The sequence below is a fragment of the Dyella flava genome (assembly GCF_016904955.1).
GTDB classification, from domain to species: Bacteria; Pseudomonadota; Gammaproteobacteria; order Xanthomonadales; family Rhodanobacteraceae; genus Dyella_B; species Dyella_B flava.
In genome coordinates this window covers 56768-114438 of sequence record NZ_JADIKE010000024.1, presented here as the reverse complement: position 1 = coordinate 114438, position 57671 = coordinate 56768, and the positions used below count along the sequence as shown (strand labels likewise).

The following is a 57671-nucleotide window of genomic DNA, read 5'->3' as shown; positions in this document are numbered from 1 at the left end:
AGCTGATCAACACTTACCCTGATGAGGATGCGCTCAAAGCTGAGCAGCAGCAGGTGCTGGAAAATCTCGACGAGCAGATGAACACCACGAGTGTGAACCTGCACAGCCAGGATGCCGCACTGACCGATCTGCTTAACCGCGCCGCCGACGACGAACGTGCAAAGCAGCCCGTGCCGAAATTTCTTACCGATCAGATCAGTGCTCAGCGCAACGTGGTTGCCAACGAGCGGGCCCTGCTGCAACGGCAGAAGGCCAATCGGGAGGCCGTTGTGCAGCAGCAAGCGCAGGAGCTGCAGCACTTTCGCGAATTGAAAGCCGCCGAAAAGGCTGATCGCGGCTACTGAAGCCAGAAGGTGGACGGGCATGAAAAGTGAGAGACAGGCCGCGCCTTGAGGCCGCTCGCCTCTCTCTCACTTCTCACTCCTCTCCACTCACTCCTGCTTCAAAACGGCAACTTCAACGTGGGATCCACCGCCAGCATCTGCTCGCGGAAGGTCTTCTTGATGCGCTTGAGCGCCGCCTCGTTATCGGCATCGAAACGCAGCACCAGAATCGGCGTCGTGTTCGACGGACGCACCAGGCCCCAGCCATCCGGCCAGTCAGCGCGCACGCCGTCGATGGTGATGAGCGTTGCGTCGCCGAAATCCACCGTTTCGCGGAATTTTTCGATAAAGCGGTAATGCTCGCCCTCGGTCATCTCGACCTTGAGTTCCGGCGTCGAAACGCCTTTCGGACAGGTGGCGAAGATTTCTTCCGGTGTGCGGCCTTCCAGATCTCCCGCCAGGATTTCCAGCAGGCGCGCGCCGGCATAGATACCGTCGTCGAAGCCGTACCAGCGTTCCTTGAAGAAGAAATGGCCGCTCATTTCACCGGCCAGTTCCGCGCCGGTTTCACGCATCTTGGCCTTGATCAGCGAATGCCCGGTACGCCACATCATCGGACTGCCGCCGGCATCGAGAATCTGACCCTTGAGGTGGCCCGTGCATTTCACGTCATAGATGATCGTGGCACCGGGTTGGCGTGACAGCACGTCGCGCGCAAACAGCATCAAGGTGCGGTCCGGGAAGATGATCTCGCCGTCGCGTGTGACCACACCCAGGCGATCACCATCACCATCGAAGGCCAGGCCCAGATCCGCACCGGTCTGCTTCACCGAGAGGATGAGGTCCTCAAGATTGTGCGGATCGGACGGGTCGGGGTGGTGATTGGGGAAGTTGCCGTCCACCTCGCAATAAAGCGGAATGACCTGGCAACCGATCCCTTCCAGCACCTGTGGCGCAACGGCGCCCGGAATGCCGTTGCCGCAATCGACTACCAGCTTGAGCATGCGCTCGGTCTGCACGTCCGAGGTGATGCGCTCGATATAGTCCGGCACCACATCGACATGGCGCAGGCTGCCACCGCCGCCGTTGTCGAGCGCGTTGGTGGCCATGCGCTTGTACAGATCCTGGATCGCACCTTCCGAAAGGGTTTCGCCTCCGACCACGATCTTGAAGCCGTTGTAGTCGGGCGGATTGTGGCTTCCCGTGACCGCTACACCGCAGCCCGTGTTGAAACGATAGGCAGCGTAGTAGACCACTGGCGTCGGCACCGCACCGATGTCGATCACATCGATGCCAGCGGCACGCAGACCATCTGACAGCGCGCCCGCCAGCTCGGGGCCGGACAGACGCCCATCACGTCCGACAACCATCTCTTGCAGGCCTTTTTCGCGCATCAGCGTGCCGATCGACTGGCCAAGCAGCTTGGCCACATCGGCGGTCAGGCTTTTGCCCACCACGCCGCGGATGTCATACGCACGGAAGATGGCAGGATCCAAGGTTACTGGCGCGGGCGCCGGCGCCGGCGGCTTGGGAGCAGGCTGAGCCACCGGCTTGACGGGTTCGGGGTGGGGCTGGGTTTCTGTAAAGTCCGACAAACGTTCTTCCTCAATATCATTCACACGGCGCACAGGACCGCGCACAAACAACCAAGACAGATAGAAGCTGCCGCCGAGGCCGAGCAGCGTCAGTGAAGCGGCCAGCAAGACGGATTGCGGCAACAGGATATAAGCGCCCGGCAGCACCGCCACGACATTGAAGTTGCTGCCCGGAATCGACTTGCCCTGCGGCTCCGCATCGACCGATGCCAGACTGCCGTGCGCCATCAGCTCCAGGTTGTCGCCGCGATCGGTGCTCTGATGCAACTGAAGCCGACCGCTGCCAACCGACACCGCGTTAAAGCGTTGTGCTATCGGCGCAAAGGGGAGCTCGATCCACGCCCATGCCTGTGGTTTCTCCGGCGAACCCAGCGGCTCCACCATCGTCATGCGGCGATCACCCAATCCCTTGGATAGCGACTCGACCGGCGGATCGCCTTGGGCATCCGGCGCCGCCATCAATTGCGCGGCCTTGGCATAGCCGAAGTCGCGATAATTGGCATGCAACACCTCATCGAGACCGGCGCTGTACAGCTCCACGTTCAGGGCTTGTGGCAGCCGCTGCTTCAAGTTGGCCAGCACCTGCGCCGAATTCGCCGGTAGCCCACTGACATCGACGCCGGCGAGCGCCGCGGTGACCTCGCTGCGCTCCTGCGCAATGTCCGAGGCCAGCGCCTGCACGACCTTATCCTGTGCGGCATGCAACTGCCGGATGGCATCACCCTGATCAGCAATCAGCCAGGTCTGCCAGGCGCTGAAAACGCCCAGCGCCAGCGCCAAGGTGGCACCGGCCAATAGCAACAGTCGTCCCCAATCGACGTGCACACCCGGCAAACGCGCTCGTGCGCCGCTCATTGCCATGCCCATTCCCCACGTTTTCAGTGTTTTCCGGTAGAACCGAATCCGCCCTCGCCCCGTTCCGATGGCACGAACTCGTCGACAATCTTCAGCCTCGCCTGTCCAACCGGCACCAGCAGCAACTGCGCAATGCGCTCGCCCACCCCGATGGTGTACGGCTGCGTGCCGCGGTTCCAGCAAGAAATCATCAAAGGCCCTTGGTAGTCCGCGTCGATTACACCTACCAGATTACCCATCACCAAGCCGTGTTTATGCCCCAGCCCCGAGCGCGGCACGATCAGCGCGCACCAGCCCGGATCGCCGATATGAATGGCCATGCCGCTGGGCACGAGTGAGCTTTCGCCCGGCGCCAGTGTAAGCGGCGCTTCCACCGCGGCACGCAGGTCCATGCCCGCACTGCCTACGGTGGCGGCTTGCGGCAAGGGAATGGTATCGCCCAGGCGCGGGTCGAGGATTTTCAGCTCGACATCGATCATCCGCGCACCGCCTTGTAGCGCTTGGCGATGTGCTCGACCAACTGGCGCGCCAGCACCGCCTTGTCGGCACGTGCCAGTTCGGCGGAGCCATCGGCCCAGTACAGCGTGATCGCGTTGTCGGCGGTTTCGAAACCCATCCCATCGCCCACCTGGTTGGCGGCAATCATGTCCAGCCCTTTGCGTTGCAGCTTGTCGCGCGCATAGCTCTCCACGTTCTGCGTTTCGGCGGCAAACCCGACCAGGAACGGATGTCCTTGCCGGGATGAAAGACTCGCCAGAATGTCCGGGTTCTCGGCCAGCTGCAATGTCAGATCGGTGCCATGTTGCTTTTTGAGCTTGTGCTCGGCGACGGTGTTCGGCCGATAGTCGCCGACCGCGGCGGCACCGATGTAAATGTCCGCCTGCGTTGCGGCATCTGCCACGGCGGCATGCATCTGCGCGGCGCTGCGCACATCGATACGCTTGCCGATGCCGTGCGGGGTGGCCAGGGTGACCGGCCCGGCCACCAGCGTCACCTGGGCGCCGGCCCGCGCAGCGGCTTCCGCCACGGCAAAACCCATCTTGCCGGAGCTGCGATTGCCGATGAAGCGCACCGGGTCGATATCTTCGTAAGTTGGCCCGGCGCTGACCACCACGCTCAAGCCCGCCAGCACCCGATCGCCAAACGAAGCGACCATCGCTTCACGCAATTCGTGCGGCTCGAGCATGCGGCCGGAACCAACTTCGCCACACGCCTGATCACCCGCGGCCGGTCCAAGAATGTGTATGCCGTGCGCGCGCAAGGTGGCCAGATTGGCCTGGGTCGCGACGTTTGCCCACATCTGCTGGTTCATGGCCGGGGCCAGATAGACCGGCGCCGCCGTGGCCAGGCACAAGGTGCTCAGCAAGTCATTGGCGTGTCCATGCGCCAGGCGCGCCATCAGATCGGCGCTGGCGGGAGCGATCAGCACGCGCTCGGCCCACCGCGCCAGCTCGATATGTCCCATCGCCGCTTCGGCCGATTCATCCCACAGACTGACCCGCACAGCCTCGCCGGACAGCGCCTGGAAGGTGGTCGGCGTCACGAAGTGGGTCGCGTTTTCGGTCATCACAACGCGCACCTGCGCACCGAGGTCCCGCAAGCGGCGGACCAGCTCGCAGGACTTGTAGGCGGCAATGCCGCCCGACACTCCCAGCAATATGCGGCGTTGGGCAAGACTCATGATGTAAGCAGGGTCTGACATGCGGATGGACGGCTAGCTTACCGGATTCATGTACGTCTACTGCTGCCCGCATCGCATCCGTAGTCTCAAGCTACGCGGATGAGTATTCGGAATTGGCCGGAAGGCGAACGCCCTCGCGAGAAGTTGTTGGCACAAGGCAGTGCTGCGCTATCGGATGCAGAACTGCTCGCCGTGCTGCTGGGCAGCGGTGTGCGCGGCAAGGACGCTATCGCCCTGGGACGCGAACTGCTGATGCGCGCCGGTGGCCTGAACGCGCTGCTAGGCAAGCAGGATCAGCACATCCGCGCCAGCGGCCTGGGTCCTGCCAAACGGGCGCGCATCGCCGCCGCCCTGGAGCTGGCTCGCCGAAGCCTGGCGGAACAACTGGTGGAACGGCCCGCGCTCAGCAATCCGCGCGAAAGCGGCAACTATCTCTCCGCTCGCCTGCGCCATCTGCCCTATGAGGTATTCGCCTGCCTGTATCTGGACAACCGTCACCGTGTACTGGCTTTCGAAGAACTCTTCCGCGGCACGGTCGACGGGGCCAGCGTGCACCCGCGCGAAGTCGTACGCGCCTGCCTGAAACACAACGCCGCCGCCGTGATCTTTGCCCACAACCACCCCAGCGGCGAGGCCGAGCCCAGCGCCGCCGACCAGGCCATCACCCGTGAGCTGGGGCAGGCCTTGCGACTGGTTGGAGTCCGCGTGCTGGACCATTTGGTGATCGGCCATGCCGAGCCCGTGTCGATGGCGGCCCGCGGCATGCTCTAGGGCCTGTTAGCACTAGGTCTTTGCGAAACGCCAAAAAAAACGGCGCGAACGAGGATTCGCGCCGGGAGCCGCATGAGGGGAGGGTAAGGGATGCGGCAGTCCCGTATCGTTCCGACGGGGGAGACGCCGGTGATACCCAGCCATTGTCGCAATGCGTCATGACTGGGATATGACATGCAACGGACATGCCTTCCTGTTTCGGGTGGCAAGACTTATGCACACAACGCCCCAGGAGTCACTTATAGGCATATCACTGAACAGCACATCAAATTAATGCCACAACCCATTGTTTTTGAACAGTTAAATACATGACAAGCTGGTTTCTACGGATTTCCCGCGCCAAAACGCGCACGCTGCCTTCACTTTCCCCACAGACTTATCCACAAGCCGGACCGCCGCAATGCAGCAGGGATCGCCTTTAAGCGCCCGTAGCGGCCTCCCAGCCAAACGGAAAGCGGCGTGCCACGCGGGTCTGATAGGATGCGCGGTCCTATCAAGATCAAACCCCTATACCTGTGAAAGAAGCGCTGCGCGAATTGGTCCTTCGGGCCATCCAGACTCTTCAAGGCGATGGCACCCTGCCGGCCGACCTCGAACTGCCGAACTTCGTCATCGAGCGCGCGCGCAGCCGGGAACACGGCGATTTCGCCACTAATGCCGCCATGCTGCTGGCCAAGCCGGCCCGCGCCAAGCCGCGCGATCTGGCCGAGAAGCTGGTGGCCGCCCTGGCCGGCAACAGCCTGGTGGGCAAGGTGGAGATCGCCGGTCCGGGCTTTATCAATTTCTTCCTGGCGCAAGGCGCCTATCACGCCGAAGTAAAGCGCATCCTGGCGGAGGGCGATGGCTACGGTCGCAGCCAAAGCGGCGCCGGCCACACGGTGGGCGTGGAGTTCGTCTCCGCCAACCCGACCGGCCCGCTGCACGTCGGCCATGGGCGCAACGCCGTGCTCGGCGACTGCATCAGCCGCCTGTTCAGGGCGACCGGCTGGAACGTCAAGCGCGAGTTCTACTACAACGATGCCGGCGTACAGATCCAGAACCTGGCGATTTCGGTGCAAGCGCGTGCGCGCGGCATCGCACCGGGCGATGCGAATTGGCCGGAAGAAGGCTATCGCGGCGATTACATTGCCGACGTCGCCCAGGCTTACCTCGCCGGGGAGTCCGTGACGGCCGATGGCCATACCGTGACCGGCGCGAAGAATCCGGATGATCTCGAAGCGATCCGCCGCTTTGCCGTGGCGGCACTGCGCCACGAGCAGGATCTGGACCTGAAAGCCTTCGGCGTCGAACTGGACGTCTATTTCCTGGAGTCCTCGCTCTACACCGACGGCAAGGTGGAAGAAGCCGTACGCGAAATCGTCACCCACGGCCACACTTATGAAGAAGGTGGCGCCTTGTGGCTGCGCTCGACCGATTTCGGCGACGACAAAGACCGCGTCATGCGCAAGTCCGACGGCACCTATACCTACTTTGTACCGGACGTCGCCTATCACCTGAGCAAGTGGCAGCGCGGCTACGAAAATGCTGTCACCGTGCTGGGCTCCGATCACCATGGCACCCTGGCCCGCGTCAAAGCCGGCCTGCAGGCGCTGGACCTGGGCATCCCCAAGGACTGGCCGCACTACGTGCTATACCAGATGATCACAGTGATGCGTGGCGGCGAAGAGGTGAAGATCTCCAAGCGCGCGGGCAGCTACCTCACCCTGCGCGACCTGATCGACGAAGCCGGCCGCGATGCCACCCGCTATTTCCTGATCGCCCGTCGCTCCGATTCGCAGCTGGTGTTCGATATCGACCTGGCGCGCTCGCAGAGCAACGACAACCCGGTCTATTACATCCAGTACGCGCATGCGCGCGTCTGCCGCGTGCTGGAGGAACTGGCCGAGCGCGGCCTGCCCCCGGTCGATACTGCCATTGGCATCCGTCAGCTGGCGCGGCTGGACACCGAGCACGAGCAGATCCTGCTCACCGAGCTTTCACGCTACCCGGAAGTGGTCGAAGTCGCCGCCGGCAACCTGGAACCGCACCTGATCGCGCAATATCTGCGCGAACTCGCCGGGGCGCTTCACAGTTACTATCACGAACACAAATGGATCGTGGATGACGTCGAGTTGCGCAACGCGCGCGTGACGCTCGCGCTCGCCACACGTGGGGTTATTCGGAACGGGTTGGATTTGCTGGGACTTAGTGCCCCGGAGAAGATGTAAATGGCACCACGCAAGGGCAAAGGCCGGCAGGCCGTGCGCAACAGCAGCGGTGGATTTCCGGCCTGGGCTGGCATCCTCGTCGGCATCCTGATCGGCGCGCTGGTCGTGGTGGTGTTGATGCGACACTCGCTGGTACCGATGGCACCGAAAGGTCCGCAGCCCAATCCTGAAGCCACCGCGCAACCCGGTAGCGATGAAGGCCTGGCGCCGTCGGGTGGCACCACCGCACCGAAGAAACCGCAGTACGACTTCTACTCCGTGCTCTCGGAGAAGGAAGTGCGCATTCCGGATTCGGAAATCAGTGCGCAGGCCAAGGCGGAACAGCAACAACAGCTCGCCACGCAACAGAATCAGGCGGCACCACAACCCGCGACGCCTGCTCCCGCCCTGCCCGCCAACGCACCGGCAGCCGTGACCCAGAACATCACCGCCGCGCCAGCTTCAGCCGTGGCACCGCCGCCACCGGCCGCCGGAACGCCGAGCGGTTACCTGTTGCAAGTGGGCGCCTTTCCAAGTGCCGCCGATGCGGAAACGCTGAAAGCCAAGCTGGCTTTGCAAGGCTTCGTCGCCAACGTGCAATCGGTCAACATCGGCGGGCAGACCTATCACCGCGTCCGCCTGGGGCCGTTCCATTCGGCCACTGACCTGGAAGCGGTCAAGCAGCGCCTGTCCTCCGCCGGTATTTCCGCCATTGCGCTCAAAGCCGGCGGCTGAATCACTCGGAAAACGCTTCCCGTATGACGAAACAAGGGCGCCATCGGCGCCCTTGCTTGTTTACTGCTTTGTCTTCAATCAATGACGACGCTTGAGGCGAATCAGCCCGGAAATATCGTCATCGCCGTGACCCTGCCGCATCAACTCAGCGTAGTCGGCCAGCGAGCGCTCAATCACGACCCGTGACGTGCCTGCTTTTTCCGCAATGCCGCGCACAATGCCCAGATCCTTGTGCAACAAGGCGAGCTTGAAACCGACGCCGAACTCATTCTTGAGCATGGTTGCGCCGCGCTTTTCAAGGAACCAGTTGCCTGCCGCGCCGGCACCCAGGGTCGGGATCAGGCGCTCCGGATCGAGGCCCAAGGCTTCGCCCAACGCCAGGCCTTCGCACACGGCCTGTGCAATGCCCGCCACCAGCACCTGATTGATCGCCTTGGTGGCCTGTCCCGCGCCGACATCGCCCAGATGAGTGATACGCAAGGCATAAGCTTCCAGCACCGGACGCGCACGCTCCAGCACCGCTGCATCGCCACCGACCATGATCGAGAGTTTGCCGTTCTTGGCTCCTTCCACGCCGCCGGAGACCGGCGCATCGAGGAAATGCGCGCCCACTGCCTGCAGACGTGCCGCTGCCTGCTTGGCGGTATCGGGGGCAACCGTCGAGTGATCGATCACGATGCTGCCCGGCTTCACATGCGGCGCGAGCGCATCGACCGTATTGAGCACGTCCGCATCTGCCGTCACGCACAAGGCAATCACATCGCACTGCGACGCGAGTTCGGACAAGCTCGCGGGCGCGGCCACACCCAGTTCGCTGGCCAGTACAACGGCCTTCTCATGCGTGCGGTTGGCAACGGCATGCAACAAACCATGCTGCTTCAGATGTCCGGCCATGGGGGCGCCCATGGCGCCGAGGCCGATAAATGCTGCCTTGAGGGTCATGCGTTTTCCTTCAGAGAATCAATCATTGCCTAGTGCGCGATGCACATCATGTGTCAGGAATGGATGCTCCATGTCCGGTGCATCACCGTCATCCGCGCGCCGGGTACAAACCAAGTAAGTATGGCGCAGGCACACGTCCGCGCGCGACGCACCGCTACCGACGCCCTCAAAGGTGCGCCAGCAGCAAGATCGCCAAGGCGACGATGATCCACATCGCGGGCTTAACTTCGCGCGCACGTCCGGTTGCCAGCTTGAGCAGCACATAGGCGAGAAACCCGTACGCGACGCCATCGGTGATCGAATAGGTCAACGGAATCAGCAGCATCGCCACGAAGGCCGGCACCGCCTCGTCGAACCGCTGCCAGTCGATCCGGGTAATCGATTCGATCATGAACACGCCGACCAGAATCAGCGCCGGCGCAGTGGCAATCGCAGGCACCAGCGAAAGTAGCGGCGACAGAAACAGAAATGGCAGGAAACACAGACCCGCCACTACCGCCACCAGCCCGGTACGTCCGCCCTGCGAAATGCCTGCCGCCGATTCGATGAAGGCATTCGCCGGACTCGTGCCCAGCGGCGCCGACACCAGCGCCGAAAACGCATCCACCCGCATCGACTGACGGATGTTGCGTGGATCACCCTGCTCATCCACCAGGTTCCCCACATCCGACACCGCCATAAAGGTGGACAAGGCATCGAAGAAAGAGGTGAAAAGCATGACGAAAATGAAGGGCCAGTACGCCAGCTTCAACGAGCCAAGCAGATCAAGCTGGCCGATGCCCGAAAAATCCGGCCTGGCGAAAAAGCCCTGCCAGTTCACCAGCGTCGTCGTCGCGCCATAGGCGCTGCCGTCGCCCCACCAGCGCCCAATCGGAATCGCCAGCAGCGTGGTCAACACGATGCCGATCATCAGTGCGCCTTTCACCCGCCGCGCAACCAGGAAGATCGTGAACGACAACCCGGCCAGAAAAGTCAGCAACACCGGATTGAGCTTGGCCGAATGAACCAGCGTTACCGGATCACCGACGATGAACTTGGCGTTGACCAGGCCGATCAGGGTGATGAACAGGCCAATGCCGCACGACACGGCATGCCGCAGATTTTCCGGGATGGCATCGACCACCAGCTTGCGCACGTTGAACAGGGCGAGCACCGCAAAAATCACCCCTGACCAGAACACGCAACCCAGCGCCGTCTGCCACGACATACCGCCGCCGTGGACCATCACAAAAGCGAACAGCGCATTCATGCCCATGCCGGGCGCGACCAGTACCGGGTTGCGGGCATAAAGGCCCATGGCGCAACTGCCGAGAAAACTCACCAGCACCGTCGCGGTCAACGCCGCGGAAAACGGCACGCCGCCCTGTGCAAGCACCGCCGGATTGACCACGATGATATACATCGCCGTCAGAAAGGTAGTGATGCCGGCCAGCACCTCTACCCGGATGCTGGCGCCGGCTGCGCGGATACCGAACAGCCGCTCCATGGCCGAGTCCGCCGCGCCCCCCTTGTGCGCCATGTCGCCTCGGTTGCCTACGTACACGGCAACCAGTCGCGATGCACATCATGCGTCACGAACGGGTTTTCGGTTGTCGGCGGATCAAGCCAGGTCGGCTGCGTGAGCGTGTGCCGCATGTCGGTCAGACCACTTTGCCAGTGCTCGTGCATGGTAGCAGCGCTGAACTCGTAATCCTTGTAGTGCCCCTCGTAGGGCTTGTCGCGATAAATCAGATGGATGAGGTTGGTCAGCGCACCATTGGCACGCTGCTCTGCGCGACGGAAGGCAGGATCCGTGCGCTTGGCTTCAGGCACCAGCGCCATCAATTCGTGCAGCAACTGCTGTTGTTCACGACTTTGATGCATGTACTCGGTGATCAGGCGCGTACGGCTGGAATACTGGATGTCCTTGGCGCGCTCCGCCACGGTACTCATGTCGTGCGGCAGCGCACCGCAGGCACTCCACAGATCCACCTGGAAGATCAGCGAATCGCGGTGCGGACGCTCCGTCAACACCTTATACAGCGGCGTATTGGAAACCATGCCGCCGTCCCAGTAATACTCGCCATCGATTTCCACCGCCGGAAAACCAGGCGGCAACGCACCGGAAGCCATGAAATGTTCCGGCCGCAGCGGGCCGTGGCGATTATCGAAATAGGCGAAGTTGGCGGTCCGTACATTCACGGCACCCACCGACACACGCACGCAGCTCGGATGATTGATGCGATCAAAATCCGCCAGGCGCTCCAGCGTTTCGCGCAGTGGCGTGGTGTCGTACCAGCTTGCCGTAGCCGGGGATCCATGCCACTGCAATAACGGGGGTGGCATGCGCGGCTGGAAGAAACCGGCCTGGCCTTCCGTCAAGGCGCGCCATGCGGATAGCGCGTTGGCCCCATCACGGAAGGCCTGCGGAAACGTAAAGTTTTCCAGCAAGGGGATCGACGGCCGATTGGGCCACAAGGCCGACTTGCAGATCGTCTTCCAGAATTCGGTCAGCTTTTCGACCCGCTGCTCCGGGGGATTGCCTGCGATGATGGCGGCGTTCAATGCACCGATCGAAATGCCGGCGATCCAGTTCGGCTGCAAACCGGCTTCATCAAGTGCCTGATACACGCCCGCCTGATAAGCACCCAATGCACCGCCGCCCTGCAGAACCAGGGCGGTGATCTTGTAGGCATCTTGTGCGGGATGCCGTGTCGCAGCCTTGGCAGATGACGTCTTTTGCTCAGCCATGCGTCGACTCCTAAGCCTTGTTCTTTTCGTCAAGATAATCGTAAACCACTGTGCCCAGGTCGAGAGTGAGATCGGTGATGTAATGCAGCGCCGATTCCACTTTCAGCACGGGCAGGTCCGCCACCGGCGCCAGCGCATGCGGGTGCAGCTCCAGCGATGCCGGGCCGGTCCACGCGCCTTTCAGGGTCACGTTGGTGGTGAAGTAGCGGACCAGTTCGCAGATGCGCGGCGTGCCATCCACGTGCGGGATGATTTTCAGCAAAAAGCTCGGCGCAGCGAGCCCGGCCAGGACCGCCTTGTGATCGGCTTCGCCATGCTTGAAGCCCATCGTGGCCTTGGCCACGCGTACCTTGCCGTAGTCGAGCGTACCGACCAGGGTGTCGATCTCGGTTTCCAGGATCGGCGTGGCCAGCTTCTTGGGGAAACCCCATAGTTCGCGGCCCCCAGCGATCGGAGGATGGTCGTTGAGATACATGGAGTGCACGTAGCCGCCTTTCTCTCCGCGGAAGCTCACCGGAATCACCTGGCCGGACTCGGTGTAGTCACCGAAACCGGTGGAATCCGGCATGCGGATGAATTCGTACTTCACGATCGGCTCGGTGACTTCGAGCGGCTCCGGCACCACGGCGCGCAGGGCGTCCATGTCGGTGCGATAGGTGACAACCAGGAACTCACGGTTGACGAAGCGATACGGTCCCTTCGGGAACGCGGGGCTCGTCAATGGCATGGCGAAGGCGTTGGCTTTGACGTCGGCGATTTTCATGAGGCATTTCCTTGATCTGAGGATGCTACGCGGGCCCCCTCTACTTCGGGGCAGACGTCTTCGCCGCTTCTCGCCGCCATTCCCGCGAAAGCGGGAATGGCGGTAACTCATTGAGGAAATGCGCTGACAGCTGCCCGAACAAACACGGGGGCTGTGAGCGTTACTGCATATACCAGCCGTGGCTGACCACGAGACTCTGGCCAGTCAGTGCCGCGCTCGGGAATGCCGCGAGGAACAGTGCCGTCTGCGCGATGTCATCGACGGTGGTGAACACGCCGTCCACGGTGTCCTTCAGCATCACATTCTTGATCACATCGGCTTCGCTGATGCCCAATTCCTTGGCCTGTTCGGGAATCTGCTTTTCCACCAGCGGCGTGCGTACAAAGCCCGGGCAGATCACATGCGAGCGCACGTTATGCGCCGCGCCTTCCTTGGCCAGCGTGCGCGCCAGTCCCAGCAAGCCGTGCTTGGCGGTGACATAGGCCGATTTCAGCATGGACGCTTCGTGCGAATGCACCGAGCCCATGTAGATCACGGTGCCGCCGCGGTTGTCCTTGTACATATGCTTGAGCGCGGCCTTGGTGGTGAGGAAGCCGCCGTCGAGGTGGATCGCCAGCATCTTTTTCCAATCGGAAAACGAAAACTGATCGATCGGATTGATGATCTGTACGCCCGCGTTGGAGATGAGCACATCCAGGCTGCCGAATGCCGCGACGGTCTTGTCGGTGCCGGCGTTCACCGCCTCTTCGTTGGTGACATCCATGGCAATGCCGATCGCTTTGCCGCCAGCTGCCTTGATCTCTGCCGCCGCCGCATCCGCCGCCTGCTGGTTGATATCGGCAATCGCTACTGCCGCACCATTCTTTGCGTAAAGTTCAGCGATTGCCTTGCCCAGGCCGCTTGCTGCGCCTGTGATCAATGCAACTTTGCCGTCGAGACTTGCCATGTGCCACTCCTTCGAATCGGGGGAAAGGGGGATCAGGGCATCACGTTGGCTAACCGCAGAGTGCCTCGACAGGGTTCGAGGCACTCCAGGCCATGACGCTAACGCACGCCCTCGGACAGGTAGGTATAGCCGGTCAGGCCTTCATTCAATGTTACAAACAGGTACTCAGCCTGCTCGCCGGCCACGCCGGCCGCGGCAATCCGCTCGCGATAACTGCGGCGCAAGGCCTCCAGGTCATAGCCCACATAGTCCAGCATCAGGTCGGTGGTATCGCCGCGGCGCTTGTGGGCAAACACGTAGCTGCTGCCGTCCACGCGCACGTTGACCGCATCCGTGTCACCAAACAGGTTATGGATGTCGCCCAATGTTTCCTGGTATGCACCGACCATGAAAATGCCGAGCCGATAGGGCTCGCCTTCCTTCAATGCATGCAACGGAAGGCTTACGTCCACACCATCGGCATCAACATAGTTGTCAATGCGACCATCCGAATCGCAAGTAAGGTCGACCAGTACGCCGCGGCGGGCGGGCTGCTCGTTCAAACGAGCGATCGGCGCGATCGGGAAGATCTGATCGATCGCCCAGACATCCGGCACCGATTCAAACACCGAGAAATTGACGAAGTACTTGTCGACCAGCTTTTCGTCCAGATCATCCAGCGCCTGGCGATGGGCGCGCTCGGCCGGCAACAGGCGCGCGCGCACCGCATTGACGATGGCGTAATACAGCTCATCAAGACGTGCACGATCCGCCAGCGACAATTGGCCCAGCGCATAAAGCGTCTGGCCTTCCTGCAAATGATGTTGCGCTTCGTGAAACAACTCCAGCGGCGGACGCGTGCTCAATTCATCGTGCACTTCGCGCAGATGGCGCAGCACCTTGGGCTCGTCAGCTTCGGCCGCCGGCAGACTGCCAACCGGCACGGATTCGACTTCGCTGACATTCACCACCATCACCGCATGGTGTGCGGTCATCGCGCGTCCGGCCTCGGTGAGGATATGCGGGGCCTGCAAACCTTCGGTCTCCACCGCCTCGGCAATCGATTGCACGATGGTGGCCGCGTACTGTTCCAGCGAATAGTTGATCGAATTGTGGCTGCGCGAACGCGAGCCTTCGTAATCCACGCCCAGGCCACCGCCGACGTCGACGATCTCCAGCGGCACGCCCAGGCGCCTGAGTTCCACGAAATAACGGGTGGCCTCACGCATACCGTTGGCGATGTCGCGCACGTTGGAAATCTGCGAGCCCATGTGGAAGTGCTGCAGCTTCAACGTGTGCTTCAGACCCGCCTGGTCCAGGCGCTCCACCAGCACCAACACCTGCGCCGGCGACAAACCAAACTTGCCCTTGTCACCACCCGTGTTCTGCCACTTGCCGGCGCCGATGGATGCCAGCCGCACGCGCACGCCCAACAGCGGCTCCACGTCCAGCGCCTTGGCTTCGGCGATCACGTGCTCCAGCTCGGAAAGTTTCTCGATCACGATATGGATGCGCAGCCCCAGCTTGCGGCCGATCAGCGCAAGACGGATGTATTCGCGATCCTTGTAGCCATTGCAGATGACGATCGAGCCTGGCCGCGCCATCGCCAGCACTGCCATCAACTCGGGTTTGGAACCTGCTTCCAATCCGAAACCATGCTCGCCCGCTGCAACCAGCTCCGCCACCACACCGCGCTGCTGATTGACCTTGATCGGGTAGATGGCGGTATAGCCACCGGCGTAATTCCATTCGCCGATCGCCTTGGCGAAAGCACCCTGCAACCGTGCGAGACGGTCGGCCAGGATATCCGGGAAGCGCACCAGCAACGGCAGGCGCAGACCATCGGCGCGCGCGCGCTCGACAATCTCCGGAAGTGAAAAGGCCGGACCACGCTGGCCTTGCGGACGCATCACGATATCGCCGGCGTCGCTGACATCGACGTAGCCATCACTCCAATAAGGTACGGCATAGGTGTGACGGGCCGCATCGGTAGTCCAAGAATTCGCCATGTGACGGTATCTCCTCTTTGATGGGCCGCTTGACCGACCCAGGGGATGACATCGTCGCAGCGGCGAGCCTTGACGAACTTAAGCCCACCGGCCGGAAGCCTCGCACGCCGCGGGACCGGAAAGGCTGATAGGCCGTCCACCTGACAGCCTGAACTTCCATTGTAACGGGCGGCCGCGACAATTTGAGGTCAGCCCGCCGGGACGCCGCCAGCGGTTGCCGCTACAATCACATCTCTTTAACCACGATTTGCAGGATTTTCCCGACATGTCGCAGCCCAGCTGGTTCACTGAAGCACACCAGGCTTCCGGTTCCTCCATCGGTTATCGCGTGGAGAAGCCGCTTCATGCGGAGAAAACCCCATTCCAGACCATCGAGATCTACCAGACCACCGACTGGGGCAACCTGATGGTGATCGACGGCTGCGTGATGCTGACCAGCCGCGACAACTTCCTTTATCACGAGATGATGACCCACCCGGCGCTGTTCACCCATGCGCGCGCCAAGCGCGTGGTGATCATCGGCGGTGGCGACTGCGGCACGCTGCGCGAAGTGCTCAAGCACGAGGAAGTCGAGCACGCCGCGCAGGTGGAAATCGACGAGCGCGTAACGCGCCTGGCCGAGCAATATTTCCCGGAGCTGTGCGAATCCAATAACGATCCGCGCGCCGAGCTGCTGTTTATCGACGGCATCAAGTACATGGCCGAGGCCGAACCGGAATCATTGGACCTGATCATCGTCGACTCGACCGATCCGGTCGGTCCGGCCGAAGGCCTGTTCAATGCCGCGTTCTATGCCAGCTGCTACAAGGCCCTGCGTCACGGCGGCATCCTGGTGCAGCAGAGCGAATCGCCGCTGGCGCATCTTGAACTGATCAAATCGATGCGCTCGGCCATGCGCACCGCCGGCTTCAGCGCAGTGAAGACCCTGCCGTTCCCGCAGCCGTGCTACCCCACCGGCTGGTGGAGCTGCACCATGGCGCGCAAGGGTGGCGACCTGGCCGGCTTCCGCGAGCGTGGTGCGCTCAGCAAGAACTTCACCACGCGCTACTACAACGCCGATGTGCACAAGGGCGCACTGGCACTGCCTGAGTTCATGCGCGAAGCCCTGGGCGAGTGAATCAAAAGGGTGAGTGGCGAGTAGCAAGGGCGCAAGCGCGCCCTCTTGCGCAAGCTAAGTGAACTTGCGCCCTCGCTACCCGTCCCTCACCCCTAATTCATTGCTACTCAAAAAATCCGGTCCCGCACCTTCGGCAGCAGCACCAGCACCAACGTTGCAAACGGGCCGAACAGCAACGACAGCAAGAACCACCACAAGCCACTGCGGTTCTTGCCCTGAGCCAGACCGGCATTGATCAAGGCCAGCGTGCCCCACCCGACAAACCAGGGGGCATGCCCCTCGGCCAGCATTGAAAACGAATCCACAGCATTCTCCTGCGTACGGCAGCACCGGCATCCTAGCAAGAGCCGACGGTCCTGCGGCTTGACGTAAGCCGCTGATCGGCAAGTCCTATCGCTACTGTTCAGAACATCCTCAATCCATCGCGGTTATGCTGGGGGTTTTATGAATCACGGAGCATTCTCCATGCGTGGATGGCGTCCCCTTGCCCTGACCCTTGCCTTCCTGCTCGGCGCGTCGACAACCGCCATGGCATACCAAGCCAAGACCGCCCCCAGCACCGCCAATGCGGATGAAGCCCGCAATCAGGCTCTGCTCTCGTTCCAGAGCGATCTGGTCAGCGTGCTGGCGCCAAGCGCCGATGCCCAGCGCCTGCTCGCGGCAGCCTTGATGGCCCGCCCGCTGCCCAATCAGTCCAAGATCGTGAACTTTCATGCCCTGATCGCCCGCGCCGCCCAGGCGGATGGGGCCGGTCCCGCCGTCAGCTGGGCCCGCCTGGCCGATTGCAACGCCGACACCCGTGGCGACTGCCCCAACAGCAACGCCCTGGCCGAACTGGTCAAACAGGCGCCCGACAACGCTGCCGTCTGGCTGCTCAAGCTGAGCCAGGACGTGAACACGCTGAAGAAGGACGACGCGCGCCAGGATCTGTCGAAAGCCGCTGCCGCCAAGCTCTATGACGACTACAACGGCATCGGCCTGCAGGCCCTGGCCAACACGGTCAGCACCTTGCCGCCGCCGAGCGCCACGATGGACCCGAACTCCGCCGCTGGGGCGGACGGCGTGCAGGCGCTGATCGTGTTCGGCACCGCCGCAACCATGCCGCAGCCGGCGTTGCGCGACACGGCTGTCTATTGCGAACAAAACGCGCCGAAAGATGCCTCGATCAAGGACGACTGCCTGAAGCTGGGCAAGCTGCTCGAATGGGGCTCCAGCCCCTTGGCCCGCTCCTTGGGCCTGCATCTGCGCGAAGTGCTCAATCCCGATCCGGCCCAGCAACAGGACGCCCAGAACGCCCGGCGCAACCTGATCTGGCAGGTGCAGAACTTCGCCGGATTGTCCTTGCGCGCGCAGAACGACAAGGCGCAATCGCAGCATCTGCTGGCCCTGGCCCGCAGCGGCGGCACCCAGATGAGCCTGGTGCTGGCGGCGCTGCACGATGACGGCATTCCCACCGACGCGCCATCGGACTGGCAGCCGCAGCAGCCGCCGCAAAAAGCGAATTGATGCGGCAACAGGGAACCGGGCGCTTAAGACGCACCCGGTTCCCTGTTTCCCGCCCTGTTGCTACCCTTTGCCTCACCTCACACCATTAGGGGCAACTGATGCTTACGGTGTTGGTAGCAAGCAGCAAAGGTGGCTGCGGTAAAAGCACGCTGGTCACCCAGCTGGCTTCACATTGGGCGCAGGACAACAAGCGCACGGCCATCGTCGACAGCGATCCGCAGGGCTCCAGCTATCGCTGGGCCAGCCTGCGTCCGGACAATGTCCCCGGCGTGCTGGCGATGGAGGGCGGCCGCAAGGCGCTGGACAAGCTGCCTGACGACACCGAGCGCGTACTCATCGACACCGCCGCCGGCTCGCACGAAAAAGAGCTGGAACCCTATCTGGAAAAGGCCGACGTGTTGCTGGTGCCCGCCCTGCCATCCTCGTTCGATCTGCACGCCACCCTGAATTTCCTGCAGCACCTGCGCGGCATCAGTCGGATCAAGCGCGGCAAGCTGCCGGTGGCCCTGGTGGGCAATCGGCTCAAACCCTGGACCCACGCCAGCCAGGACGCCATCGCCCAGCTGGCCGAACAGGCGCCATTTCCGGTGGTGGCCCAACTACGCGATACCCAGGCCTACGTCTTGCTGACCTCGCTGGGCAAAGGCATCTTCGACTACGGATCCGAGCAGGTGCGTGGACACCAGCAGGACTGGACGCCACTGCTGCGCTGGATCAAGCGCCAGCACTAGCGCCTGCAACCTCGGAACCTTAAATAGGCACTACCTGGAGTACCCATGCACGAACTGATCCTGCTACGACACGCTGAAGCCCAACCGGCGCCGCCTGGAGGCGAGGACTCCGTCCGGCGTCTCAGCGGGCGCGGCGAGCAGGAGGCGCGCGCCGCCGGCACCTGGCTCAAGGCGCACGGTGTACACCCCGATCGCGTGTTGTGCTCGCCGTCCGAGCGCACCTGCGCAACCGGCAGCCTGGCACTCGCCGCCCTGGATCGTGCACCTACGATGATGACCGCCGAGGAAATCTACAACGCCACCCCGGGTGAATTGCTGGCCCTGCTGGACCAGCACCTGGACGCGAACATCGTGATGCTGATCGGCCACAACCCCGGCATCGAACGGCTGGTCGCCTTGCTGGTGGAAGGGCGTTCGGATGAATTCCGTGGCATGCCGCCGGCCGGACTGGCCGTGCTTCACCTCGATGGCCCGCTGGAACCGGGCAGCGCACGACTGGATGCGTTCTGGTCGCCATGAGGATGCGTTTGCGCAGAGCACTTCGATCTCTGCGCGGGCTCATGTTGCTTTGTTTGCTATTACTGCCGGCCTTCGTCGCGGCCGGCGAAACTGACTTTCGCATCGATCCGACCGCCTCGCAGGCAAGCTTCAAGGTACGCCTGCTCTGGCTCGATCACGTCGATGGCGGCTTCACCCAAGTGATCGGCGATGTGCTGCCCGGCCCGCAACCCGGCAGCTGGGTAGTCGATGCCACCATTGCAGTGAAAAGCGTGAGCATGCCCACCTCGCGCATACGCGCGTGGGTTTTGGCGCCGGCGTTTTTTGACGCCGAACATCATCCGACCATCCACTTTGTTTCCGATCCGATCACGGAAACCGATCTGGATCATGGCGGCACCTTGACCGGCTACCTCACCCTGCGCGGTGTCACGGCGCCCATGCATTTCTCCCTACAGCCCATTCATTGCGAAACGCTGGCGCTGTCACCTTGTCACATCACGCTGCACGGCCGACTGCGGCGCAGCGCCTTCGGCATGACCAGCGATCGGCTGGCACTGTCCGATAGCGTCGACCTGAATCTGAGCATCACGCTGCAACGCGAAAGTCGTTGAGTCGCCGTTATCATGGCGGCATGCAGCTGCGTTGCGGTCTCGTTGTCACACTATTGCTGGCCGCCTTGTTGCAGGGCTGCACGCTGACGCATGCGCAAATCAAGCGTGCCGACGCCATCGTCGCCGCCAGCATCGACCGTCAGGCCAGCTGCGATCAGGACGACCACTGCGCCACGCCATCGCCCCTGCTTGATGCCGCGGACCAGGCCATCGCCCACTCCACGCCCGCGCAGCCCGAACACGTCGTCACCCTGCTCGATGACAGCGAAGCCGCGCTGGTCGCCCGCATCAACCTGATCCGGGCAGCGCGCCAATCCATCGATGTGCAGACCTATATCTGGGACGAAGACGACACCGGCCAGTTGATGCTCAACGAGTTGATCGCCGCGGCGCGGCGCGGCGTCACCGTGCGCATCCTTGCCGACCAGCTGTTCTCGTTCGAAGATCCCAACCTGCTCGAGCGACTTGCGCGGGTCAGCCCCAACCTGCACGTCAGGCTGTACAACCCGACCTTTCAAAACTCACGCACGCCACCGCTGGAGTTTGCGGCCGGTGTCCTGTGCTGCTTCTTGAAATTCAACCAGCGCATGCACAACAAGCTGCTGCTGGTCGACAACAGCATCGGCATCACCGGTGGGCGCAATTACCAGGATCGTTATTTCAACTGGGATAACGATTTCAATTATGTCGACCGCGACATCATGGTCGGCGGCCCTGCCGCACACCAGATGGCCGCGAGCTTCAATCTATTCTGGAACCTCAAGCGCGCAGTGCCGTTGACCCATCTGCGCGATGTCAATCGACTGATCCAGCGCGATCCAAATCCGCCGCCATGGCCTGCGCCGCAATACGCCTATCCGGCGCGTGTGGAAGATGCGATTAGCGAAGCGCAGGATCTGGACTGGCTGACCCAACATCTGATCAACACCAGCCTGATCACCGGCAAGGTGGAATATTTCAGCGATCGCCCGGCCAAGACCACGCAGCCGGACAAGCGCGACGCGCTGCAATACACCTCCTACCTGATGCACCTGATCAGTGGCGCCCACCATGAAGTCGTGCTGCAAACGCCGTACCTCGTGATGAGCCGCCGCGCGCAGAAAATCTTCAAGAAACTGCACCAGGAAGCCTCGCCGCCACAGATCACCGTCTCCACCAACTCGCTGGCATCCACCGATGCCTTTGCGGTCTATGCCGTCTCGTACAAACACCGCAAGAACTACCTCACGCAATACGGCTTCGACATCTACGAGATGAAACCGCATGCCCAGCTTGCCGATGACGCCTATCTGCAAGCCAACGTCATCGATGAGGCGGAGGACGATGATGAGCAAGCACCGGTGACCTCCAGCGCATCCGGCGCCAAGCACAAGCGCTTCCCCGGAAACGAACGCCGACCCGGCCTGTTCGGCAGTCATGGCAAACGCAACCGTCCCGCACCGCTGATCAGCGCCGGACGCCGCTTCGGCCTGCATGCCAAATCACTGGTGGTCGACGACAGCTTCGCCATGGTCGGCTCGCACAACTTCGATCCGCGCTCGGACCACTACAACACCGAGGCGGGCGTGATCGTGTACGACCAGCGCTTCGCCAGCGAGCTGCGCGCATCGATCCTGCAAGCCATTGCACCGCAGAATGCCTGGATCATTGCGCCGCGCAAACCCACCATTCCGGTGCTCGGGCAAATCAGCCAGGTGATTGGCGATATCTCGGCCAAGCTGCCGTTCTTCGATATCTGGCCATTCCGCTATGCCACCAGCTACCAGCTCAAACCCAATTGCGCGCCGATGAAACCCGACAATCCGGATTTCAGTCGTTGCTATGAAGCTGTCGGCGATTTTCCGGACGTGGACATCTCGTCCAAGCTGCTCTACACGCGCCTGATTACTGCGTTCGGCGCCGGTGTGAAAGGCGTGCTCTGAATGCCGCTTTACTCCCTCTCCCCTTTGGGTGATGCAAAGCTAGTCCCTGTGGGAGAGAGGGCCGGGGTGAGGGGCTGCGCTTGCAGTGATCTTCACAAATTCGTCGATGTTTCTTTGGAAGTTCTTCGCGAGGTTGCCCCCTCACCTCAGTCCTCTCTCCCACAGGGACTAGCTTTGCGTCGCCCGAAGGGGAGAGGAGGAAAAGCACATCTACGGTGTCTGTGCGAATTGTGCATTTGCCGCCGTAAAGCTCAACGGCAGATCCCCACTGAAACCCTGCGGATGATCCGGCGGAACCGCAAACCGCCATTGCCGCGCTATCGTCAGCGCATCCGCATCGAGCACCGCATCGCCGCTCGATTGCACAAGCGAAACCTGCGTAACCTGCCCTTGCCCATCGACCACCAGATGCAACACCAGATTGCCCGCATCGTGATGCCGCATGCGCGCAAACGGTATCGACGATACCGGCATGGAAACCGGCACCCATTCAACTTTGTCGCCAGCAGAAGCGATAGCTGACGCAGAAACATAATGAGGCTGCGCATGGACCGGCACGTGATGCGAACCCGGGTGCGAATGATGCGCAAGGTGCGACGCGGCGGCCGGATGCGCAGCCAGATGATGCATGGAATGCCGCACCGGCTCGGCACTGCTACCCGTCTGATCGCTAAGCCATTGGGTAACGGCAATGCTCGCGCCCAACACCAGCAAGCTCAGCGTCGTGGTTGTGCGCAAACGAAGCATGCAGAACGTGCCGGATCGCCGCGCTCAGGGTCGTTCGAGAATGGCGGTGACGCCCATGCCGCCGGCGGTGCAGATGGAGATCAAGCCGCGCCCGGAACCTTTCTGCTCCAGCAGCTTGGCCAGCGTGGCGACGATACGCGCACCGGTCGCTGCAAACGGATGCCCGATCGCGAGGCTGGAACCGTGCACATTGAACCTGGCCGGATCGATGCTGCCCAGCGGCGCATCCAGGCCCAGGCGGTTTTTGCAGTAATCCGCCGACTCCCACGCGCGTAGCGTGCACAGCACCTGCGCGGCAAAGGCTTCGTGGATCTCGTAGAAATCGAAATCCTGCAAGGTCAGGCCATGCCGGGCAAGCATGCGCGGCACCGCCACGGTGGGCGCCATCAGCAGGCCCTCGCCATGCACGAAATCCACCGCCGACACCTCCGCATCGCGCAGATAGGCCTGAATTTTCAGGCCGCGCTTGGCTGCCCAGGCGTCATTTGCCAACAACACCGCCGCCGCGCCGTCGGAGAGGCCGGTGGAATTGCCGGCGGTCAGCGTGCCCAAGCCGGAGCTCTTGTCGAAGGCGGGCTTGAGCGTGGCCAGCTTTTCCAGTGTGGTGTCGGGACGCAGGAAACCGTCGCGCTTCAGGCCGCGGAACGGCACCACCAAATCCTCGAAGAAGCCCGATTCATAGGCCGCCGCCAGCTTGCGATGGCTTTCGAGCGCCAGCCGGTCCTGCTCCTGGCGGCCGATATGCCATTCCTTGGCCATCTTTTCGCAGTGATCGCCCATCGACATGCCGGTGCGCGGCTCGGCCACGCCCGGAAAAGAAGGCTTCAGCTCGCTCAACGAAAAACCGCGCACGGCGGTTTTAAGCTTTTCGATCGGCGTCTTGGCGCGATTCACCGCCAGCAGGCGCTTGCGCAGACGCTGGCTGAAGACAATCGGCACATCGCTGGTCGTGTCCGAACCACCGGCGATACCCGCCTCGATCTGCCCGGCGGCGATCTTGTTGGCAATGATGATGGTGTTGTCCAGCGAAGTGCCGCAGGCACGCGCGGTGGTGATGCCCGGTGTGGTCGCGGCCAGGCCTGAACTCAGCAGGGCTTCGCGGGCCAGGTTCCACTCGGAGGAGTGCTTGATGACCGCACCCATCGCCACTTCACCCAGCTCCACGCCGTGCAACCCGAAACGCTCGACCAGCGCGCCCAGCACCTTTACCGACATGCCGAAATTGCCCACGTCCATGTACGCCGTGTTATTGCGACAGAACGGGATGCGCACACCGCCGATAACGCCAACGCGCTGCTGCGTGTTTTCCATAGCCTCACAGATCCAGAACACCGTTGAATCTGGCAAGGCTAACCCGCCCCGTCCCGCGGTGAAAGCCCGAACGGCGCATCAATCAGCGAATGTTAGACTTGTACCCCTTTGTCGCCTGGAATCACCTCGTGGAAGCCGGTCCGCTGCAAGCCCTGCCCGCCGTCCTGGCCCTGGAATTGTCCCCGGACGAACATTCGCGGCGACTGAGCCTGAGCCGCGACGAAGCCGCCGAACTGGCGGCGCTGGTGGCCGAGGACCTGCACAAACTGGTGCCCGATGTAGCGCAGGCCCGGCTGGTCCTCGCCGGGGCGCTGTTCGACGCGGTGGAACTGCTGCGCCCGGGGTTCCCGGTCTGGGCCACGCTGGATGAACTCGCCCGCCGCGTTCCGCGCGGTCAGCTGGAAAACGTGGTGGCCTTCGGCAGCCACGAAGGCCGCATGCCCGCGCAACCGCTGGAGCCCGAACCGGCCTATGCGGATGGCCCGATGCGCCTGCTCCCGCTCAGCCTGCTGGCCCCCGAATCCTTGGCCAGCGAACTATCCGAACGCCTGGAAGTGGAACTGGTCGGCCGCGGCGAAGCCGGCGCACGCACCGCCGACTGGCTGATGCGCTGCCTGGGGGTCCGGCTGGAGCACGCGCGCTATCTGAGCCGCGATGACCTGCTTGCGCTGACCTGCGTGCAATACGAACACGTCAATCTGGCGCCGCTGTGGCAACTGCTGGAAGCGGCGATGCTTACGCCTTATCGCAGCGAAACCACGCTCAGCGCACGCGGCCTTGCCTTGCGCTATGCCGATGGCAAGGTCTGGTCGCAGTCGCCTGCGCAATGGCTTGGCAGTCAGAGTGGTGAGATGAGCGAACGCCATCATGCTTTCGCCGGCGCTGTGTTCGAACTGCGCCAGTACGCGGCGCTGCTGCAGGCGCATGGCCTTGCACTACATCTTGATGCGGCAACTCCCGATGTGGGGCAAGGCTGGCTTGCCGAAACCCTTGCCGAGGTCGACACCGCCTACGACGCCCCGTCCCTGTTTGCACACGAAGCCACCGGTCTTGGCGTGGTGGCGATCACCGTGGCACAACGCGGCGCCGCAGGTCGCGCACGCGTGCTCGCGCACGGCTATCCCTTGCAGCCCGCGGCGCTCGGTCCCCTGGTGGCCACGCTGGCCGATCGTTTCGGCACGGCCAGCGACCTGCATGCGCTGGGCCGGATCCAGCTTGACGAAAGCGGCCAGCTCAGTGCGCCCGCCACCGCGCTGCATTGATCGCATGCGCTGACACGCACCACCTGACGGCCACTCCACGGCAACGCGAGCCACGCAAGTAGTGTAAACAGGCTCCAGGCAAGGCATGATGCAAACCGAACCCACTCCGGCGCATGATGTGGGGATACGAATCGTGATCGGTTGCCCCAGACATTCATGCCAAAGGTGACGCACCCCATCGAAGGCGATCTGTTGCCCCATCTGCAGGGGCCGGACCTGCTCGCGCATGTCGTGCAGAGCGTCCCTGCGCTGATCTCCTATATCGATCGCGACGAACGCTTCGTGTTCGTCAATCAGGCGCATCGGCAGTGGTTCGACGTCGATCCGAAGAAAATTACCGGGCGCCTGGCCAGTGAAGTGCTGGACCCGGAAAGCTATCTACGCGCACGCGCCGGACTGCTGCAGGCGCTGAGCGGTCACCCCGCGACCTATGAGGGCGAGCTGTTCAGCACCCCGCGGCGCCGCTACGTGCACGGCAGCTTCACCCCCGACCTGGACGAACAGGGCCGTCTGCGCGGCGTGCTCACGGTGTTTACCGACATCACCGAACGGCACGCCCTGGAAGAACAGCTGCGCGAAAGCGAGCAGCGTTTTTCGCAGGCCTTCCATCATGCCGCGGTGGGGATGGCGCTGGTCCTTCCCAATGGCCGTTACCAGCAGGTCAACGCGGCCTTCTGCGACATGATCGGTTACAGCGAAGCGGAACTGCGCGCCATCACCTGGCGCGACATCACCCATCCCGACGATTTGCCGATCAGCGACGCGCTCGCCGCGCAACTCAACAACGGCCGGCGCGACGCGTTCCAGACCGAAAAGCGCTACATCCACCGCGACGGCCATATCGTGCACGTGCTGCTGAGCGTGGCGCAGGTTCGCAACGAATCCGGCCAGCTCAACTACGTCGTGAGCCAGGTGCAGGACATCACCAAGCGCAAGCAATTCGAAGAAGCGCTGTTCCGCGAACGCCAGCTCGCCGAAGTGACGCTGAACTCCATCGGCGATGCGGTCATCACCACCGACATCGCGCTCAACGTCACCTCGCTCAACCCGATTGCCGAAGCGATGACCGGTTGGTCCAACGCCGACGCCAAAGGCAGCCCGCTGGATGACGTGTTCCGCCTGCGCGACATCAACAATCGCCAACCGCTGGACAACCCGCTGCGCCAGGCGCTGCGGCGCAATGCCATCGTTGATTTCAGCGGCCGCGCCATCCTGCTTCACCGCAACGGTTTCGAAACGCCGATCGAGAACTCCGCCGCGCTGATCCACGATCACGCAGGCAACGTCACCGGCGGTGTGCTGGTCTGCCACGACATCAGTGAAAACCGCACGCTGGCGCTGAAGATGATCCAGCTTGCGCAGCACGACACGCTGACCGGCCTGCCCAATCGCAGCCTGCTGTACGCGCGCATCGAACAGGCCACCGCCATGGCGACCCAGCGTCATCGCCAGTGCGCGCTGCTGTATCTGGATCTCGATCATTTCCGCCGCATCAACGACACGCTGGGCCACGGTGTCGGCGATCAGGTGCTGCAAGCCGTCGCGCAACAGATTCGCAACACCCTGCGCGACAGCGAAGACCTCGCCTTCCGCTACACCGGCGACGAATTCGTGGTGCTGCTTCCGCGTGTGGACGACGCCGACGAGGCCGCCGGCTACGCCCAGCGATTGCTCGACGCGTGTGCGCAAACCCATGTGCCGCACCTGCCGCCGCTGGATATCCGCGCCAGCATCGGCATCAGCCTGTTCCCGCGCGACGCCACCGAACCCGATGCACTGGTGCGCACCGCCGACGCGGCGATGTACGAAGTGAAAACCCAAGGCCGTCACGGCTATTGCTTCTACGCACCGGAAATGAGCCAGCGCACCGCTGCCAGTCAGCGCATCGAAAACGTACTGCGCCACGCCTTGGCGCACGGCGAGCTGGCACTGCACTACCAGCCCAAGGTCGATGCCCGGCTCGGCCATATCGTGGGCGCGGAAGCACTGCTGCGCTTACAGGTGGACGGCAAGGATCTGTTCGTGCCCGACCAGTTCATCCCCGTGGCGGAAGACACCGGCCTGATCGTCTCCATCGGCACCTGGGTCCTGCGTGAAGCGTGCCAGCAGGCCCGCCGCTGGCAGCGCGACGGGCGGGCGATTCCGGTTTCCGTCAATGTTTCCCCGCTGCAATTCCAGTACGCCGGCTTTTACGAACGTCTCGACAGCATCCTCAACGAAACCGGCCTCGATCCCAACCTGCTCGAGCTGGAACTGACCGAGCGCACCATGATGACCGGCGGCGATGGCACCATCCGTCTGCTACGCCGCATCCGCCAGCGCGGCGTGCGCCTGTCGCTGGATGATTTCGGCACCGGCTACAGCAGCCTTTCCTACCTCAAGCACTTCCCGGTCGACGCCTTGAAGATCGACCGCGCTTTCGTGCGCGACATCACCCAGGATGCCGAAACGGCCGCGATCACCAGCGCGATCATCGCGATGGCGCGCAGCCTCAACAAGGACGTGGTCGCGGAAGGCGTGGAAACCGAAGTGCAAAGCACGTTTCTACGTGAGGCCGGCTGCTCGCAGATGCAGGGCTTCTTGTTCGGCGCGCCGATGCCTGCCGCTGCGCTGGAACAACGATTGGTCGCGCAAACCGCTTAAGCCGTCATTCCCTCAGCAGTGGCTTCAGAGCATCTGCTCATACATGAAGTAGTGGCACTGCTCCATCCCAAGCTGGCGATAAGTACTCTGCGCGCGCTGATTCTCCGTTTCCACATACAGCCGCAAACCCACCGCACCGGCTTCCTTCGCACGCCGTGCCACATCCTCATACAGCGCGCGAAACACGCCACCACGCCGCGCCTCCGGTATCACATAAACGCTCTGGATCCACCAGAAATCGCCATTGCGCCAATCGCTCCACTCGTACGTCACCATCAGGCAACCCACGGCGCGCCCTTCACGCTCGGCAATCAGATAAAAGCCGCGACGCGGCTCACCCAAGATAGCCGTCACGCCACGCGTCAGAACCTGCATATCCAGGCGCTTCTGCTCCGTCTCCCACGCCATCGCCGCATTCCACTCGGCCACGGCGGCAATATCACCACGCCCCGCGTGACGAACCATTGTTATCGACACGATCGCTGCTCCACTGCTATGACTTGTTGCGGGTGCGTGAGGCACCCAATTTGCGCGTCAAGGTATTACGTCCTACACCCAGCGCCTCCGCCGCGTGCTGACGATGGCCGCCATTGGCCGCCAACGCTGCCTCCAGCAAAACGCGATCGAGCGATTCGCGTGCACGCGTATGGATATCCGCCTCGCCATGCTCCAGCGCCCGCTCCGCCCATTCGCGCAAGGCATCGGTCCAGTCCCCGCGCAGTGCATCCGTCGACTTGCCCAGATCGGCCGGCAGAATCTCCGTACCCGAAGCGATGACCGCCAGGCGTTTGCATAGATTTTCCAGCTCGCGCACATTGCCCGGAAAATCGCGTTGCGCGATCGCCTTGAGCGCCGCCTTGGAAAAACGCTTGGGCGGCAGCTTCAGTTCCTGCGTCGACGTGGCCAGAAAGTGCTGGGCCAGTACCGGAATGTCACTGCGCCGCTGCCGCAGCGGCGGCAACTCGATGCGCACCACGTCCAGACGATGCTTGAGGTCGGCGCGGAATTGTCCTGACGCGACGCGCGCATCCAGATCCTGATGCGTCGCGGCGATAATGCGTACATTGCAGCGGATCAGCTCGCGGCCACCCACCCGATAAAACTCGCCACCGGCCAGCACGCGCAGCAAGCGCGTTTGCAGGATCAACGGCATGTCGCCGATTTCATCCAGAAACAGCGTGCCGCCCTCGGCTTGCTCGAAGCGTCCGGCCACGCGGCGCATTGCGCCCGTGAACGCGCCCGCCTCGTGCCCGAACAATTCACTCTCCAGCAATTCGCTGGGAATCGCCGCAGTATTCAACGCCACGAAGGGCTTGCCGCGACGCGCGCTTTCCTCGTGCAGTGCGCGCGCCACCAGTTCCTTGCCGGTGCCTGTTTCACCGGTGACCAATACATTGAGATCGCTGGCGGCGATGCGTCCAATCAAGCGGAACACCTCGCGCATCGGCGCACTCTCACCAAGCAGCGCGTGCGGTGGCGCGACGGGAATCTCAACCGCCGTGTCGGCGTGCGGCGTATCCGCCAAGGCGCGCTGCACCGACGCCAGCGCCTGATCCAGGTCAAACGGCTTGGCGAGGTAATCCACTGCACCCGCACGATACGCAGCGGCGGTCGTCGCGACGTCGGTGTACGCACTCATCACAATCACTGGCCCGATCTGCCGTGCACGCAATTCCTCCAGCAAGGCCAGACCGCCTTCGCCCGGCATCCGTACATCGGTGATCAACAACGCCGGCGTCGCTTCGCGCAGTGCGGCACGTACGCTGGCCGTATCGCCAAACTCCCGCACCATAAGACCTGCATCACGCAGTGCTTCGGCGAGCACAAACCGCACGCCGCGATCATCGTCGACGATCCAGATCCCGGCTGTATCCGCTTGCTTAACCATCGGCATGCCCTGAGGAAGTCACCACTGTGCTCGTGCGTGGCGGCAAAGGAAGATAGAGCGAAAACACCGTTTCACCCGGCCGGCTGACATAGCGGAGTTCGCCCCCATGCTCATGCGCGATCTCGCGCGACAAGGCCAGGCCAAGCCCGGTGCCATCGGCACGCCCGGAAACCAGTGGTTCAAACAAGGTATCGCGCAAGACCGGCGGCACGCCTGGACCGTCATCCATCACATCCAGTCGCAACGCACTGCGCAGCATGCGGTCCCCCACGCGCACGCCAAGCTCGACACGACTGCGCAAGGTCAAGGTCTGCGCGCCGGCCTCAATCGCATTGCGCGCAAGATTGAGCATCACCTGCAGCAGGCGATCCGCATCGCCGTGCACGTCCGGCAAACTCGGATCGTAATCATGCCGCAGCCGCGGCGGCGACGGCTCGGCCTCGATCAGCTCGCTCAAGCGCTCCAGCAATCGATGCAGATTCACCGGCCCCAGATGCGGCGCGCCATCGTGATGCAGCAAACGATTGGCCAAGGCCGCGAGCCGATCTGCCTCCGCGATCACCATGCCCGCCAGCGCCTGCATATCCGCATCGTCCAGACGACGCTGCAGCAACTGCGCCGCGCCACGCAAACCCGCCAGCGGATTCTTCACCTCATGCGCAAACCCGCGCAGCGTGGCCGACAGCGGCGACACCGTCGGCGCCGACTCCGCCAACGCATGCACCTCCACCAGCACACAGCCGGCATCCAGTGGCTGCAACGCCACATCCACCCGCTGTCCATCCTGCGTACCAGGCAACCTGACCCCACGGCACTGCACCGAACGCAGCTCGGCCAGACTACGCGCCGCCTGCTCCACCACCCCCGTATCCGGCAGCAACCCCGCCAGCGGCAGCCCCTGCGCATGTCGCAAGCCCAGCCCCAACAACTCCGCCAGCGCCGGATTGATCCACAGCACCCGCAACTGTCCATCGACCACTGCCAACCCGGTCGACATCTGCTCCACCCAGCTTCGGGACTGCTCTTCGTTCATTGCACCATCATGGGCAATGCGCCGGGTTGGTGCAAATCGATGTGGACCCGGATTCTGCCGGAGCGTGGCTTCTGCGTTCAGAACACCATAGTTTGTGCACTCATCACAAACTATGGGAACACCCCTCACTTACAAACTATGGGATCTGTTTTTTCCAAACAAATCTATCAAAATCAATTTCTTATTTTATTTTTCAGCTGTCGGGGCTACTTTACTTTGTCGCAAAACACTTAACCCTGTCGTCAACAGCTAACCCTGTCGATTTCGACTTTGGAGTCCATGGAGAAAGCGATGGCTTCGACCTCTGGCGTCTCCAAATATTTGCTGGGAAGCGACTTGCGGAATTCGGCATCTCATCTGAGCACGAGCTTGGCAGGCTGTTTAAAGAGGCAACAAGAACGGGCTCCTTAGTTCAGTCCGGAAGCACGCTCTACTACCTCCGAAACCGGCCCTTCGGAGTCAGCTAAATCACATATCGAATATGTAGATCCAGTTTTAAGGCTCCATGTCATCACCTCAAAAAGAAGCCATCGACGATGGCCTAAAATTGCTTAGTTCAAACGCAACTTCTGCAAACATGAAGGAACAGTCCATGCAATTTGAAATGTTTGGATCCTTCCAAGATCGCTCAATGGTTATTACAACAGGGGACCAGCTCGCAAGCGCGTGGCAAGAAATTGCTAGATTTGGAACTGTCGAAGCACTAAAGCGAATTGCTGCGGCCACCGGTGCACCGGACGACGATGTTGTGACTGGGGCACTGCGAATTCAACAAAGCTTAGAACTTCACAATGCGTCAAAGAATACGTCTTCACTTACGAAGCCGCTTCTTCTGTATTACACATTCCTAAACCTAGTCAGAGGAATACTTTCGGTGCAGCGCGGTGGATTCGGGTCGCCCACGCATGGCGCCAAGTTTACATCAGCCGTTACGTTGCTCGAATGCCGCGCGATACTGGGAAAATCGGGAACGATGCGTCGGCTATTTGAGGTGCTAAATGGCAAATTGAGTGTCGAAGCAACCGATGTCTCATTAGCCGACTGCTTGCTACAAATTCCTGAGTTGAAGCGCAATTTCGACTGCATACCCAATACAAAAAGTAGCATCGCTTACGTACATGTCCGTGCCCCGATAAACGGAGGCGCAATAGCTCTACGTTATTACATCGACAACTGCACGGATGACGAATTCGCCGCAAATTGGGCTGCACTTCTTCCTTGGCACAAGGACGAATGTGTATTGCACAACACCAGCGCTTTTACACTACAAACGCAGCAGACATATACCGACTATAGTTCGGTTGTTAACTATTGCAGCCGCCGATTGATGACAAATTTGCATATCAGTGAAAGCCCAATGTGGTTTGACCACATACAAAGGGATAGGCAAGTAATGCCACATCGCATTGAGCCCTATCTTATGGCGCTTTACATTCTGTCAAACGTTGTGCGTTATGAACCACACCTCTTGCAAGCCGCATATTCTGGTCCTAGTGACACAGGGCTGATCATTGACAACGCGCTTAGATGCGCAGATCGCTATGTCCCGCAACTCTTGGTGTCTTTAATGTTCGGAAAGACAACGTTTTTTGATTGATATCAACCAATCATACCGACAAGTTCAAGAAGCACTTAGCAGACATGAGAAGCAAATCCTCCAGATAGGCAGATTAGAGCTATGAGTCATAGCCTCGATTTCGTTGGACTCGATAAGAAGCTTTTCTTCCTTCGTCACGTAATTGCCGGAAACAAGGAATTCTCACGGCGCGAGCATCAGTACCAAGGAACAAAATCTGACAGCCATGAGGATTGGGACCAATATGCAGAACGTCTTCGCTACATTGTAAGTAACGAACTAATTGAGATCGCAGCGAAGCTCCGCGTAATACAGGATACAGCCGTATCACAGCTATCTCCTGGAGACCTTCGCGATCTTGATGCGGAATGCATTGGAAAAAATGGCATTGGAACGGTTCTGGTAGGAAACTTCACGCTAACACTGCGTGAATCCTGCAATAAGATCATTCATGCCAATACATTCGAGCTTATATATCAAAACGCTAGGAGCACGGTTCCGAGATATATGTACACGCACTGGAATGGGATATGCCAGCTAGCCGGAACATACTCAAAGAAGCAATGGAAGATAGCTTTAGATGTATATAGATGGTCGGACGCAATGGATTACTTCCTTCAAGAACTTTCTGGAAACATAGATTGGTAACAGTCTGAACGGAGCATCAGGCGCATGGCTAGATGTGATGAATTGGGAGAGCGTGATATGCACCAATGCCAACTGCAGCGTAACACCGCTCACTAACACTAAACTGTAAGCTCCGCCCATTCGGAAGCAGGCATTCCGAATGGGCCACAAGGTGATCACAAGTGGCCCGTCTCCCAACAGCCGTCAATCTTACGTATCGGCCCCAACTGGGCTAGATTCTATCCACCGAATATCCTCCTTTGCCGCCACGGATCGCTCGGTATGCTTTACAGCCCGCGCGAGGAGGCGCGAATAAATAATGGCTGAAGAGCACGCACAAAATGCGTCATCCTCACTGACGTGAGCTTCCTTCCCGACCTCTCTAGGTAACCACCATAGTCGATTGCGCCGCCATCGATCGGGATTTATGTCCTTCAGACGCTTACATGCCACCGAGAAAGCGCGCCCTCTCGCATATCGTACGGACGGACACTGCTGATTCTCATACGCGTCCATATATGATCCGTATGTTTCTGGGTCAAATGCCTCCAGTCGCGACGGGGAAACACCAATATCCTTCGTAAGGATGCGCATGGTTGGAAGGTATAAAAGCCCGGAATGAGCAAGCAATCTTTTAAGTAGCCATCGCGCTGCTTTTACATGACCATCTTTTCGTTCGAACGGGTCGCACAGCCAGTGAAAACCGCTCCAAATATCAAAAAGTGGTTTGCTCATTATCTCCCCTGGCCTCATCACCATATCAACGACCGATGCGCCATGAAGTGCACTTAAGTTAACGAGTGTCTTGATAGAAAGCCCTGATACCGTTTGTTCTCCATGTGTGCTCCCAAGGCACATGCGAATCGTATCTATATCGCGACGATGACGCCTATTTTTGTTTAGTTTTCTTTTTATTAGCTTACTTGTTAACTGTGTAAGCACATTACCAGACAAGGGATCTCTCCCCGCTGTCGCGCAAAGCGTCACGAGACCACATATTTGGGCGTCAATCCATTCATAAAATCTGGGTGTTTCTACAAAAGTCCCATCTCCACTCAAGCCAGCGCCGCATTTTTGACACCAGCGACGCCTATCAATGGCGACGCCAGAAGCCTGGCCCGATCCGCAAGCAGTGCATTCACTGATCAGGACGCACTTATGAACCGGACATCGAAACACGCCTGAAATTGACCACAAAAGTGGCTCCCAGCTCTCTTCGGGATCCCAATGCTGGTAACAGAGAGGGCACCAGCGGCGGGGCTGCAGGCCCGGCCGCTCTATGGCCCTGGCCTTAAAGATGTCTTTCATAACCCAAAAGGTTCCGTGCCTTAGGTGGGCCACTCCTGTCAGGCGCTCCAACGCAAATAGCCACATCTCGCTCCGCGCATCTAAGCGATAGAAGCGTAGACTCCCCTGAAACGGCTTTCTGGGAACGCCTTCCTGAAGAAAGGACGTGATCTGTCGGACTGGCCACCCCGTTACCCAAGACATGCGCATGAGGTAGTAGTCGATCGACTCGACCAACTCCGAGTTGAGTCCACGAATGGGCAAGGGCGGCAGCGCAGTCCAGACAAAGCTAGTGTCATCCATGCCCGCTCTCCTTTTTATCATGGACATCATTTGCAGCGCTTTCGCGATCGCTGTCGGCCTTCTTGCCCAAACGCCAAGCATTGGATATGTGCTTTGCTTTAACCTCGGTGCTCACAGAGCACATCACATCTTTAAAAAGCTGGACGTCCTCCCACATTTTCTTGTAGTCCCTTTCACCATAGAACGAATCGGTGATATCCCCCTTCGTAATAGCGTTACGCCCAGCAAGGTCCGCTCTTTCTTGAGCATTAAGAAGAATCTTGTTCACAACACCAAAGATTCCTGCCGAAGCAGCCATCAAATCTGCAGCCATATCGAACAGAAGCATGGGTTTTGAAAACCTATACGTTTCACCCAAGGTTCGTAAGAGGGTTAGAAATGGATCACGGTCTTGCTTTCTTTCGTAGTCGTACGGCGGCATCCAAATCACTGTCGATCGACGACGGACCTCAGGTCGCGCGGCCCATAGTTCAGCGGCGCTATGCACTCCACTCAATAAAATGTTCGTATTGCTGATCTCAAGGATCGACATAAGATTTAAGATGTGATCCGCCGGGTCTTTATTGCGATGATTTGTGCAGAGCGCACCGGCCTGATCAATTGCGACAAGCCACACGTGACGAGCGGCGGCAAATCGCGGAAACTTCGCCCATAAATCGGGCTCGCTTAACCTTGACAGCGATGCGCCGCGAAGCTCCTTGTGCACACAATCGATCTTCGTTTTGATAGCCAAGTATGTCGCATTAGCTAGATCATCAATGTCTCTTAACCAGCTCACATCGGGCACAAAAAGCTCGTGCATGAGAGATTCTGCAAGGGATCGAGAACTGAAGTACGCCTTGTTAGCAAGAAGCGCAAAAACCTCAATCACCGGGATGCGTCCCGCCCCCCAAAGTGATGGATCGCCGCACATCTTGCGAAGAATCGCGCGACGTACCGTCGTTTTTCCGACACCAGACGGACCGATGACAAAGATGAAGCGACCGCGAGCTGGATTTTCGAGAGCCTGCTTTAGTTGCGCGCGGCAACGTGAAATTCGCATGTGGATAGATTTTAGACATGATAATCACTCCCCGATCAGCACAGGAATATCGCCCCAAGATGCTTGCGCCATACCGCTTTCCGCCTCGGTGTCAGCGTTGATCACCGAAACTTCGTCGTCACTATTCACAGGCGATGCTACTTGTGCGTGCGCCTGCATCGCTGCATGTGCTTGATTGCGATGATGACGATTCCGATCGATCTCGAGCTTCAGTTTTCTTTTTCGCTGCTTTGCCGATGGTCCCCAGAGCAGTTCAAAAAGCCGCTCTTTTGTGGACATAGAGGCAATCGTAAGGATGGCGCTGTGAAAGGCCTTCACCCAAGTCGACCGTACCTTTACATAGAGCACCGAAGGATCCACGCAATCCTGCCGTACTTCTTCTGGCTGCGACACGCGTAGTAGCATTCGGAGTGCTTCGCTGGTAAAAATCCCTCGATCGATTCGCACGCCGCGCTTTTCCGTCGCCTTTCCTTTGAATTTGATGGGAACCGACGTCTGGATTAAGAAGCCATCATCAAACTTCTGAGTGATTCCCATGACGCCATACTTTTCCATGGCGTCATCTCGCCTTTCGATAGGCGTCAGGCCATCCTCTCCGGGCGTGCTCGGCAAATCGCCATAGACGTACTCCTCGAAGGCCCCCGCGATTGTCATAAAGGCTAAACGCGCGGTTTTCCGGCTTTTAAACTTGCCGTCAACGCTACGGCCCTTCATATCGGGCTTGGTTGATCCCGGCAATTCATGCGCCACGCTGATGTTGATTTGCCGGATGCAGCATTCAGCTTGGCTGTTATAACGACTACCTCCCGTGGGAGCGTAGAGAAGTGTTATTCCTTTTTCTAAACAAAATGTTTGGAGCCAGTCCGAATCATTCTCAGGACCACGGTCGAGAATGATGATAGATGGCAAAAATCCATGCCGATGTACAAACTCTCGCAGGAGGATAGCCACACCATCGGTACGCGCATGACCAAAGATGAGCGCATGTGCCATCGGGCAAGAGGTCGCCTCGTCGGTCCCGATGTAAAACCAGGGTTTCTCGGCTGGAAAACCCAATTCGACAATTGGAGCGCAGCGATCATCGAATTGAGACGAGTCGATATGGAGCGTGTGGCAAAACCCAATTGCCGTTCCTGATCGGTACACAGGATCTGACACGGGTTTTGTTGATTGATAGGCGCGCATTCCACCAGTGGCCAATGCTCGTTTAGTCTTATCCTCTTCGCATAAGTATCGGCGGAGCGTTGTCCGACCCGGGGGCTTCACGTTATGCCGCTCGCACTCCTTCTCCAGTTCGAACCAAAGCCCGTTTTGGTTCGTAACTTTTCCTCGATTCCATTTCACTCGAATAACCCACTCCAGGCACTGTCGCTGAATCGGATCGAGTCTTCCTTCCCGGTTACCACTTTTCCCGTAGCCTGTTAGACACGCGGTCAATGCCGAACGGCCCTGAGACAGCGCTTCTTTTACCGTTCTGGCAAGTTGCGACATACGAACGGTTGGTTTTTCCAGCCCTTGCGCGATACGCTCAAGCCTAGCCAACCGGTTTTTTGTCGCTTTGTAGTCAGAGGTAGAAGCCAGGGTTATCGCATCAAGAGCAACGGGCTGACTACTAGCCTCGACTAGACCCTGCAACGCAAGGCCATCGGCCTGCTTTGCCTGCTCCTTTACCGAATACAGATAGAAGTGTTGGCCCTGACTAATTGGAGTGCTCTTAAGAAGACCGTAGCATCGCTGATCCGCAAGGAGCACCAATGCGACGCGCTCGCGGAATCCGGCAAGCTCTTGTTCGAGCTCTTCGATGCTGTAAGGCCTGTTGGCGAGCAAAGCTAGCGCGCGTTCCGCAGTCCTTAATTCTTCAGCAGTTGGGGTAGAGCCCTTTACTGCGTACATCGCCTCCAATGTCCGCAGGTAACTGGCAACAGGCGCCGGCGGCGCCCAGACGTGAAACGATATACCGCGCTCTCTTGCCCACTGTTCATATGGCTGGCACGTCCAGCCGTCGATCACTTTTACCCAATCCCCGTCGCCCTCATGTTTTTGAAGCCATCCTCTCGTTTTACACTCGACTAATTCAACGCGATCACGGCGGAAGACGAGAAAGTCGAGCGTCGCACTTGAGATATGTGGGGCGCCATTGCGGCCTTTGCGGACTATCCGCCGACAGGGAATTTGCGCGTAGTAGCCCAACACATCTGGGTCGAGCTCCATTTCGTACGCAAAGACACGTTCGCATGTGTGGCTCTCGAGGATCCGAACAGATCCGTTCTTTCTTGACGCAAAATGCACTCGGACGTTATTGAGAGCTCCCTTGCCAACGACACGTTGCCCACTCTCAGCAACCATCCATTCAATTTGGTGAATTTGAGGGAGGCCATATCCCGCTCGCTCATAGACGTTTTGGCGATCCAATTCACTAAGGCCACCAAGACGTTCTTCGTCAACGAATGGCAGCTTCATTTGTGCATTATTCGTTACCATGCGATCTCCTCCGGGCGCACTCACCCATGCTGGTCGACCGCATGGCCGCCAGGAGAGCAAGGCGCTACGACTAGGCCATATCCGGCCTATTGACTTTTAGTGGGGAGCGCAGGAATCTAGACGTGCCGACGACTCAGTCAGCACATCTAAAGCCTGCGAGAGCCTCGAACTCTCGCGGGCTTTTTCGTTTCCTGGCCAATCTTTGTTGTGACAGTTTCTTCAGTCCTCCTGAGACGTTAGTCGTCCCTCAGCCCAAAAAGACAAAGCCACCGTCCTAACGGACGATGGCTTTTTTTCGAACTTCTTTTTCCTCGGCTCTCTGCCTCGGGACTGTTCGCGTAGTTCGGTCGAGCCACGTGGCCACATCCGCTGATGACGCAAACCAGCCGCGTCGCCCTTCAATGAGGAACATGTCGATCGGTAAGCGCCCATGGGTACGCGCCATCCGCAGGGCGTCGGTACTCGGGAAGCCAAGTAGCTTCGCTGTCGTGGCTGCCGAGAGTATCCATCCGTGCGCCTTCAGCAACACGTCGAGCGTTGGCGATTCGTCCACGCTATCTCCTGCGAACTATTCAGGTTAGCTCCGGTCGAAGCGAACGTAATCGCTTTTCTGAGGTCCGTCAAGTCATTGTTTTACAACACTTTTTGTTGCATGAACTTGTACCACGAAAGCAACCTAAGGCTCCAAAAACGTTGATGTTTTTCACCATACGTCGCGGGCACACGCTCCCGCGTGTTGCACGACTTTGTATGGATGCCCTTTTCAGGCACAACACAAAATCTCTGTGGTAAAAGTGCTTGGAGTAGTTGGATGACCAATCAGATCATCGGACCCCAGACGGAGGCGCCGTGAAAGAAATCATCAAGAGTGCTGGTGAAGGTGTCATGGATGGGCTTCGCGAGGCGCCGCGAGAATTTGTCGTGCCGTTCATCCTGCTCTGGCGCGGCATCAAGTCGGGCTTCCATCTAATTGACTCGGCATTGGCCGAAGCGCGCGACTCCGCTCACAGCACCGCAAGACGCTCGCGCAAATAGTCAAACCAAGCTCGACTGAATCGACCAGATGAGTGGGCGCCCTTTCACTTGACGCCCAGTGAGCACCGCCAAAAGGTCGAAAGTTCTACTTCTGAAACGTCTACTTGACGAGGAAGCTTACGCCTCCATCAAGCATTGCTCAGCTTGTCAGCGAGTTTTTTCTTTTTGTTTTCAATTCTCTCTAACGCGCGAGAGAAATTTGACACGTCATGATAAACAATCACTTCCGAGGCGGAAAAAATAACGGCACCCATCAAAAGCACAAGGGAAAATGGTGAAAAAATAGTCTCCACCAAGCCCGAACTAAATTTCGGCGACCACATTTTCGCAAAAAGAGAAAGCAGCAAAGATCCCGATATGCAGAAAAGGACCGTGAACATCCACATAAATGCTTTTCTATTTAATTCAACTGACGATTTCCTTATCTTTTGTATGTACCTCATATGAAGATCCAGCTCATCAATTTTTTCTTTTATTCTTTTCTTACGATTATTCTGCAAGATATACAGCAACAAAGAAAATGCACATCCTCCGATAAACCCTAGCATATCGCCCCCTTCTCTATTCGCTTACCTAAGTTACGTGGATTCAACGCAAGATCGCCTTACGCATGACATCAGCGGATCGAACGTAGCCTACCCATCACACACCTTTCATTTGCACCAGACTACATAACCGCGCCTCACGAAGAAGTGCGCTCCGCAGCTATCCCTTTCCCAAATTGAGGGAGAAATGGTTGGCCGACGAAGCCAGTCTACAGTCACCGTCCAGTCTGGCTTGGGCAACGCACTTTCAAGCTGTATGTGATCACCACATACTGGACACCTCAAATGCAGCCATTTCGAGTAACCCTCGCGGATTTCATGGTAGATGAGATCGGATGTCACCTCGTCCACCGAAGGAGTTTCTAGGACGTTGGAATACAGAAAATTTGGCCTAGTTAATATGCCGCATCGTGCGAGCCACTCTACGAGCTGGATAGGCAGACGTATCATAGGGTCATGTCCAGGAGCGGATTCATGTCGCCCCGACCGTCATACTGACGGCGACCGCATAGCTTGCACTCCTCTCTCGACTTTCCACCCGCCAAAATATCCGCGTTCTTGAGATAGTTGAACTTTCTGACGCGCTCAGAACAGTTCTCATCTACGCCACGGTACCCGTTCAACCTATGAAAGAGCTCATTCACGGCCATAGTTGCAACCTCAGTTGTAAAGGTGACAACGGCCGGACTTGGGTTGTTATCTAAAGGCACGTAACCCGCCCGTCTTCTCGCTTCGAGTAGCTCTGGATCGCGCCGCAAAGAGTCAATATAGATTTGCTGATCGCTGATCAAGCCGCGGCATGTCTGACATGGATAGCCTGGTTGTACGACCGTCACGCGACCGTCAAACGTTGAATAGCCACCATCTTCCATCGGTTCTATTAGCAAACCCATATCAATTACTGGAATGAAGTAGAAGTGGGCAAGCCGATTCAGAATTTCCCTACCAAGATCATCGTCAGTGCACCCGAAGACCACGTCACAAGAACGAAGTGCTTCCAGCGATTTTTCGTGGTCACAAAAATGTGGAATACGAATGATGGAAATTGGGAGGCCGATAGCAGCAGACCCAGAAGCGACAGCATCAACCTTATTGCGGCGTAACGAGGCATCCACCTGATTCGTCAAATGAAGGCGATTTAGGTTGGTCTGATCTACTGTATCAGCATCAAATAGCGCGAGTTGTCGGACACCAATTCTGGTGAGGAGGCTGACGACGGCAGACCCTGTTCCACCACATCCGACTACGCCTACTTTCAGCTTGGAGAGCTCCTTCGTTGACGCATCTCCAAACGCTCTAATTTGCCGATCTAGCGCTTCAGGAATTGAGTCAATCCTCTTTGTTCCAAAGTTCCAGCGCTCCCCTACGACGACTATCTGATCGGTTGGTTCTGGCTTCAACGTTGGGCCATACACCCTTGCTGTCATCCTTTTGCTCCTGCCCATGACGACAGAAAGGTGCGGCCGTCGGCTATCAAGTCGATCAAAGGCGATACGGAATAGATCGGCCTCGGCTACATCGTCTGCTTTGGAGAATTCCAGTAAGTCTTCCGGATGGGAATGAAATACTGCGACGGCAAGCTCCTTTGCCTCGGCCTGCTTTAGCGCGTCATAAAATGGGGTAGTTGACCAGGTAAACCCGTCCGTAGATCGCGTCTCGTAGTAGTGCGCAGGGACTGAAATCACTTCGCGCAAAATAAAGCGCTCATCCGCTTCTCCCGTCCACGGATCTCTAACTCGGGATCTTCCACACAGAGCAATGGCAGCCGCTTCTTTTTCGTCACCCAGTAACTCCCCGGCTAAATGATTAAGTTGGGCATCGAGCATCCGCAAGCTGTAATGGGTCATATGTCCCTTAGTCCCGCTCGTATGTATTGCAAATATGTCTCAAGGCCATCGACATCAGAACGCCATTCCTGATCAGTCAGATGTCTTGACCAGAACTGCCAATCCTTTCCGAACAAGGGTTGCAAGCCGGTGGCCCGATCGATGGATTTGCCGTCAGCCTGGACTAACGGCGGGTCTACATACCAGCTATCCAACCTTGTTTTTGAATAGCCCTTAGGAATTAATACGAGGACGCTCGCGTATCCACCGGCCACCAACGCACCGCCCTGTTGATGGCATAGGCCCGAGGGAATCTCGATGTTCAAAAAAGCGATTCCCCGCCGCGCCTCACCAGCTACCTGCTCTGTTAGCAGCTGATGAGCAATGTTCCGCTCACGGAGGAAGGTCTGGTCCTCCTCTGGGAGAAAATTCAGGGTGTCCATGCGCCCGGGCTCGTCTTAGGTTTGCGCGTGGTGAACCGCTTGATGCCCTCGGGTGGTGCCTTATGGTCAAGGTCTACTTCTTGGTGATCTCCAATTTCCGGATCGCTGCCCGGACCGGAGACGATTTGGTTCACCACCCAATCAGTTGGGCTCCCGGACAGACGTTTAATCTCCGCACCGTCAATGAATTTCCGGGGCCAGCGATAAGGCTTGCGGTTGATTACCAGCTCGTATTCCGCGGCCGGGTGCTCGGCTTTTTTAATATCAGCCAAAGCCTCTTCGATTTCCTCGGCAGCCTTCTTTTCCGCTGGGTTGCCCCTCTTGAGGGTATCTTCAGCCTTTTGGAGATGTTCGACCGCTTTCTCCAAATCTTCTTTTTTTTCAATGTGATCGGGTTCGTTACTCATACCGCCTCCGCTTGACGCGTCTTACAAATTGTGGTTATTTGCACCATCAATGAGACGTCTTGCCAAAGAGGCGTTTTGTCTCACATGTGAGACACCATACGCCGGTCAAATGGTTTCCGCAACCGTGCGCAAGGCTGCTGAGGAGAGCGATGTCTATATCAATTGAGGAGTTCGGCCGCCTCGTCGTTGCTAAACGAGGAGGGCGGGGGGTTCGCGCGGCCGCAACAGACGTCGGGATTAGTGCCGCAACGCTCTCACGAGTCGAGAACGGCCACATGCCAGACCTACTCACCTTCGCGAAGATCTGTAAGTGGCTGAATCGGGACCCGCGTGAGTTTCTTGGCCTGGAAACCGACGAACAAGGTCCGCCGCAGGCAGTAGCTCACTTCCGTAAGAAGAGAACCGTTTCCGCCGAGACAGCGACGGCCCTTGGCGAGCTGATCCTGGCCTCCCAGCGAGCACTACAGGCCCGCGCTAAGCTGATTAACCAATAGTGCGGCACGGTTTTAAGGCTCAGGCGGAACGGATTAGTGAACAAGCGCGAGCAGCGCTTGGACTCGATGCGCTTTCGCCTCTCGATCCATGGGAATATTCCAGGAGCCTGGGAGTCATAATCCTGGACATTGATCAGCTTGAAATTTCCCCCGCGTGCCGAAGGCAGCTTTTAGCAACTGACTCCGATAGCTGGTCGGGAATGACTTTACGGGAAGGTGACCTGGTTGGGATCGTGCTAAACACGAGTCACAGCCGCGCCCGTCAAGCCAGCACTCTCTCTCATGAAATTGCACATTATGTGCTCAAGCACGTACCTGCTCATGTGGATGTGTCACCAACGGGTTTGCTCCTGCTTAGTGAGTATTCTGACGAAGCAGAGTCCGAAGCGGACTGGCTTGCCGCTGCTCTCCTGCTTCCACGTGCCGCCCTGATGCTCAAGCGGCGCGACGGCAAATCAGTACGCGAAATAGCTACGGAATTCGGCACTAGCGAACAGCTCTGCGAATGGCGCTTGAGAATGACCGGTGTCGATGTTCAGTTGAAGCGCGCAAGCCATAGTGCTCGATAACTTGGAAGCCGATGTCTTCTTATGTGACGAACCAAAAGCAGCTTTCTGCATACTGATCAACGCAGAGTGTACTCATTCCAGCTCGTTGGTACGTCCCCGATTCCGTAGACACCTGATAGCGTCTATTGACTAGGCTGCGTATCAAATAACCTTTCGCGGTCTGTACCAGTTCGGTATAGCGATCTACATTGGCCTTGTGATCAAATTGAATCGGTCTTGTTGATCATTTCCAGCGGTGTGTGCAACCAAGCCCCGCATGCAAGTCCGTTAATTTGTCTAGAGCGCCCGGCCCCAAGGCTAAGTCCGTGGTTTTGAGGTAGATCCATTGCTAGCGGTCTTTGCTCGCCGTTTTTCAAACTTCGAGTTTGCCCAAACGGAATAAGACGGCATGGATAAGTAGAGCTGCTGAGTGAGATCTGCGAGGACTCCTAACCTGTTCAATTCGGGGTGACTGCCAAGCAATTGCTCATGACGCCCGCCTATTGCTTTCCAAGTGTCTTCCAACGAATAAGTCGTAAAAAGTTCTGCCCCGGTAAGGACAATCACCGGCGCCCTTGTACGTCGGGTTTCCTTAACATACTCCCGGCCCCATACGGCAATCCGTCTTAGCCGCTTTCGATCGTCCTTGCTAAGCTTGTCTCCGGATTTCATAGTCGAAAAAACGAGCACCGATCCTGGGAAGGCCTGCGCCAACGCCATCATGCGTTTCACATCGTCGTCTGTGAAAACATCCTTATCCAAGGATTGCTTCGAGTGCGTATGTGTCTTTACATTGGACCCGAAACTCTTTGCTTCGCCGAATATGATTTCAGTAGGATAGTCGGCCCCGAGCGTGCGCGTGCGTTGACGCCATAAAATAAAATCTGCCTCCAGCTTTTTCTGCGCGCCTAGGGTTAGCTCCACTCCAGCGGTCCAGGTGATTTTTGTTTCATTGCTTCCAGCAACATTAGCGATGAAGTGCATCGCTAGTGAGGCCGCGTATCCACCCTGCGCATAATCGGGTAGTGCAAAGGGACCAACGAGTCGATACGCCCATTGAACGACGGAGGAATTGGTTGGCTCGAGGATTGGAAAACTGAATTCTTTCAGGCAAAGAGAGCACTGCACTTTGTAGTCAAGGTCACGCAGCGCATACCAGTTCCAACTTGAGCATTTGCTGCACTTGATCTCAAGTCCGAGCTCTACGGCATTTTGGCGAATTAGGTTTTCTTCAGCCTCGTCGAGCCACGGATCAGACTTAGTGGCATTTTTAATTTGGCCAGAAAAGGCGCCCTGACCCATGCTCTTTGACGTGGACTTTGACATTTTTTGGAGCAATCGCACAATTGACTCATTGGCGATTTTGCCGACACCACCAAATCCACCGAGCGTCTGAACGATCTGTTGGGTTACCCTGCCAGAAGGCGACGTTGATACTTCAATGTTTGAATTTTTTAACCACTTACTGATAGCGTCAAAACCATCGGAAAGAGACCAATGATGTGAAACGTTTCGGTACGACGGAAACAGAACAAAGCCTTCAGTCGTTGCGAGAAAATTATTTTTGCCGACACGGAATGTTGAAAAAGTGGGGTCTCTGTAGTTGACAGGAAAGGCTGTCGCGACTTTATTCTCAAAGCTCCAATCCCGAAGACTCACTACATTAGCCCAACGAAAACTACTCCCGTATTCGTCCGCGAAGTCGGGGTGTATGGAGTCGAAGCGAATGTCAGTATTTTCTTCCGTATAGGTTAGATGGAACGTCTTCTCCTTAGCCTTGAGAATTGGCCGAGCTAGGAGTCGTGTTTCTGCGGCTCCCGAGTGCCAAATGCGGGGATACCAGCTTTGATTGATTAGAGGTGTGGATGATTTCCCTGGCCGAATCTTTTGAAGGACACCCTCCATCTCGGAATCTGTTATAGACCGGGAGTACAAAATTCTCCCCATTTGATCGGGTCTACTTTGTCCACGCTCCGAAGGCGCGTGCGATTCCTCAATGAAGTTCGTACAGTAGTCTCGCAATTCGTCGATCCACTCTATAGGAATTGCTCGATAGCGGCCGCCGAGGGTTCTCAGGTTCCAAAAATCTATGAGATCGCGCGATTGATTCGCCTTCATGATGAAGAGAGTTGGGCTTTCGTAGTCCGGGTACCGGATTTCGATCTTGTCCCCACCAATATCCAGTGGAGATAGCGACGCGGAGCTATATAGGTCAGCGAGAGACGCAGCATTTAGTACAACTTCGGTTGGATCAAACGCGTATCTGTACGCTTCCTCGATGTAACGCAAGTCTTTGTGCGTGGGAAAGCAGCCAAACACAGTTCCGCAAAATCCCATTAATGCCGGGTCCATTGGCTCGACAATCTTGATCTTTGGTGCGTGACGAAGTGTGAACTTGAACTCCTTCTCATAAAGTTCACTATAGAGCTCATAGACGTTAAGCCCTACACCCTTAAAAAGACGATCACGCTGCCTAGTTATGAGGCCTGATAGTTGCAGTACACGGTTAGCATTGAAGCCGAATCCATCGGCTAAGCCTTTTTCAGCCTCGACTAAGAAGTCTGGCTCGTAGTGATCGAGGTAGCCATTGATGATTTGTTTCGCCGTATCGAAGTTATAGCCGCGCCTATCCCACCATTTGGGTACGGCCTGAAAGTACGGAATGATTGGGTTGAAACGACCGCCCCACAGGCAAGTGTTGATCTGCAAGATTTCAAGGATGGCGCCGGCGTCGTTGGGACGGACCAGAAAGCCAAACCTGATTGGCCTTAGGCGTACGGTCGCGGTTATTTGGCTCATCTGTATAGTCGCCGGTTAGATTAGCTCGAATGCCGACCTCGCGCTTATTCAAGTCACCGCCTTACGAATTGATCGAGATCATCGGCGGTTAGATTGGAATCTCCTAGCGTTAGTCGTCCTGTCTTCATTTATCAGCCAACGGCTCGAATTCGATGGGCGAAGACTTGTATTGTGGATGTCCCTCAGTTCGTTCGCCGCGTGCACTTGCCCAAAAATACCGGGCGTACATCGCGTAAATACTGATCGTATCGCCCATGTCGCAGGCAACACCCTTCACCAGGTGCATTAGCAGCGAAACGATTTCTAAGGTATCTCGATAAAAGTCCTCGATGCCCGCATCAGTGGGGTCAGTCAACTCTACCGACCCAGCGATATCGTGATGAGCGAGACGCTTATTACGCAGCTTGCGCAGATCCTCAAAGGTCTGGTGACCAGTGCCACCAGGCAAATATTTGTCGATTTGTGGCAACACCGAATCACATACGCTTTGCAGGGTGCCGCAAATCATCTTGGCGATCATATCGCCCTCATGGCCAAGGTGCCCGCTTCGCTCCTGAGCAAGAACGTCGAAAGAATCCTTGTCTCGAAGAAAAGTCGAGATATGTTTGATGCTTAAGGTTGCCATGGGGCTGTTACTTGAGGCCGACCGGCCTCCATCCCACATCCTCATTAGCGCCATGACTAGCTCTCGCCTGAGTGCCCATCGTGTTATTTGAAACGCGTGCGTTGCAAACGACGTTCCCATGCGCTCGACCAGATCGGCATCCTCAGCCGTCGGGCGCCATGTCTCATGAAACATCACGGCTTGCGCTGCTTGCTCAAATGCCGCATCCACAGCAACTCGTACTTGCTTATACTTCTCTACCAATGCGTCCCTATTGTCCTTGACGTTCATTGCCATTCCCCCAATGGTGCACCCGATCAATATTGCGGCACGGACGCTCCCTTCCACGGGAAAGTTGTGCAACCGGGAAGTTCACTAACGGAAGTCTAGGTTAGTTTTGGCCGATGCGCCTGGGGTCGTTTAGCGATGACGATCATGCTTGGAAAAACGTAAGCCGATGATCGACCGTTGCAACTCTCACCCGCTCGCAGTGGCACTCTCATGCAATTTCGAACAACTAGCGAAGGATTGCAAATGTGCTCAATTCTCAAAGCTTCCCACGGTCGCTAATCTCCGCTTGGAAAACTGCTGGCGACCTCGATTGGCGTGTATTGAGAAGGGCTATACGCGATCCCGATGAGAACAAGGTTTTTGAGCCGCTTAACTTTATATGCAACGTCGGCTGGCGATGTTGTATGGGGATCCATGCGTGTGCGTGACCAAGCGACTAGGCGACCACCGTCGCAAATGGTGAGGATAAGCTCAGGAGAAGATATTGATCGATCATCAGATGGATCGCGTATGGGGTTTTCGCAATAGGCATTGCTTGTAGGTGGATTGTTTTCGCCAATGGTGGCAATAAAGCGTCGCGACAGTTCGCTCCGATTCGTCGACGTGGCTTCGTGATTTGATGATTCGCCGGAAATCGCGTTAGGTATCGATCGCACGATTTCTTCGTTGGACATACCAGGAAGCTGACCGTAAAGCGCAATGGGAAGAGTCGGTACTAGCGCCCCCCACCGCTCAGCGTTGTCATTGGTAGTAGTCCATCGGGCATCTATTGTTTGCTGACACCCACACAGGGTCGTCGATGCTGCTACGAGGCATGATAGGAAGAGCGCGTTTAGATGCTTGTTCATAAGGCTTCACGGGGTGGAAGGGGGTGTGGTCACGAGCGTTTCTTCTGGACCTGTCGTTGATTGATCGAGGCGAGAGGGCCGTGCGGCGGCTCGCGGACCTGGAGCGGTGCGTCCGTAAAGACCGGTTTGCCGGCCACGACGCGCACCACCTGCTTCTTGAGCCAGTCGTCGCTCGTCTGTGGGAAATCCGAACGGGCGTGGGTGCCGCGGCTCTCGGTCCGGCGCAACATCGCCTGGCGCAGGCAATCGGAGAGCATGATTCCGCGCTCGACGCGTAGAACCTGCTGCATCTCGCCGTAATCGCTCCAACCGAACCCGCGGACCTCCTCTCGCAACGCGGCAAGGCGCGTCCCGGCGTCCTCGAGGCGAGCGCGGTCGCGGATGGGACCGAGCGCCATCTGGTTTGCATGGCGCAACTTCGTCATCGCTTCGGCGACCCGCGCCAGCGCGCCGGCCTTGCGCTCGGGAGGCAGTAGCGAGGCGATGGTGCGGGGGGCGTCGCCGTTCAGCGACTGCGCGGCGTGCCGACCAGCGATGCGGCCGAAGGTGATCGCCTCGACAAGCGCCGTGCCACCGTGGCGGCAGGCACCATGGACGCCGCCGGCAGTCTCGCCCGCCGCATAGACCTTCGGCAGGCTCGTGCGGCCATCCACATCCACTTTGAGGCCGCCGATCGTGTAGTGGGACGAGGGCGCGACCTGCACCGGCCGTTCGCGGAAATCCGGGATGAATTTCGACAGGAAGGTGGCGGTCAACGAGTCCGGTGCCCAGTCAGCAGGCTTGGTCTTGCGGAAGTCGACGAAGACGTATCGGCCCTCGACGATCTCGGCCTGGATGAGCGCCGAGAGCTGGTCCCAATTGTGCAGGTCGGCGAGGTACTGGGAGGCCTCGCCGAGGTGCTTGCGAAGCAAGTTCTCGCCGCGGTCGTTGACGAGGGTCGAGAGCTTCGGGAAGTCTGGGTAAAGAAAGATCGGCGGGATGCCATCCTCGCGCACGGCAAGCGGGTAGAACTGGATGAACTCCATGTCGACGAGCTTGGCGCCCGCCTCTGCAGCCATGCCGTGGCCGTCACCGGTTAGCGTCTCAGGGGTGTCGGTAAACTCGTAGAGGCCCTGCAACCCGCCGGTCGCCAGGACGATCGCGCGTGCCGCCACCGTGACGGGTTTACCGCCGACGAGCGCGCCGACCGCGGTGGCGTCAGGCTCGAGCACGAGGGCGCTGCCCCGCAGGCGCCTGATCTGAGGTGAGGCTTTCACGGCTTTGCGTAGTTGTGCGTAGAGCGCCGTGCCATGAGTCGAGGAGAACTCCATCATGAGCCCCGTCATGTCCTCGACGCTCTCGCGCTCTTGGTACTCGGACCCGAAGCCCGACAAGAGGTCACGCCCGGTTTTGCCGACGGCCCGCCGCACGCGCACGCCGCGCTCGGCCCGATCAACGGGAATGCGATAGGCCGCGAACGCCTCGCTCATTTCCTTCGGGCCGTCATCGACAAGGCGACGGAGAAGCAGTGGGTCGCACAGACCCTTGCCCGTCACCTCAGCCATGGCGTGGAAAAGCTGGTCGCGGGTAAAACCCTCATGCGCTGCGTAGGTCAGAAATCCGGTCGAGATAGCCGTGGCCGGCGCTCGGCCATCACCGAGCAGGATCACGTCGCAGCCCTCCTCGGTTGCGGCCAATGCGGCACTTAGGCCCGCACAGCCCTCGCCGATCACCAGCACATCCGTCACTAAGATTTCCGTCATGTCGCACCTTGCGCGTTGTCCGTTCGGGACTCGGGCGAACGCCCCTTTGGCGCTCGCTGCCCGATACGCACAGGGCTACGCAAGTGACGTGCCACAAGGAAACGCCAGCGTTATCAGTGATTTGTGCGAATAAGGGTGAGCATCGCAGTGCTCAGAAGCTCACCTTTGACCGGGTCATATCAAATTTGACCTAGTCAAAATGGCCGAGACCATGGAGTGATCCACTCAATCGCTGGGGGGCTTTCGCCCTTCCCGCAGGCGCCTCTTCACGGTGGATTCGCTGACGCCCAGATGCACGGCCGCCCGACCGATCGAGCCGAGGCGCTCAACGGTGGCTTGCACGGTTTCGACCTCATGGCTGCGCGCGGCAGCCTTCAACGGCTTGTTCGACGGCACGTGGCGTATGTTCTCGACCAGGAGATCGCTCGGTAGCGTCTCGAGTCCGATCTCATCCTCGCGTGCAGTGACGGCAAGGCGCTCAACAACGTTGCGCAGCTCCCGAACGTTGCCCGGCCATGCATAGCGCAGCAGACGATCCATCACCGCCCCAGAGAAGTGACGCGTGAAGCCGTAACGCTCATTGATCTCTTGCAGGAAACGTTGAGTAAGAGGGGCGATGTCCTCTGGCCGCTCTCTCAGTGGAGGAATATCGATGGGCACGACGCTCAAGCGATAGAAGAGATCCTCCCGAAATGTCCGCTCGCGCACCATCGACCGCAGGTCGCGATTAGTCGCAGCAATCAGCCGGAGATCCACTTTGACGGTGCGAGTGCTACCAAGACGGGTAAAGGTCCGGTCCTGGATCACCTGCAGGAGTTTGACTTGCAACGGAGCCGGCATTTCGCCGATCTCGTCGAGGAATATCGTGCCGCCATTAGCGACCTCGAAGAGACCTGCCTTGCCCTCTTTGCGCGCGCCCGTGAAGGCGCCACTCTCGTAGCCGAAGAGTTCGGATTCGAGGAGTTCGGTGGGAATCGCGCCGCAGTTGATCTTGACGAAAGGCCCATCCCGCCGCGTTCCTTCGGTGTGGATCAGGCGCGCGATAACGTCCTTGCCGACGCCCGATTCCCCTTGAATCAGCAGCGTGGTGTCGACGCGCGCCAGGCGAAGGCCAAGATCGACCACTTCCTGCATCGCGGCACTCGACCATGTGACCTGATCAACGCGTCCGGCTTCCAAGCGCAGCTGGGCGAGCTCGGAACGCGTGCGTGCTAGATCCGCTTCGGCCTCGCTGAGCCGCTGCTGCAGGGCGACGAGCTCGGTTAAGTCGCGCGAGTTGATGATGACCTTGCGGACGTTACCGCGCTCATCGAGAAGCGGGATGCCGGTCGCCAGCACACTTTTGCCTGCCTTGGTGCGTTGCACCGCGGACTGTCGCTGCTTCGTCGTGATGACTTTCCAAGTGATCATCGGCTTCATGTGGCCGAGCCGCTCGAGCTCGCGCACGTCGCGGCCAATGAAGTCGCGGGCCTCAAGTCCGTAGGCGCGCTCGAAGCCCTCATTGAGCCAAAGCGAACGTCCACTGCCATCAGCGACATAGATACCGTCGAAGCAGTTGTGAAAGATCTCCTGAAAGTCGGTGTAGAGCTCGCGCAGCTCCCGCAATTGCGGGTCTTTCGGATCCATGTAGTTCAAGGGCACGAAAACGACGAGCTCGTCGTCCTGCCCGTGACCGGTTACGTCGACATAGAACACCGCGTCGCCGATGCTGACCCACACCGGTTCGCTGCGCGCGAGCGCGTCGGCAAGTCCCGCTGTTCCCGGAAAGGCGTCTGCCAATTCCGCCAGGGACGCAAAGGTTCCGGCGAAGAGGCTTCGCAAGGTGTAGTTCATGAACGCGATCGCCCCAGCGCGAACGCTCATCACACCGATCGGCAGGCGATCCAGGATGTTGACCTCGGTCATGATTTTATCTTGGCAAACATCATTGCGCCCTGCCAGCGTGGTCGCGTCGCGCAGATCAGTCATTACGGGACTACGATCATGACCAATCAGCCATGTCTGAAAGCTGCCGCATTTCGACGTTGCTGGTGACTCAGTCCGACGAAGTCGATGTGCAACCGCTACTCATGCAAAGAAACGAAGAGCGATGTGTACGTTGAGCCACTAACGATCGGGATGAGAGGTTTCTTCGTCACGAACCCAACGCGGCCCGGCGTACACGACGTACTGATTTCTCCTCAGCGCCACCCAATGCACCGCACGTCTCGAACAACAATGCACGCGCCCATTGGTGGCCAGGATCGTAGTGCGTGCGTTCATGCCAAACCGCGAGCTTGGAAAACCCCGCGATATCGATCGGTGGTTTGAACAGGACCAGCCCGTCGACACCGGCAACCAAACGCCGCGGTGCGATGGCTATGAGATCAGTCGTCAGCAGGACCTCGGTTAGCACGAGGAAGCTGGTGACCGATACCGCGACACGTCGACGTCGCCCAATGCTCGCGAGCGCGTCGTCCGTCACGCCCCAAAAGCGCTCGCCGGCAAAGGAGACGAGCGCATGATCCAGCGCGCAGAAGCGGTCGATCGAGAGCGTCTGCGCCTTCGCATCGGGATGATCGGCGCGCAGTGCACAAACGTAGCTCTCATCGAACAAATGTTGCGAGTGAAGTTCCGGAAGTACGTCTTCGGGCGTCATCAACGCCAGATCAATTTCCCCGCGTGCGAATTGCAACTCCACGCGATCGTCTTCGACGGGTCGCGCAGCAACGCGCACGCCGGGCGCGAGTTGCCGCAACTTCGAGACGAACGGAATCACCGCCGCGCGAAACGCGTAATCGGTTGCTGCCACGCTGATGGTGAACTCCGCAGTCGATGGCTCGAACGTCGAGGGCTGTAGCAGTGACTCGACGTCGCCCAAGATCTGCTTCAGCGGCCCGACGATCTGCATCGCCCGCGGTGTTGGGACGATGCCGCGTTGCGTACGCACAAACAACGGATCGTCGAAGCTTTCGCGAAGCCTCGCCAGCACCCCGCTTACCGCCGGCTGCGTCAACGCCAATCGCTCAGCTGCCTTGGTCACGCTGCGCTCGTCCAGGAGCGCATCAAGCGCCCGCAGCAAGTTGAGATCAAGTTTTCTGATATCACGCATGCTTATGTACCAGATCGCAAATTGCGATTGGAATTATGATGGCACGCTCCTTATTGTTCGGAAAGACCCCTCGAACACGACCACCCCGGGTGCAGTTCGGCCCGGGAAGGAGCTATTTATGATGAATGAGATTTTATGGCCCGCGAATTTCACGCCCGGCTTTACCGATAACTTCGTATCCAACGAGGTCATCGTTGCGGGGCTCAGCACGGCGGATGTCTGGCCGCTCCTCAGCAACGCCCCACTCTGGCCGACCTACTATGCGAACTCGGCGAACATCCGTTTCCACGACGGCAAGGGGCCGGAGCTCGAGGAAGGCATGCGTTTCTACTTCGAGACCTTCGGCTTTCCGGTGGAAGCGCAGGTGTTGGAGTACGTCGCGCCGGCCAACGGCAAACCCGGTCGCGTTGGCTGGCATGGCTGGGGTGGCGAGGGCGATACGCGCTTTGACATGTACCACCCATGGTTGATCGAAGATCTTCCAGGTGGACGCGTGCGCATCCTCACGCAGGAATCCCAGAAGGGTAAGCCCGCCCAGGAACTGGCCAAGACCAAACCCAACGCGATGATCAATGGTCATCAAGATTGGCTAGACGGTCTGGTCGCCGCGGCGTTCAAGAGGAAGGCGTCATGAAGGCCGCCGTCATTCGTACTCCCGGTGGGCTGGATCGGATCGAGATCCACGACGTCGCCGACCCCGGTCGACCCGGGCCGGGTCAGATTCGTGTCGCGCTCCACGCGACCTCGCTCAACTTCCACGACCTGCTAGTCGCCAACGGCGGCATCCCGACCGTTGACGGTCGGATCATGATGTCCGATGGCGCCGGTATGGTCGAAGCCGTGGGCGACGGTGTGGTCGAGTTCAAGCCAGGCGACCATGTCGTTTCCTGCTTCTTCCCTCAATGGCAGGATGGACTGCCCAGCGGACCGGTGGGCGTTTTCACTGATACGCCAGGTGACGGTATCGACGGCTTCGCCAGTCACTTTTCGGTACGGCCGGCAACGGCTTTCACACGCGCGCCACGCGGTTGGAGCCATGCCGAGGCCGCAACCATTACCACCGCCGGCCTCACCGCTTGGCGGGCGCTGGTCGGCGACGGGCAAATCAAAGCTGGCGACACCGTCTTGGTGTTGGGCACCGGCGGCGTTTCGATCGCGGCGTTGCAGATCGCGAAGATGATGGGTGCGGCGGTTATCGCCACTTCGTCGTCTGACGAGAAATTGGAACGTGCCCGCGCTCTTGGCGCCGACCACGTGATCAACTATCGCCAAGTCCCGGACTGGGGAAAGCGAGTGCAAGACCTCACGGGAGGCGGCGTCGATCATGTCGTTGAATCCGGTGGTCCCGGCACGCTTGCCCAATCCATCGCATCGGTCCGCGTTGGGGGCCACATTTCGTTGATCGGCGTATTGACCGGGATACAGGGTGACGTGCCGACCGTTAAGTTGATGGCCAAGCAGGCGCGCCTGCAAGGGCTGATGGTGGGCAGCAGGCGTCAGCAGCAGGATTATGTCGCTGCGCTCGAACAGTCCGGCGTAAGCCCTGTCCTGGACAGGAGCTTTTCGCTCGATCAGTTGGCCGACGCCTTCCGTTACCAGAGCAGCGGCACCCATTTCGGCAAGATCGCTGTCGAATGGTGAGGCGCGAAACGCTACGCAGCCGCGTCTGCAGTCCGCATGAGTTTGCCGCCAACGTAGGTTTCCCATGAGCAAAATTTCTGTCCTTGGGCTTGGCGCTATGGGGTCGCGCATGGCCGCGCACCTCATCAAGGCCGGCCACGACGTCACGGTCTGGAACCGCACGGCAGACGCGGCGAAGCCGTTGGTTGCCGCGGGCGCGACACAGGCGCGAACGCCACGTGAGGCAGCGGCAGGTGCTGCCTTCGTCATCGCCATGCTGCGCGACGATGGTGCCTCGCGTAGCGTGTGGCTTGATCCGGACAACGGCGCTCTCGCCGGCATGGCTGCGAGCGCTGTCGCCATCGAAAGCTCGACGCTTACGCCAGGATGGATCCGGGAACTGGGCCACGCCATAGCGCAACGCGGCGCAGCGTTGCTGGAAGCGCCGGTCTCAGGTTCGCGCGTTCAAGCAGACGCGCGCCAACTCGTCTACTTCGTCGGTGGCGACGACACGACGCTCGCGCGCGCCGATCCCGTGCTCAAGGCGATGGGAAGCGCCGTCCATCTGGTTGGCCCGCTTGGTTCGGGCGCGCTGGTGAAGCTAAGCACGAATGCGTTGCTCGGCGTGCAGGTCACCGTACTGGCGGAGCTCATTGGCATGCTGCGACGGTCGGGCGCCGATGCTGGCCGGACGCTGCAGGCGATCGCCGGCACCGCCGTCTGGAGTCCGGTGGCTCATTATCTAGTGAGCTCGATGCTGGCTGGCGATTTCAGAACTCAGTTCCCTGTCGACCTCATCGAGAAGGATTTCACCTACACGATTGAGGCTGCAGGATCTGCTGAAGACGTACCGATGATCGCCGCGGCGCGCACCGTGTTTCGCAAAGCGATCGACGCGGGTCTTGGAGCACAAAACATGACCGCCGTCGTGACGTTGGTCGCGCCGCATAACGACGAACCTTCCAGGCAAGAGCGCTGATTACGCGGCGCCGATCGTCTCACTTATTGAATGGAGTTTTTTTATGAAGACCAACACATGGGTGCTGGCCGCAAGTCTTGCCATGCTCGTCGCTTCAACGGCGCACGGTCAGGAATCGAGCCGCTTATCTGCCGACGACCTCCGCCACGCAACGCCATTGATCCATTGGCCCAAAGGCCTGGAGCCACACAACGTCGATGTCTTCGTCCACAACGAGGGCTGGATCGACGCGCCGCCCGAGATTGTCTGGGCCAATTTGATCGAAGCCGTGCAATGGCCGAACTGGTACTCGAACTCGGCAGACGTCCACATTGATGCTGACCAGCAGAAGCTCACTAAAGGCGCGACCTTCCATTGGAAGACGTTCGGCTTCCCGGTCACGAGCACGGTGGACGTATTCGAGCCAAACCGCGAGATCGGCTGGAACGTCCAAACGCCCACGTTCTCGCTGCATCACGCTTGGCTGCTGATTCCCGAGCGCGGTGGCACACGTGTGATCACTGAAGAAGCTCAGAAGGGCCCCGTCGCGATCAACTTCCATCTTGAGCAGCCGAACGCAATGCACGACGGCCATGACTGGTGGATGTCGGCATTGAAGGCGCGATCGGAAAAGATGGCGAAGAACTGATCGGCTGAAGCGCGTACGCGCGTTTCTCGGAGACGAACATGACGGATTCTCAAAACTACGTGCCCCCGAAAGTTTGGACATGGACCAAGCCGAGCGGCGGCACGTTTGCCAACATCAATCGCCCCATCGCGGGCGCGACGCACGAGAAGGAACTGCCAGTGGGGCGACACCCACTACAGCTTTACTCGTTGGCCACGCCGAACGGACAGAAGGTCACGATCCTGCTCGAAGAGCTGCTCGCGCTCGGCTATTCGGGTGCCGAATACGATGCGTGGCTGATCCGCATCCGCGAGGGCGATCAGTTCAGCAGCGGCTTCGTGCAGATCAACCCGAACTCCAAGATTCCGGCGCTCGTGGACCGCTCAGGATCGGTGCCAATGCGTGTGTTCGAGTCCGGCGCGATCCTTCTCTATCTTGCCGAGAAGTTCGGCGCCTTCCTGCCTACGGCGCCACAGGCGCGCATCGAATGCTTATCGTGGCTCTTCTGGCAGATAGGGAGCACGCCTTTTCTCGGCGGCGGCTTCGGACACTTCTACGCCCATGCGCCGACCAAGATTGAAGATGCGATAGACCGGTTCGCCATGGAGGTGAAGCGGCAGCTCGACGTGCTAGATCGCTGCCTGGCTGAAAGCGAGTACATCGCCGGCCCGGACTACACCATCGCCGACATCGCAACCTTCCCTTGGTACGGCGGTCTTGCCAAAGGCGGATTCTATGGCGACGCGGCCGAGTTCTTGTCGGTGCAGGACTACCGCCACGTGCAGCGCTGGGCCGACGCCATCCTTGCACGTCCGGCCGTCAAGCGCGGACGCAAGGTCAATCGCATCATCGGTGATCCGTCCGAGCAACTTCACGAGCGCCACGACGCCGCTGATTTCGACACGAAGACGCAGGACAAGATTGCCGCGGAATAGGTGCGAACCTTCGAGTTAGGCCTCATTGGAGGAATCGATCGTGCTTAAAGAAGTTGGTGGGGTCGCTATACAACCCAGACATCGGGTTACTTGCCATTGCGGCTCAGTGGAGCTGGAGTTGGACCTCCCGGATGGCATCGTCAATCCGCGCCGTTGCGACTGCTCCATTTGCAGGCGCAAAGGCGCTGTCTTTGCATCCGTGCCGTTGAGTGGCATCCGCATCGTCAAGGGAGCGGAGTACCTCAAGCTCTACCAGTTCAACACACTCACGGCCAAGCACTACTTTTGCTCTAACTGCGGCATCTACACGCATCATCAACGCCGTTCAAACTCGGAGCAATACGGCTACAACGTTGGCTGCCTTGAAGGCATCAATCCCTTCGCCATTCTAGATGTTCCGACAAATGATGGCGTCAACCATCCAGCTGATCGGCATGAAGCCTGACAATTCGTCCAAGCGGACACGCGTACCGCGCGCCGCTTAACTCAGTCGGTGGGAGCCTTAGCGGCTCAGGTGGCATTGCCTGAACTGGTTAAGCGCTCGCGGTCATAGGCGATCAGGCGCTTTCGATTACAGCGGCAGGGAATCATTGGCACCGCGCCGGTTTGATGTTCGATTTGAATTGCTCTCATATGCGCAGCGGCACCGTCCATCGCAAGAGGTCGACGGCGCTGCTGCCATTTCAGCTAGATCGAATGGGCCACGATTTTCTGTGTCTGTGTACCCAACCCCTCGATGCCAAGCGTGACCTCG

Annotated in this window: 53 protein-coding genes (2 of these 53 running past the window's edge); 24 read left to right on the top strand and 29 right to left on the bottom strand. The window is 59.1% G+C overall.

Features of this window, described 5'->3' with window-relative positions:
• Positions 1-344, top strand: the 3' portion of a protein-coding gene (locus ISP19_RS02250; protein ID WP_204679282.1) for a DUF4124 domain-containing protein. It extends 310 nt beyond the left edge of the window; only the last 344 of its 654 coding nucleotides appear in the window; its start codon lies beyond the left edge, outside the window; it ends in the stop codon at positions 342-344.
• Between the two features lie 98 nt (positions 345-442).
• On the opposite strand, the gene ISP19_RS02245 is transcribed toward ISP19_RS02250, so the two are convergent.
• From ISP19_RS02245 to coaBC, 3 genes are read right to left on the bottom strand one after another with little or no spacing between them, the layout of a single operon-like run.
• The gene (locus tag ISP19_RS02245; protein WP_204679280.1) at positions 443-2779 is read right to left on the bottom strand and encodes a phosphomannomutase/phosphoglucomutase; all 2337 of its coding nucleotides are present in this window, start codon (positions 2777-2779) and stop codon (positions 443-445) included.
• A gap of 17 nt (positions 2780-2796) precedes the next feature.
• Positions 2797-3252 (bottom strand): dUTP diphosphatase, encoded by a 456-nt coding sequence (gene dut / locus ISP19_RS02240; RefSeq protein ID WP_204679278.1) that lies wholly within the window; start codon positions 3250-3252, stop codon positions 2797-2799.
• Positions 3249-4454 (bottom strand): bifunctional phosphopantothenoylcysteine decarboxylase/phosphopantothenate--cysteine ligase CoaBC, encoded by a 1206-nt coding sequence (gene coaBC / locus ISP19_RS02235; protein ID WP_204679276.1) that lies wholly within the window; start codon positions 4452-4454, stop codon positions 3249-3251. The genes dut and coaBC overlap by 4 nt, the downstream gene beginning before the upstream one ends.
• Before the next feature lie 99 nt (positions 4455-4553).
• Here coaBC and radC point away from each other — a divergent pair, with 99 nt between their 5' ends.
• The 3 genes from radC to ISP19_RS02220 all read left to right on the top strand — a co-directional run bounded on the left by radC (position 4554) and on the right by ISP19_RS02220 (position 8146).
• A complete protein-coding gene (gene radC, locus ISP19_RS02230) occupies positions 4554-5225 on the top strand; it encodes a RadC family protein (RefSeq protein WP_204679275.1) in 672 nt (223 codons plus the stop codon).
• 515 nt (positions 5226-5740) lie between these two features.
• Entirely contained in the window at positions 5741-7432 is a 1692-nt protein-coding gene (argS, locus tag ISP19_RS02225) for an arginine--tRNA ligase (protein WP_204679273.1), read from the top strand.
• A complete protein-coding gene (locus ISP19_RS02220; RefSeq protein ID WP_204679271.1) occupies positions 7433-8146 on the top strand; it encodes an SPOR domain-containing protein in 714 nt (237 codons plus the stop codon).
• A 78-nt stretch (positions 8147-8224) separates the two neighbouring features.
• Here ISP19_RS02220 and ISP19_RS02215 read toward each other — a convergent pair whose 3' ends face one another.
• From ISP19_RS02215 to speA, 6 genes are all read right to left on the bottom strand, one after another.
• A complete protein-coding gene (locus ISP19_RS02215; protein WP_204679269.1) occupies positions 8225-9088 on the bottom strand; it encodes an NAD(P)-dependent oxidoreductase in 864 nt (287 codons plus the stop codon).
• A gap of 166 nt (positions 9089-9254) precedes the next feature.
• The gene (locus tag ISP19_RS02210) at positions 9255-10607 is read right to left on the bottom strand and encodes an NCS2 family permease (protein ID WP_204679260.1); all 1353 of its coding nucleotides are present in this window, start codon (positions 10605-10607) and stop codon (positions 9255-9257) included.
• 14 nt (positions 10608-10621) lie between these two features.
• Positions 10622-11818, bottom strand: coding sequence for a DUF3734 domain-containing protein (locus ISP19_RS02205; protein WP_204679258.1), 1197 nt, complete (start codon positions 11816-11818; stop codon positions 10622-10624).
• Positions 11819-11828: 10 nt separating this feature from the next.
• A complete protein-coding gene (locus ISP19_RS02200) occupies positions 11829-12581 on the bottom strand; it encodes an acetoacetate decarboxylase (protein WP_204679256.1) in 753 nt (250 codons plus the stop codon).
• Positions 12582-12741: 160 nt separating this feature from the next.
• The gene (locus ISP19_RS02195) at positions 12742-13527 is read right to left on the bottom strand and encodes a 3-hydroxybutyrate dehydrogenase (protein ID WP_204679254.1); all 786 of its coding nucleotides are present in this window, start codon (positions 13525-13527) and stop codon (positions 12742-12744) included.
• Positions 13528-13625: 98 nt separating this feature from the next.
• On the bottom strand, positions 13626-15515 hold the full coding sequence (speA, locus tag ISP19_RS02190; RefSeq protein WP_204679253.1) for a biosynthetic arginine decarboxylase: 1890 nt from the start codon (positions 15513-15515) through the stop codon (positions 13626-13628).
• Positions 15516-15780: 265 nt separating this feature from the next.
• Between speA and speE the strand changes: the two genes are divergently transcribed.
• Positions 15781-16632: a polyamine aminopropyltransferase gene (gene speE / locus ISP19_RS02185; RefSeq protein ID WP_204679246.1), complete on the top strand. Its 852-nt coding sequence runs from the start codon at positions 15781-15783 to the stop codon at positions 16630-16632.
• Between the two features lie 107 nt (positions 16633-16739).
• On the opposite strand, the gene ISP19_RS02180 is transcribed toward speE, so the two are convergent.
• A complete protein-coding gene (locus ISP19_RS02180; RefSeq protein ID WP_204679307.1) occupies positions 16740-16922 on the bottom strand; it encodes an antitermination protein NusB in 183 nt (60 codons plus the stop codon).
• Positions 16923-17097: 175 nt separating this feature from the next.
• Here ISP19_RS02180 and ISP19_RS02175 point away from each other — a divergent pair, with 175 nt between their 5' ends.
• The 5 genes from ISP19_RS02175 to ISP19_RS02155 all read left to right on the top strand — a co-directional run bounded on the left by ISP19_RS02175 (position 17098) and on the right by ISP19_RS02155 (position 21903).
• Positions 17098-18138: a hypothetical protein gene (locus tag ISP19_RS02175; RefSeq protein ID WP_204679244.1), complete on the top strand. Its 1041-nt coding sequence runs from the start codon at positions 17098-17100 to the stop codon at positions 18136-18138.
• A gap of 98 nt (positions 18139-18236) precedes the next feature.
• The gene (locus ISP19_RS02170; RefSeq protein ID WP_204679242.1) at positions 18237-18869 is read left to right on the top strand and encodes a nucleotide-binding protein; all 633 of its coding nucleotides are present in this window, start codon (positions 18237-18239) and stop codon (positions 18867-18869) included.
• A gap of 45 nt (positions 18870-18914) precedes the next feature.
• The gene (locus ISP19_RS02165) at positions 18915-19388 is read left to right on the top strand and encodes a SixA phosphatase family protein (protein ID WP_204679234.1); all 474 of its coding nucleotides are present in this window, start codon (positions 18915-18917) and stop codon (positions 19386-19388) included.
• Between the two features lie 41 nt (positions 19389-19429).
• Positions 19430-19981 carry a YceI family protein gene (locus ISP19_RS02160; protein ID WP_204679232.1) on the top strand — a complete coding sequence of 184 codons (552 nt, stop codon included), beginning with the start codon at positions 19430-19432 and terminating at the stop codon, positions 19979-19981.
• Positions 19982-20001: 20 nt separating this feature from the next.
• A complete protein-coding gene (locus tag ISP19_RS02155; protein ID WP_204679305.1) occupies positions 20002-21903 on the top strand; it encodes a phospholipase D-like domain-containing protein in 1902 nt (633 codons plus the stop codon).
• Positions 21904-22113: 210 nt separating this feature from the next.
• Here the strand turns inward: ISP19_RS02155 and ISP19_RS02150 are convergent, their stop codons facing one another.
• Positions 22114-22650 carry an energy transducer TonB family protein gene (locus ISP19_RS02150; RefSeq protein ID WP_204679230.1) on the bottom strand — a complete coding sequence of 179 codons (537 nt, stop codon included), beginning with the start codon at positions 22648-22650 and terminating at the stop codon, positions 22114-22116.
• A 24-nt stretch (positions 22651-22674) separates the two neighbouring features.
• Complete coding sequence (locus ISP19_RS02145; protein WP_204679228.1) at positions 22675-23961, bottom strand: acetyl-CoA C-acetyltransferase; 1287 nt, start codon at positions 23959-23961, stop codon at positions 22675-22677.
• Between the two features lie 89 nt (positions 23962-24050).
• Between ISP19_RS02145 and ISP19_RS02140 the strand changes: the two genes are divergently transcribed.
• Together ISP19_RS02140 and ISP19_RS02135 are read left to right on the top strand one after the other, a co-directional pair.
• Positions 24051-25223, top strand: coding sequence for a hypothetical protein (locus ISP19_RS02140; RefSeq protein WP_239556393.1), 1173 nt, complete (start codon positions 24051-24053; stop codon positions 25221-25223).
• Positions 25224-25379: 156 nt separating this feature from the next.
• Entirely contained in the window at positions 25380-27866 is a 2487-nt protein-coding gene (locus ISP19_RS02135; RefSeq protein WP_204679226.1) for a sensor domain-containing protein, read from the top strand.
• Positions 27867-27890: 24 nt separating this feature from the next.
• Here the strand turns inward: ISP19_RS02135 and ISP19_RS02130 are convergent, their stop codons facing one another.
• The 3 genes from ISP19_RS02130 to ISP19_RS02120 are packed head-to-tail and all read right to left on the bottom strand — an operon-like array spanning position 27891 to position 30787.
• Positions 27891-28343 carry a GNAT family N-acetyltransferase gene (locus ISP19_RS02130; protein ID WP_284384711.1) on the bottom strand — a complete coding sequence of 151 codons (453 nt, stop codon included), beginning with the start codon at positions 28341-28343 and terminating at the stop codon, positions 27891-27893.
• 16 nt (positions 28344-28359) lie between these two features.
• Positions 28360-29754: a nitrogen regulation protein NR(I) gene (gene ntrC, locus ISP19_RS02125; protein ID WP_204679224.1), complete on the bottom strand. Its 1395-nt coding sequence runs from the start codon at positions 29752-29754 to the stop codon at positions 28360-28362.
• Positions 29747-30787 carry a two-component system sensor histidine kinase NtrB gene (locus ISP19_RS02120; RefSeq protein ID WP_204679222.1) on the bottom strand — a complete coding sequence of 347 codons (1041 nt, stop codon included), beginning with the start codon at positions 30785-30787 and terminating at the stop codon, positions 29747-29749. Before ISP19_RS02120 ends, ntrC begins: the two co-directional genes overlap by 8 nt.
• A 29-nt stretch (positions 30788-30816) precedes the next feature.
• On the opposite strand from ISP19_RS02120, the gene ISP19_RS21580 reads away from it, so the two are divergent.
• The 3 genes from ISP19_RS21580 (at position 30817) to ISP19_RS02110 (ending at position 33011) form a co-directional block, all read left to right on the top strand.
• Positions 30817-31254 carry a DUF6896 domain-containing protein gene (locus ISP19_RS21580; protein ID WP_379945720.1) on the top strand — a complete coding sequence of 146 codons (438 nt, stop codon included), beginning with the start codon at positions 30817-30819 and terminating at the stop codon, positions 31252-31254.
• Between the two features lie 38 nt (positions 31255-31292).
• Positions 31293-32384, top strand: a complete 1092-nt coding sequence (locus ISP19_RS02115) for a YaaC family protein (protein WP_204679212.1) — start codon at positions 31293-31295, stop codon at positions 32382-32384.
• Between the two features lie 81 nt (positions 32385-32465).
• Complete coding sequence (locus ISP19_RS02110) at positions 32466-33011, top strand: hypothetical protein (RefSeq protein WP_204679211.1); 546 nt, start codon at positions 32466-32468, stop codon at positions 33009-33011.
• 189 nt (positions 33012-33200) lie between these two features.
• On the opposite strand, the gene ISP19_RS21575 is transcribed toward ISP19_RS02110, so the two are convergent.
• The 3 genes from ISP19_RS21575 to ISP19_RS02095 form a co-directional block, all read right to left on the bottom strand.
• Entirely contained in the window at positions 33201-34364 is a 1164-nt protein-coding gene (locus ISP19_RS21575) for a TniQ family protein (RefSeq protein ID WP_484482084.1), read from the bottom strand.
• Positions 34365-34572: 208 nt separating this feature from the next.
• Entirely contained in the window at positions 34573-35622 is a 1050-nt protein-coding gene (locus ISP19_RS02100) for an ATP-binding protein (protein ID WP_204679209.1), read from the bottom strand.
• Positions 35623-35646: 24 nt separating this feature from the next.
• The gene (locus tag ISP19_RS02095; protein ID WP_204679207.1) at positions 35647-38103 is read right to left on the bottom strand and encodes an integrase catalytic domain-containing protein; all 2457 of its coding nucleotides are present in this window, start codon (positions 38101-38103) and stop codon (positions 35647-35649) included.
• Between the two features lie 849 nt (positions 38104-38952).
• Here ISP19_RS02095 and ISP19_RS02090 point away from each other — a divergent pair.
• The gene (locus ISP19_RS02090; RefSeq protein ID WP_204679205.1) at positions 38953-39138 is read left to right on the top strand and encodes a hypothetical protein; all 186 of its coding nucleotides are present in this window, start codon (positions 38953-38955) and stop codon (positions 39136-39138) included.
• Positions 39139-39266: 128 nt separating this feature from the next.
• On the opposite strand, the gene ISP19_RS02085 is transcribed toward ISP19_RS02090, so the two are convergent.
• From ISP19_RS02085 to ISP19_RS02070, 5 genes are all read right to left on the bottom strand, one after another.
• Positions 39267-39686: a hypothetical protein gene (locus ISP19_RS02085; RefSeq protein ID WP_204679203.1), complete on the bottom strand. Its 420-nt coding sequence runs from the start codon at positions 39684-39686 to the stop codon at positions 39267-39269.
• Between the two features lie 105 nt (positions 39687-39791).
• A complete protein-coding gene (locus tag ISP19_RS21570) occupies positions 39792-40133 on the bottom strand; it encodes a ubiquitination-like system serine protease family protein (RefSeq protein ID WP_379945716.1) in 342 nt (113 codons plus the stop codon).
• A complete protein-coding gene (locus tag ISP19_RS02080) occupies positions 40130-41530 on the bottom strand; it encodes a ThiF family adenylyltransferase (RefSeq protein ID WP_204679195.1) in 1401 nt (466 codons plus the stop codon). The genes ISP19_RS21570 and ISP19_RS02080 overlap by 4 nt, the downstream gene beginning before the upstream one ends.
• The gene (locus tag ISP19_RS02075) at positions 41527-41952 is read right to left on the bottom strand and encodes an E2/UBC family protein (protein ID WP_204679193.1); all 426 of its coding nucleotides are present in this window, start codon (positions 41950-41952) and stop codon (positions 41527-41529) included. The genes ISP19_RS02080 and ISP19_RS02075 overlap by 4 nt, the downstream gene beginning before the upstream one ends.
• Entirely contained in the window at positions 41940-42359 is a 420-nt protein-coding gene (locus tag ISP19_RS02070; protein WP_204679191.1) for a multiubiquitin domain-containing protein, read from the bottom strand. Before ISP19_RS02070 ends, ISP19_RS02075 begins: the two co-directional genes overlap by 13 nt.
• A gap of 149 nt (positions 42360-42508) precedes the next feature.
• On the opposite strand from ISP19_RS02070, the gene ISP19_RS21565 reads away from it, so the two are divergent.
• The gene (locus ISP19_RS21565; protein ID WP_204679189.1) at positions 42509-42853 is read left to right on the top strand and encodes a helix-turn-helix domain-containing protein; all 345 of its coding nucleotides are present in this window, start codon (positions 42509-42511) and stop codon (positions 42851-42853) included.
• Between the two features lie 200 nt (positions 42854-43053).
• Complete coding sequence (locus ISP19_RS21560) at positions 43054-43422, top strand: ImmA/IrrE family metallo-endopeptidase (RefSeq protein WP_379945713.1); 369 nt, start codon at positions 43054-43056, stop codon at positions 43420-43422.
• A 297-nt stretch (positions 43423-43719) separates the two neighbouring features.
• Here the strand turns inward: ISP19_RS21560 and ISP19_RS02055 are convergent, their stop codons facing one another.
• From ISP19_RS02055 to ISP19_RS02035, 5 genes are all read right to left on the bottom strand, one after another.
• Complete coding sequence (locus ISP19_RS02055; protein WP_204679180.1) at positions 43720-46200, bottom strand: hypothetical protein; 2481 nt, start codon at positions 46198-46200, stop codon at positions 43720-43722.
• A 124-nt stretch (positions 46201-46324) separates the two neighbouring features.
• A complete protein-coding gene (locus tag ISP19_RS02050) occupies positions 46325-47095 on the bottom strand; it encodes an AbiU2 domain-containing protein (protein WP_204679178.1) in 771 nt (256 codons plus the stop codon).
• Between the two features lie 877 nt (positions 47096-47972).
• A complete protein-coding gene (locus ISP19_RS02045; RefSeq protein WP_204679176.1) occupies positions 47973-49685 on the bottom strand; it encodes an FAD-binding protein in 1713 nt (570 codons plus the stop codon).
• A 225-nt stretch (positions 49686-49910) separates the two neighbouring features.
• Positions 49911-51653 carry a sigma-54 interaction domain-containing protein gene (locus ISP19_RS02040; RefSeq protein WP_204679174.1) on the bottom strand — a complete coding sequence of 581 codons (1743 nt, stop codon included), beginning with the start codon at positions 51651-51653 and terminating at the stop codon, positions 49911-49913.
• A 166-nt stretch (positions 51654-51819) separates the two neighbouring features.
• Complete coding sequence (locus ISP19_RS02035; protein ID WP_204679166.1) at positions 51820-52776, bottom strand: LysR family transcriptional regulator; 957 nt, start codon at positions 52774-52776, stop codon at positions 51820-51822.
• A 118-nt stretch (positions 52777-52894) separates the two neighbouring features.
• Here ISP19_RS02035 and ISP19_RS02030 point away from each other — a divergent pair, with 118 nt between their 5' ends.
• The 6 genes from ISP19_RS02030 (at position 52895) to ISP19_RS02005 (ending at position 57362) form a co-directional block, all read left to right on the top strand.
• A complete protein-coding gene (locus ISP19_RS02030) occupies positions 52895-53410 on the top strand; it encodes an SRPBCC family protein (protein ID WP_204679164.1) in 516 nt (171 codons plus the stop codon).
• On the top strand, positions 53407-54417 hold the full coding sequence (locus ISP19_RS02025; RefSeq protein ID WP_204679162.1) for a zinc-dependent alcohol dehydrogenase family protein: 1011 nt from the start codon (positions 53407-53409) through the stop codon (positions 54415-54417). Before ISP19_RS02030 ends, ISP19_RS02025 begins: the two co-directional genes overlap by 4 nt.
• 64 nt (positions 54418-54481) lie before the next feature.
• A complete protein-coding gene (locus tag ISP19_RS02020; RefSeq protein WP_275577095.1) occupies positions 54482-55375 on the top strand; it encodes an NAD(P)-dependent oxidoreductase in 894 nt (297 codons plus the stop codon).
• 43 nt (positions 55376-55418) lie between these two features.
• The gene (locus ISP19_RS02015) at positions 55419-56003 is read left to right on the top strand and encodes an SRPBCC family protein (protein WP_204679158.1); all 585 of its coding nucleotides are present in this window, start codon (positions 55419-55421) and stop codon (positions 56001-56003) included.
• A 38-nt stretch (positions 56004-56041) separates the two neighbouring features.
• A complete protein-coding gene (gene yghU / locus ISP19_RS02010) occupies positions 56042-56917 on the top strand; it encodes a glutathione-dependent disulfide-bond oxidoreductase (protein ID WP_204679156.1) in 876 nt (291 codons plus the stop codon).
• A 40-nt stretch (positions 56918-56957) separates the two neighbouring features.
• Positions 56958-57362, top strand: a complete 405-nt coding sequence (locus tag ISP19_RS02005; RefSeq protein WP_379945707.1) for a GFA family protein — start codon at positions 56958-56960, stop codon at positions 57360-57362.
• 242 nt (positions 57363-57604) lie between these two features.
• On the opposite strand, the gene ISP19_RS02000 is transcribed toward ISP19_RS02005, so the two are convergent.
• Positions 57605-57671, bottom strand: partial view of a fumarylacetoacetate hydrolase family protein gene (locus ISP19_RS02000; protein ID WP_204679154.1) — the 3' portion only. 782 nt of this gene lie beyond the right edge of the window; the window shows 67 of its 849 coding nt (coding positions 783-849); its start codon lies beyond the right edge, outside the window — the gene reads right to left on this strand; the stop codon is at positions 57605-57607.

Excerpts from the sequence above, each read along its gene's own strand:
- coaBC (WP_204679276.1), bottom strand. The coding sequence starts at position 4,454 with ATGAGTCTTGCCCAACGCCGCATATTGCTGGGAGTGTCGGGCGGCATT.
- ISP19_RS02040 (WP_204679174.1), bottom strand. The coding sequence starts at position 51,653 with ATGACTGATCTGCGCGACGCGACCACGCTGGCAGGGCGCAATGATGTT.
- ISP19_RS02025 (WP_204679162.1), top strand. The coding sequence starts at position 53,407 with ATGAAGGCCGCCGTCATTCGTACTCCCGGTGGGCTGGATCGGATCGAG.
- speA (WP_204679253.1), bottom strand. The coding sequence starts at position 15,515 with ATGGCGAATTCTTGGACTACCGATGCGGCCCGTCACACCTATGCCGTA.
- ISP19_RS02195 (WP_204679254.1), bottom strand. The coding sequence starts at position 13,527 with ATGGCAAGTCTCGACGGCAAAGTTGCATTGATCACAGGCGCAGCAAGC.
- ntrC (WP_204679224.1), bottom strand. The coding sequence starts at position 29,754 with ATGGTTAAGCAAGCGGATACAGCCGGGATCTGGATCGTCGACGATGAT.
- ISP19_RS02140 (WP_239556393.1), top strand. The coding sequence starts at position 24,051 with ATGTTAGACTTGTACCCCTTTGTCGCCTGGAATCACCTCGTGGAAGCC.
- speE (WP_204679246.1), top strand. The coding sequence starts at position 15,781 with ATGTCGCAGCCCAGCTGGTTCACTGAAGCACACCAGGCTTCCGGTTCC.
- ISP19_RS02045 (WP_204679176.1), bottom strand. The coding sequence starts at position 49,685 with ATGACGGAAATCTTAGTGACGGATGTGCTGGTGATCGGCGAGGGCTGT.
- ISP19_RS02210 (WP_204679260.1), bottom strand. The coding sequence starts at position 10,607 with ATGGCGCACAAGGGGGGCGCGGCGGACTCGGCCATGGAGCGGCTGTTC.
- ISP19_RS02215 (WP_204679269.1), bottom strand. The coding sequence starts at position 9,088 with ATGACCCTCAAGGCAGCATTTATCGGCCTCGGCGCCATGGGCGCCCCC.
- ISP19_RS02220 (WP_204679271.1), top strand. The coding sequence starts at position 7,433 with ATGGCACCACGCAAGGGCAAAGGCCGGCAGGCCGTGCGCAACAGCAGC.
- ISP19_RS21560 (WP_379945713.1), top strand. The coding sequence starts at position 43,054 with ATGACTTTACGGGAAGGTGACCTGGTTGGGATCGTGCTAAACACGAGT.
- ISP19_RS02110 (WP_204679211.1), top strand. The coding sequence starts at position 32,466 with ATGAGTCATAGCCTCGATTTCGTTGGACTCGATAAGAAGCTTTTCTTC.
- ISP19_RS02015 (WP_204679158.1), top strand. The coding sequence starts at position 55,419 with ATGAAGACCAACACATGGGTGCTGGCCGCAAGTCTTGCCATGCTCGTC.
- ISP19_RS02095 (WP_204679207.1), bottom strand. The coding sequence starts at position 38,103 with ATGGTAACGAATAATGCACAAATGAAGCTGCCATTCGTTGACGAAGAA.
- ISP19_RS02030 (WP_204679164.1), top strand. The coding sequence starts at position 52,895 with ATGATGAATGAGATTTTATGGCCCGCGAATTTCACGCCCGGCTTTACC.
- ISP19_RS02075 (WP_204679193.1), bottom strand. The coding sequence starts at position 41,952 with ATGGACACCCTGAATTTTCTCCCAGAGGAGGACCAGACCTTCCTCCGT.
- ISP19_RS02070 (WP_204679191.1), bottom strand. The coding sequence starts at position 42,359 with ATGAGTAACGAACCCGATCACATTGAAAAAAAAGAAGATTTGGAGAAA.
- ISP19_RS02145 (WP_204679228.1), bottom strand. The coding sequence starts at position 23,961 with ATGGAAAACACGCAGCAGCGCGTTGGCGTTATCGGCGGTGTGCGCATC.
- ISP19_RS02160 (WP_204679232.1), top strand. The coding sequence starts at position 19,430 with ATGTTGCTTTGTTTGCTATTACTGCCGGCCTTCGTCGCGGCCGGCGAA.
- ISP19_RS21575 (WP_484482084.1), bottom strand. The coding sequence starts at position 34,364 with ATGTGGCTATTTGCGTTGGAGCGCCTGACAGGAGTGGCCCACCTAAGG.
- ISP19_RS02170 (WP_204679242.1), top strand. The coding sequence starts at position 18,237 with ATGCTTACGGTGTTGGTAGCAAGCAGCAAAGGTGGCTGCGGTAAAAGC.
- dut (WP_204679278.1), bottom strand. The coding sequence starts at position 3,252 with ATGATCGATGTCGAGCTGAAAATCCTCGACCCGCGCCTGGGCGATACC.
- ISP19_RS02150 (WP_204679230.1), bottom strand. The coding sequence starts at position 22,650 with ATGCTTCGTTTGCGCACAACCACGACGCTGAGCTTGCTGGTGTTGGGC.
- yghU (WP_204679156.1), top strand. The coding sequence starts at position 56,042 with ATGACGGATTCTCAAAACTACGTGCCCCCGAAAGTTTGGACATGGACC.
- radC (WP_204679275.1), top strand. The coding sequence starts at position 4,554 with ATGAGTATTCGGAATTGGCCGGAAGGCGAACGCCCTCGCGAGAAGTTG.
- ISP19_RS02080 (WP_204679195.1), bottom strand. The coding sequence starts at position 41,530 with ATGACCCATTACAGCTTGCGGATGCTCGATGCCCAACTTAATCATTTA.
- ISP19_RS02200 (WP_204679256.1), bottom strand. The coding sequence starts at position 12,581 with ATGAAAATCGCCGACGTCAAAGCCAACGCCTTCGCCATGCCATTGACG.
- ISP19_RS02020 (WP_275577095.1), top strand. The coding sequence starts at position 54,482 with ATGAGCAAAATTTCTGTCCTTGGGCTTGGCGCTATGGGGTCGCGCATG.
- ISP19_RS02050 (WP_204679178.1), bottom strand. The coding sequence starts at position 47,095 with ATGAACGTCAAGGACAATAGGGACGCATTGGTAGAGAAGTATAAGCAA.
- ISP19_RS02035 (WP_204679166.1), bottom strand. The coding sequence starts at position 52,776 with ATGCGTGATATCAGAAAACTTGATCTCAACTTGCTGCGGGCGCTTGAT.
- ISP19_RS02085 (WP_204679203.1), bottom strand. The coding sequence starts at position 39,686 with ATGCTAGGGTTTATCGGAGGATGTGCATTTTCTTTGTTGCTGTATATC.
- ISP19_RS02205 (WP_204679258.1), bottom strand. The coding sequence starts at position 11,818 with ATGGCTGAGCAAAAGACGTCATCTGCCAAGGCTGCGACACGGCATCCC.
- ISP19_RS02115 (WP_204679212.1), top strand. The coding sequence starts at position 31,293 with ATGTCATCACCTCAAAAAGAAGCCATCGACGATGGCCTAAAATTGCTT.
- ISP19_RS02120 (WP_204679222.1), bottom strand. The coding sequence starts at position 30,787 with ATGAACGAAGAGCAGTCCCGAAGCTGGGTGGAGCAGATGTCGACCGGG.
- ISP19_RS02155 (WP_204679305.1), top strand. The coding sequence starts at position 20,002 with ATGCAGCTGCGTTGCGGTCTCGTTGTCACACTATTGCTGGCCGCCTTG.
- ISP19_RS21570 (WP_379945716.1), bottom strand. The coding sequence starts at position 40,133 with ATGATACGTCTGCCTATCCAGCTCGTAGAGTGGCTCGCACGATGCGGC.
- ISP19_RS02135 (WP_204679226.1), top strand. The coding sequence starts at position 25,380 with ATGCCAAAGGTGACGCACCCCATCGAAGGCGATCTGTTGCCCCATCTG.
- ISP19_RS02100 (WP_204679209.1), bottom strand. The coding sequence starts at position 35,622 with ATGCGAATTTCACGTTGCCGCGCGCAACTAAAGCAGGCTCTCGAAAAT.
- ISP19_RS02245 (WP_204679280.1), bottom strand. The coding sequence starts at position 2,779 with ATGGCAATGAGCGGCGCACGAGCGCGTTTGCCGGGTGTGCACGTCGAT.
- ISP19_RS02175 (WP_204679244.1), top strand. The coding sequence starts at position 17,098 with ATGCGTGGATGGCGTCCCCTTGCCCTGACCCTTGCCTTCCTGCTCGGC.
- ISP19_RS21565 (WP_204679189.1), top strand. The coding sequence starts at position 42,509 with ATGTCTATATCAATTGAGGAGTTCGGCCGCCTCGTCGTTGCTAAACGA.
- ISP19_RS02180 (WP_204679307.1), bottom strand. The coding sequence starts at position 16,922 with ATGCTGGCCGAGGGGCATGCCCCCTGGTTTGTCGGGTGGGGCACGCTG.
- ISP19_RS02055 (WP_204679180.1), bottom strand. The coding sequence starts at position 46,200 with ATGAGCCAAATAACCGCGACCGTACGCCTAAGGCCAATCAGGTTTGGC.
- ISP19_RS02165 (WP_204679234.1), top strand. The coding sequence starts at position 18,915 with ATGCACGAACTGATCCTGCTACGACACGCTGAAGCCCAACCGGCGCCG.